The sequence below is a fragment of the Streptomyces sp. NPDC059455 genome (genome assembly GCF_042750115.1).
Taxonomy (GTDB): domain Bacteria; phylum Actinomycetota; class Actinomycetes; order Streptomycetales; family Streptomycetaceae; genus Streptomyces; species Streptomyces endocoffeicus.
In genome coordinates this window covers 1-57,671 of record NZ_JBHYVB010000010.1, presented here as the reverse complement: position 1 = coordinate 57,671, position 57,671 = coordinate 1, and the positions used below count along the sequence as shown (strand labels likewise).

41 protein-coding genes, 1 tRNA gene and 2 pseudogenes (1 of these 44 running past the window's edge) are annotated in these 57,671 nt (G+C 70.3%); 25 read left to right on the top strand and 19 right to left on the bottom strand.

Features of this window, described 5'->3' with window-relative positions; genetic code table 11:
• A protein-coding gene (locus tag ACFXB5_RS05375) for a sulfatase-like hydrolase/transferase (RefSeq protein ID WP_385202640.1) crosses the window boundary here: on the top strand, nt 1-18 show its final stretch. Its footprint begins 1,515 nt before the window's first position; 18 of the gene's 1,533 nt are visible here — the last part of the coding sequence; the start codon falls outside the window, past its left edge; its stop codon occupies nt 16-18.
• Nucleotides 15-1,871, top strand: coding sequence for a family 16 glycoside hydrolase (locus ACFXB5_RS05370; protein WP_385202637.1), 1,857 nt, complete (start codon nt 15-17; stop codon nt 1,869-1,871). Before ACFXB5_RS05375 ends, ACFXB5_RS05370 begins: the two co-directional genes overlap by 4 nt.
• A gap of 152 nt (nt 1,872-2,023) precedes the next feature.
• On the opposite strand, the gene ACFXB5_RS05365 is transcribed toward ACFXB5_RS05370, so the two are convergent.
• Nucleotides 2,024-3,067 (bottom strand): LacI family DNA-binding transcriptional regulator, encoded by a 1,044-nt coding sequence (locus tag ACFXB5_RS05365; RefSeq protein WP_385202635.1) that lies wholly within the window; start codon nt 3,065-3,067, stop codon nt 2,024-2,026.
• Between the two features lie 264 nt (nt 3,068-3,331).
• Here ACFXB5_RS05365 and ACFXB5_RS05360 point away from each other — a divergent pair, with 264 nt between their 5' ends.
• The 9 genes from ACFXB5_RS05360 to ACFXB5_RS05320 all read left to right on the top strand — a co-directional run bounded on the left by ACFXB5_RS05360 (nt 3,332) and on the right by ACFXB5_RS05320 (nt 17,489).
• Nucleotides 3,332-4,480, top strand: a complete 1,149-nt coding sequence (locus ACFXB5_RS05360) for a Gfo/Idh/MocA family protein (RefSeq protein ID WP_385202632.1) — start codon at nt 3,332-3,334, stop codon at nt 4,478-4,480.
• A 169-nt stretch (nt 4,481-4,649) separates the two neighbouring features.
• Nucleotides 4,650-5,987, top strand: coding sequence for an ABC transporter substrate-binding protein (locus ACFXB5_RS05355; RefSeq protein ID WP_385202629.1), 1,338 nt, complete (start codon nt 4,650-4,652; stop codon nt 5,985-5,987).
• The gene (locus ACFXB5_RS05350) at nt 5,984-6,955 is read left to right on the top strand and encodes a carbohydrate ABC transporter permease (RefSeq protein ID WP_385202626.1); all 972 of its coding nucleotides are present in this window, start codon (nt 5,984-5,986) and stop codon (nt 6,953-6,955) included. The genes ACFXB5_RS05355 and ACFXB5_RS05350 overlap by 4 nt, the downstream gene beginning before the upstream one ends.
• Nucleotides 6,952-7,788 (top strand): carbohydrate ABC transporter permease, encoded by an 837-nt coding sequence (locus tag ACFXB5_RS05345; protein ID WP_385202623.1) that lies wholly within the window; start codon nt 6,952-6,954, stop codon nt 7,786-7,788. The genes ACFXB5_RS05350 and ACFXB5_RS05345 overlap by 4 nt, the downstream gene beginning before the upstream one ends.
• An 8-nt stretch (nt 7,789-7,796) precedes the next feature.
• Nucleotides 7,797-8,405 carry a hypothetical protein gene (locus tag ACFXB5_RS05340; protein ID WP_385202620.1) on the top strand — a complete coding sequence of 203 codons (609 nt, stop codon included), beginning with the start codon at nt 7,797-7,799 and terminating at the stop codon, nt 8,403-8,405.
• A 57-nt stretch (nt 8,406-8,462) separates the two neighbouring features.
• Nucleotides 8,463-10,259 (top strand): sugar-binding domain-containing protein, encoded by a 1,797-nt coding sequence (locus ACFXB5_RS05335; RefSeq protein WP_385202617.1) that lies wholly within the window; start codon nt 8,463-8,465, stop codon nt 10,257-10,259.
• 33 nt (nt 10,260-10,292) lie between these two features.
• A complete protein-coding gene (locus tag ACFXB5_RS05330) occupies nt 10,293-13,946 on the top strand; it encodes an alpha-glucuronidase family glycosyl hydrolase (RefSeq protein ID WP_385202614.1) in 3,654 nt (1,217 codons plus the stop codon).
• Between the two features lie 114 nt (nt 13,947-14,060).
• Nucleotides 14,061-16,334 (top strand): family 43 glycosylhydrolase, encoded by a 2,274-nt coding sequence (locus ACFXB5_RS05325; protein ID WP_385202612.1) that lies wholly within the window; start codon nt 14,061-14,063, stop codon nt 16,332-16,334.
• A gap of 114 nt (nt 16,335-16,448) precedes the next feature.
• Nucleotides 16,449-17,489 carry a vWA domain-containing protein gene (locus tag ACFXB5_RS05320; protein WP_385202611.1) on the top strand — a complete coding sequence of 347 codons (1,041 nt, stop codon included), beginning with the start codon at nt 16,449-16,451 and terminating at the stop codon, nt 17,487-17,489.
• Between the two features lie 166 nt (nt 17,490-17,655).
• Here ACFXB5_RS05320 and ACFXB5_RS05315 read toward each other — a convergent pair whose 3' ends face one another.
• From ACFXB5_RS05315 to ACFXB5_RS05300, 4 genes and pseudogenes are all read right to left on the bottom strand, one after another.
• Nucleotides 17,656-18,546: an oxidoreductase gene (locus tag ACFXB5_RS05315; RefSeq protein WP_385202608.1), complete on the bottom strand. Its 891-nt coding sequence runs from the start codon at nt 18,544-18,546 to the stop codon at nt 17,656-17,658.
• A gap of 31 nt (nt 18,547-18,577) precedes the next feature.
• A complete protein-coding gene (locus tag ACFXB5_RS05310; RefSeq protein ID WP_385202739.1) occupies nt 18,578-19,015 on the bottom strand; it encodes a zinc-binding dehydrogenase in 438 nt (145 codons plus the stop codon).
• Between the two features lie 38 nt (nt 19,016-19,053).
• A pseudogene (locus ACFXB5_RS05305) lies at nt 19,054-19,332 on the bottom strand (hypothetical protein); the annotation flags it as partial.
• A 53-nt stretch (nt 19,333-19,385) separates the two neighbouring features.
• Nucleotides 19,386-20,129 (bottom strand): GntR family transcriptional regulator, encoded by a 744-nt coding sequence (locus ACFXB5_RS05300; RefSeq protein ID WP_385202605.1) that lies wholly within the window; start codon nt 20,127-20,129, stop codon nt 19,386-19,388.
• Nucleotides 20,130-20,281: 152 nt separating this feature from the next.
• Between ACFXB5_RS05300 and ACFXB5_RS05295 the strand changes: the two genes are divergently transcribed.
• Nucleotides 20,282-21,211: an alpha/beta fold hydrolase gene (locus ACFXB5_RS05295; RefSeq protein ID WP_385202602.1), complete on the top strand. Its 930-nt coding sequence runs from the start codon at nt 20,282-20,284 to the stop codon at nt 21,209-21,211.
• 90 nt (nt 21,212-21,301) lie between these two features.
• Nucleotides 21,302-21,559 (top strand): hypothetical protein, encoded by a 258-nt coding sequence (locus tag ACFXB5_RS05290; protein WP_201846575.1) that lies wholly within the window; start codon nt 21,302-21,304, stop codon nt 21,557-21,559.
• 78 nt (nt 21,560-21,637) lie between these two features.
• Here ACFXB5_RS05290 and ACFXB5_RS05285 read toward each other — a convergent pair whose 3' ends face one another.
• Together ACFXB5_RS05285 and ACFXB5_RS05280 are read right to left on the bottom strand one after the other, a co-directional pair.
• Nucleotides 21,638-22,111, bottom strand: a complete 474-nt coding sequence (locus ACFXB5_RS05285) for a nuclear transport factor 2 family protein (RefSeq protein WP_385202598.1) — start codon at nt 22,109-22,111, stop codon at nt 21,638-21,640.
• A 195-nt stretch (nt 22,112-22,306) separates the two neighbouring features.
• On the bottom strand, nt 22,307-23,293 hold the full coding sequence (locus ACFXB5_RS05280) for a DMT family transporter (protein WP_385202596.1): 987 nt from the start codon (nt 23,291-23,293) through the stop codon (nt 22,307-22,309).
• An 84-nt stretch (nt 23,294-23,377) separates the two neighbouring features.
• Between ACFXB5_RS05280 and ACFXB5_RS05275 the strand changes: the two genes are divergently transcribed.
• From ACFXB5_RS05275 to ACFXB5_RS05260, 4 genes are all read left to right on the top strand, one after another.
• The gene (locus ACFXB5_RS05275) at nt 23,378-24,277 is read left to right on the top strand and encodes a LysR substrate-binding domain-containing protein (protein ID WP_385202594.1); all 900 of its coding nucleotides are present in this window, start codon (nt 23,378-23,380) and stop codon (nt 24,275-24,277) included.
• Nucleotides 24,278-24,453: 176 nt separating this feature from the next.
• Entirely contained in the window at nt 24,454-25,230 is a 777-nt protein-coding gene (locus tag ACFXB5_RS05270; RefSeq protein WP_385202591.1) for a (5-formylfuran-3-yl)methyl phosphate synthase, read from the top strand.
• A gap of 8 nt (nt 25,231-25,238) precedes the next feature.
• Complete coding sequence (locus ACFXB5_RS05265; protein WP_385202589.1) at nt 25,239-26,642, top strand: aldehyde dehydrogenase family protein; 1,404 nt, start codon at nt 25,239-25,241, stop codon at nt 26,640-26,642.
• 17 nt (nt 26,643-26,659) lie between these two features.
• On the top strand, nt 26,660-27,787 hold the full coding sequence (locus ACFXB5_RS05260; RefSeq protein ID WP_385202586.1) for an NAD(P)-dependent alcohol dehydrogenase: 1,128 nt from the start codon (nt 26,660-26,662) through the stop codon (nt 27,785-27,787).
• A 29-nt stretch (nt 27,788-27,816) separates the two neighbouring features.
• Here ACFXB5_RS05260 and ACFXB5_RS05255 read toward each other — a convergent pair whose 3' ends face one another.
• Nucleotides 27,817-29,013 (bottom strand): RNA-guided endonuclease InsQ/TnpB family protein, encoded by a 1,197-nt coding sequence (locus ACFXB5_RS05255; protein WP_385202583.1) that lies wholly within the window; start codon nt 29,011-29,013, stop codon nt 27,817-27,819.
• Between the two features lie 152 nt (nt 29,014-29,165).
• On the opposite strand from ACFXB5_RS05255, the gene ACFXB5_RS05250 reads away from it, so the two are divergent.
• The 3 genes and pseudogenes from ACFXB5_RS05250 to ACFXB5_RS05240 all read left to right on the top strand — a co-directional run.
• Nucleotides 29,166-30,074, top strand: a complete 909-nt coding sequence (locus ACFXB5_RS05250; protein WP_385202581.1) for a class I SAM-dependent methyltransferase — start codon at nt 29,166-29,168, stop codon at nt 30,072-30,074.
• A gap of 212 nt (nt 30,075-30,286) precedes the next feature.
• Nucleotides 30,287-30,526 (top strand): DUF6411 family protein, encoded by a 240-nt coding sequence (locus ACFXB5_RS05245; RefSeq protein WP_385202578.1) that lies wholly within the window; start codon nt 30,287-30,289, stop codon nt 30,524-30,526.
• A 57-nt stretch (nt 30,527-30,583) separates the two neighbouring features.
• Nucleotides 30,584-30,814 (top strand): annotated as a pseudogene (locus ACFXB5_RS05240) (inositol monophosphatase family protein); the annotation flags it as partial.
• Nucleotides 30,815-30,852: 38 nt separating this feature from the next.
• Here ACFXB5_RS05240 and ACFXB5_RS05235 read toward each other — a convergent pair.
• Nucleotides 30,853-32,007 carry a serine hydrolase domain-containing protein gene (locus tag ACFXB5_RS05235; protein ID WP_385202576.1) on the bottom strand — a complete coding sequence of 385 codons (1,155 nt, stop codon included), beginning with the start codon at nt 32,005-32,007 and terminating at the stop codon, nt 30,853-30,855.
• A gap of 252 nt (nt 32,008-32,259) precedes the next feature.
• Nucleotides 32,260-32,976: a GNAT family N-acetyltransferase gene (locus ACFXB5_RS05230; protein WP_385202574.1), complete on the bottom strand. Its 717-nt coding sequence runs from the start codon at nt 32,974-32,976 to the stop codon at nt 32,260-32,262.
• Between the two features lie 299 nt (nt 32,977-33,275).
• Between ACFXB5_RS05230 and ACFXB5_RS05225 the strand changes: the two genes are divergently transcribed.
• The 3 genes from ACFXB5_RS05225 to ACFXB5_RS05215 all read left to right on the top strand — a co-directional run bounded on the left by ACFXB5_RS05225 (nt 33,276) and on the right by ACFXB5_RS05215 (nt 35,429).
• Nucleotides 33,276-33,353: transfer RNA gene (locus tag ACFXB5_RS05225), tRNA-Trp, on the top strand.
• Nucleotides 33,354-33,646: 293 nt separating this feature from the next.
• Entirely contained in the window at nt 33,647-34,771 is a 1,125-nt protein-coding gene (locus ACFXB5_RS05220) for an FAD-dependent oxidoreductase (protein WP_385202572.1), read from the top strand.
• A gap of 115 nt (nt 34,772-34,886) precedes the next feature.
• Complete coding sequence (locus tag ACFXB5_RS05215) at nt 34,887-35,429, top strand: AAA family ATPase (protein ID WP_385202570.1); 543 nt, start codon at nt 34,887-34,889, stop codon at nt 35,427-35,429.
• Nucleotides 35,430-35,504: 75 nt separating this feature from the next.
• Here ACFXB5_RS05215 and ACFXB5_RS05210 read toward each other — a convergent pair whose 3' ends face one another.
• From ACFXB5_RS05210 to ACFXB5_RS05200, 3 genes are read right to left on the bottom strand one after another with little or no spacing between them, the layout of a single operon-like run.
• On the bottom strand, nt 35,505-36,182 hold the full coding sequence (locus ACFXB5_RS05210) for a response regulator (RefSeq protein ID WP_385202568.1): 678 nt from the start codon (nt 36,180-36,182) through the stop codon (nt 35,505-35,507).
• A complete protein-coding gene (locus ACFXB5_RS05205) occupies nt 36,179-37,471 on the bottom strand; it encodes a sensor histidine kinase (protein WP_385202566.1) in 1,293 nt (430 codons plus the stop codon). Before ACFXB5_RS05205 ends, ACFXB5_RS05210 begins: the two co-directional genes overlap by 4 nt.
• A 20-nt stretch (nt 37,472-37,491) precedes the next feature.
• Entirely contained in the window at nt 37,492-38,226 is a 735-nt protein-coding gene (locus tag ACFXB5_RS05200) for a hypothetical protein (RefSeq protein ID WP_385202563.1), read from the bottom strand.
• Nucleotides 38,227-38,476: 250 nt separating this feature from the next.
• Between ACFXB5_RS05200 and ACFXB5_RS05195 the strand changes: the two genes are divergently transcribed.
• Nucleotides 38,477-39,436 (top strand): zinc-binding dehydrogenase, encoded by a 960-nt coding sequence (locus ACFXB5_RS05195; protein WP_385202561.1) that lies wholly within the window; start codon nt 38,477-38,479, stop codon nt 39,434-39,436.
• Nucleotides 39,437-39,664: 228 nt separating this feature from the next.
• On the opposite strand, the gene ACFXB5_RS05190 is transcribed toward ACFXB5_RS05195, so the two are convergent.
• The 3 genes from ACFXB5_RS05190 to ACFXB5_RS05180 all read right to left on the bottom strand — a co-directional run bounded on the left by ACFXB5_RS05190 (nt 39,665) and on the right by ACFXB5_RS05180 (nt 42,038).
• Nucleotides 39,665-40,102, bottom strand: a complete 438-nt coding sequence (locus tag ACFXB5_RS05190) for a glutaredoxin domain-containing protein (RefSeq protein WP_385202560.1) — start codon at nt 40,100-40,102, stop codon at nt 39,665-39,667.
• A gap of 57 nt (nt 40,103-40,159) precedes the next feature.
• Nucleotides 40,160-41,737 (bottom strand): amidohydrolase, encoded by a 1,578-nt coding sequence (locus tag ACFXB5_RS05185; RefSeq protein WP_385202558.1) that lies wholly within the window; start codon nt 41,735-41,737, stop codon nt 40,160-40,162.
• A gap of 88 nt (nt 41,738-41,825) precedes the next feature.
• Nucleotides 41,826-42,038: an MbtH family protein gene (locus ACFXB5_RS05180; RefSeq protein ID WP_385202555.1), complete on the bottom strand. Its 213-nt coding sequence runs from the start codon at nt 42,036-42,038 to the stop codon at nt 41,826-41,828.
• Nucleotides 42,039-42,131: 93 nt separating this feature from the next.
• Here ACFXB5_RS05180 and ACFXB5_RS05175 point away from each other — a divergent pair, with 93 nt between their 5' ends.
• Nucleotides 42,132-43,238 (top strand): alpha/beta hydrolase-fold protein, encoded by a 1,107-nt coding sequence (locus ACFXB5_RS05175; protein WP_385202553.1) that lies wholly within the window; start codon nt 42,132-42,134, stop codon nt 43,236-43,238.
• Between the two features lie 89 nt (nt 43,239-43,327).
• Here the strand turns inward: ACFXB5_RS05175 and ACFXB5_RS05170 are convergent, their stop codons facing one another.
• From ACFXB5_RS05170 to ACFXB5_RS05160, 3 genes are read right to left on the bottom strand one after another with little or no spacing between them, the layout of a single operon-like run.
• Nucleotides 43,328-45,028 carry an ABC transporter ATP-binding protein gene (locus ACFXB5_RS05170; RefSeq protein ID WP_385202550.1) on the bottom strand — a complete coding sequence of 567 codons (1,701 nt, stop codon included), beginning with the start codon at nt 45,026-45,028 and terminating at the stop codon, nt 43,328-43,330.
• Entirely contained in the window at nt 45,015-55,973 is a 10,959-nt protein-coding gene (locus tag ACFXB5_RS05165) for an amino acid adenylation domain-containing protein (RefSeq protein ID WP_385202547.1), read from the bottom strand. The genes ACFXB5_RS05170 and ACFXB5_RS05165 overlap by 14 nt, the downstream gene beginning before the upstream one ends.
• A 54-nt stretch (nt 55,974-56,027) precedes the next feature.
• Nucleotides 56,028-57,539 (bottom strand): ABC transporter ATP-binding protein, encoded by a 1,512-nt coding sequence (locus tag ACFXB5_RS05160; RefSeq protein WP_385202544.1) that lies wholly within the window; start codon nt 57,537-57,539, stop codon nt 56,028-56,030.
• Nucleotides 57,540-57,671: the final 132 nt, after the last annotated feature.

Genomic DNA, 57,671 nt, shown 5'->3' with positions numbered 1-57,671 from the left:
AAGGGACAATCGTCATGAGACGGCGAAGGCACCCGCGTACCGGAAGAACCAGCAGGACCGGAAGAACCGGAGGAGCCCGGTGGGCGCTGGGGCTCCTCCTCGCCCTGCTGCTGACGGCCATGACCACCGCCGTCCAGCCGCTCAACGCCGCGGCGAACGACCCGGGCGACAGCTTCTACACCAGAGCGTCGAGCAATGAGTTCCTCGCCTACTCCCGCATCATCCGCCTCCAGCACAGCGGTTCCGCCAACGGGACGCTCATCGGCACCTTCGAGCACGCGACCAAGGACGGCACCGCGTCCGACTTCGTCATCCGCACCTCGAAGGACGACGGCAGGAGATGGAAGACGCTCACGACGCTGGACGACCCGCTGGAAGGCGAGAACCACCCGTCGGACCAGTTCTGGCAGCCGTTCCTCTTCGAACTCCCCAGGAAAATGGGCGAGTTCCCGGCGGGCACCCTGCTGCTGGCCGGCAACATCGCGCCCAGCGAGAAGGTCCGTACCGACTTCGTCCTGTGGCGGAGCACGGACCACGGGGCGCACTGGACCTTCCAGTCGATCCTGCAGACCGGTGGCGGCAGCGTCGGCGCACCTCACGGCGGATCCGGAGTCTGGGAGCCGTTCCTGACCGTCGACGGCGCCGGCCGCCTGGCCATGTACTTCTCCGATGAGCGGCGCGAGCCCGAGTACGCCCAGATCATCGCCCATGTGGTGTCGAACGACGGCGGTGTCACCTGGAGCGCGCGCCCCGACGGATCCACGAACTTCGCACCCGGGCTCGTCGTCGACGTCCGGAGTGATGTGGACACCGACCGTCCGGGGATGCCGACCGTCGCCACGCTGCCGGACGGGCGGATGGTCATGGCGTACGAGATCTGCGGCGCGGGCCGCAACTGCGAAGCCCATACGAAGACGTCCACCGACGGGGGTGCGACCTGGGGCGCCGGACCCTCGGACCTCGGAAAGATGGCCGTCACGTCCGACGGCCGGTATCTCGGGAGCAGCCCGTACATCGTGTGGAGCCCGGCGGGCGGCCCCTCGGGACGGCTGCTGCTGACCGGGATGCGGACCCGCTTCACCGGAACGAACGCCTTCAGTCCCGAGGACCGGCAGGCCGTCTTCATCAACGACCCCGACCTGTCCGGGCCCTGGTCCTGGACCCCGGCGCCCTTCGGGCCGGTCGCCGGCCCCGCCCAGAACTGCAGCACCAGCTACAGCCCGCACCTGCTCCTGGACGCCTCGGGCAGGACGGTCCGCTTCACCACCGCGACCGCCACGGGGCCGACCGGCTGCATGGAGGCCACCGCGGTGGCCGGCACCGGAGTTCTGCCCTACTCCGACGCCTTCGCGAAGGGGAGGTCCGGCTGGGTCGACTACGGGGGCTGCTGGGCGACGTCGGGCGGTGTCCTGTCCGAGACGTGCGGTGGCACCGGCGGGAACAAGTCGATCGCGGGCTCCACCGGGTGGTCCGACTACCGCCTCACGGGCGACGTACGCATCGATGGCGGAGCGCAGGCCGGATTCGTCGTGAGGGCGTCCGACCCGGGCAAGGGGGCCGATGCCCTCGACGGATACTACGTCGGTGTGTCGTCGCAACGGATCGTCCTCGGCAAGCAGAACGGTGCCTGGAAGGAGCTGGCGCGGAGGGACATCCCGGGCGGCCTGTCCCCCGGGACGTGGTACCACCTGACGGTGCAGGCGGTGGGCTGCACCCTCACGGTGACCGGCAGGCCCTCGGTCTCCACCGCCACGCCGGTCGGCTTCACCCACAGGGATCCGGACTGTTCCTTCACCCGGGGCGCGATCGGGGTACGTGACCAGGCCGGGACGGCGAGCTGGCGGCATGTGACCGTCACCAGGAGCGGCTGAGCGCTCGTGCGCCGAGGGACCGTCCTTCGTCCGGCGGCCCCTCGGTCCGGATCGGCCAAGAATCGGTCCGGATCGACGAAAGTCGGTCCGGACCAGCGGAAGTCGGTCCGGACCAGCGGAAGTCGGTCCGGACCAGCGGAAGTCGGTCCGGATCAGCGGAAGAGCTCTTGGCGCCCGCCGTTTGTGGACTCCCGGGCGTGCAGCCAGTGCGGAGCCGTGTGCACCTCGAACGGCAGGGGCACGTCCGAGCGGATGCGGGCCGCCAGGCACTTGACGGCGAGCGAGGCGATCGCGGCCTTGTCGGGGACCACGGACGTCAGGGACGGCGTGTTGTAAAGCGCCTCGTCGGAGCCGTCGATGCTCGCCACGGCGACGTCGTCCGGGATGTGCGACCCCGCTTCGAACAGGGCCCGCTGGGCCCCGACCGCCAGCAGGTCGCTGAAGCAGAAGACCGCGTCCGGCCGCACGCCGACCGGCAGGGCGGCGAGGGCGCGCATCGCCAGCAGGCCGTTGCGCCGGTCGAACTCCTTGACGGAGGGCGCGAGCCGGGGATCGTACGTCAGCCCGGCTTCGTGCAGGGCGAGCTGGAAGCCCTCCAGGCGCTGACGACTGGTCGCCGACGCCTGCCGGTCCACGCCGATGGCGGCGATCCGCGTACGGCCGAGGCCGGCCAGGTGCGCGGTGGCCTCGCGCGCCGCCGCGACGTTGTCGATCAGGACGTGGTCGGCCCCCACCTGGTCGCGCTCGTAGCTGCGCTCGCCGAGCAGGACCAGCGGGAACTCGTTGGCCACGGCGGCGAGTTCGTCGGGTGAGACACCCAGGGGTGACAGGATCACGCCGTCCAGCAGGGACGCGCCGACGCCGGTCGCCAGGCGCAGTTCCTCCGTCGCGTCGCCCGACGTCTCCTCGATCAGGACGGTCAAGCCCAGCTGCGCGGCCTCGGCCCGTACGTGCTGGGCGAGTTCGGCGAAGTACGGCGTGGCCAGATCCGGGACGGCGAGGCCGATCAGGCCGCTGTGCCCGGTGCGCAGGCGGCGGGCCGACGGGTTCGGCCGGTAGCCGAGTTCGTGGACGGCCTTCAGTACGCGCTTCCGCGTGGCCTCGGACACGCGGGGAGCATCGCGTACAACGTTGGACACGGTCTTGATCGAAACCCCTGCCCGCTCCGCCACGTCCTTGAGTGTCACCGCGGCCACTGACCGAACCCCCTCACCTGTGTTTCTCCGCATTATGCACGGGCTTCGGCGGGCTGTCAGCGCCGGGGCGGCGCGGAATCCCGTTCCTGACGAGGGGTTGACCGTGGCGAGATTTCGCGGTTACAACGTTGGAACCAATCGACAGCAAGCGGTTGCTACCGGGGGGCGTCACACGGGCGGCCGACGGCTGTCCGTCGGACGGTCCGGGCTGCTCGCCCGTGCCCACGGCGCCGCGCTCACCACCCACCTCATGAGAGGGTCCGCATGTCTTCGCACCGCTCCACCACCCCACTGCGCACCGCCGTGGTCGGCACAGGAGGCATCGCGCGCTCCAGCCATCTGCCCGCGCTGCGGACGCTGGCCGACGCGGGCGAGGTGGAGATCGTCGCCGCCGTCGACGTCGATGTGGACGCGGTGCGCGCGTTCGCCGCCGGCGCCGGGATCCCGTACGCCTCGACGGACCTCGACGCGACCCTGGCCGAACTGCGCCCGGACCTCGTGGTGCTGTGCACCCCGCCCGCCGTGCACCGCGACCAGGCGGTGGCCGCGCTGCGGGCAGGTGCCTGGGTGTGGTGCGAGAAGCCGCCGTGCCCGTCCCTCGCCGACTTCGACGCGATCGAGGCCGCCGAGAAGGCCGGGGACGCGGGACCGTACGCCTCCATCGTCTTCCAGCACCGCTTCGGCTCCGGCGCACGCCATGTACGGCGACTGCTGCGGGAGGGGGCGTTCGGCCGCCCGCTCGTCGCGCACTGTCAGACGACCTGGTACCGGGACACCGCCTACTACTCCGTTCCGTGGCGCGGGCGGTGGGCGACCGAGGGCGGCGGTCCCGCCATGGGGCACGGCATCCACCAGACGGATCTGCTGCTCGACCTGATGGGTCCCTGGAGCGAGGTGCGAGGGATGGCGGCGCGGCTCGTGCACGACGTGGAGACCGAGGACGTGTCCACGGCACAGGTGCGGTTCGCGAGCGGTGCCGTGGCCACCGTGGTCAACAGCGTGCTCAGCCCGGACGAGGTCAGCCGCATCCGCGTCGACTGCGAGCACGCCACGATCGAGCTGACCCATCTGTACGGCTACCGCAACGCGGACTGGCGCATCACCGCGGCCCCCGGCGTCCCCGAGGAGACGGTGGCGGTCTGGCGCGACTTCGGCACGGACGAGCCGAGTTCGCACCTGGCCCAACTCCGCGCCCTCGTGGTCGACATCCGGGCGGGACGGCGCCACGCCACCAGCGGCGCGGGCGGGCGTCAGACGCTCGAGTTCATCACCGCCCTGTACAAGTCCGCGTTCACCGGCACCCCGGTCCACGCGGGGGAGATAGGCCCCGGCGACCCCTACTACACCGAGCTGCACGGCGGCGCCCAGGGCTGGGCCCCCGCCACCACCCGCAAGGAAGAGGCCCCCGCATGACGCCCGCACCGACCCACGCCCACGGCGACCGCATCACCGCGACCCACGAGGAGCTCGTCCTCTCCCCCGCCGACACCCTCCCCCGCGGCTAGCCGCCCATCCCGGCATCCGACACCCGCCACGACTTCCCCCGCAGCGTCCACTCCCCCATTCCCCCTGGAAGGCCCCCATGCCCGAGCCTCCGAACGGCCGGCTCCGCCAGCCGAGCCGCCGGGCCGTCCTCGCCGCGGCCGCCGCCGGCCTCAGTACGGCCCTGACCTCCACGCTCTCCGGCTGCTCCGCCGCGAGCGGCAGCACCTCAGGCGGCATCACCCTCACGTTCTCCTGGTGGGGGAACGACGACCGTGCCGCGCGTACCGAGAAGGCGGTACGTCTCTTCGAGAAGGAGCACCCGGGCGTCACCGTCCGCACATCCAATGGTGAATTCGGCTCCTATCTGCAGAAGCTGGCCACCCAAGCCGCGGGCGGCGGGATACCCGATGTGGTCCAGCTCGACTACCGGCAGATCTCGCAGTACGCGGGCGGCGAAGCGATCATGCCGCTGGACGATGTCATCAAGGCCAGGACGATCCGCACCTCCGAGATGGACAAGGGCCTGCTGCGCACCGGCACCTACGAGGGTGGGCAGTATGCCCTGCCCATGGGCCGTGGCATCACCGGATACGCCTACGACTCCGCGGTCTACAAGAAGGCCGGAATCCCCACGCCCCGGCCGAGTTGGACCTGGCAGGACTGGGGTGAGGCCAACAAGAAGATCGCCGCCCTGGGTCTGAAGTCCCCCGACGGGCGCCCCTACACGGGCTCCAACGACGGCGGCACCAATGAGGACGTCTTCGAGACCTGGCTGCGCGGCCGAGGCCGGAATCTCTACGCGAGCCAGACCGCACTCGGCTTCACCCAGGACGACCTGGCCGCCTTCTGGTCGTTCTGCGACAGACTCCGCAAGGATGGCGCCATCGCACAGGCCCGGGACACCGTGCAGGCCAAGAGCACCGAGACCAGCCCCATCGGCCGCCACCTCGCCGCCGCCGACTTCACCTGGGACGCGCCGTTCCCCGGGTACACGGGCCTGCTCGGCGAGGACATCCACTTCGCGCCCGTGCCCACGACCGGCGGCCACCAGGGCACGTACTTCAAGCCGACCATGCTCATCGGCATCGGCGCGAACAGCGAGCATCCCAAGGAAGCGGCCCAGTTGATCGACTTCCTCCTCAATGACCCACGGGCGGGCGACATCCTCGGCTTCTCCCGGTCCTCCCCGCCGAACCGAAAGATCGCCGCCCGGGTCGCCAAGACGCTCCAGGGACCGGAGCGGGAGATCTACGACTACGCGCAGACGATGGAAAAGTACGGCCTGGACGCCCCGCCGACCGCACCGCCGCCCGGCGACCTCGCGATCCAGACGGCGTTCAAACGGGGCTACCAACGCGTGATGTACGGCATGGCCACCCCGCGGCAGGCGGCGCGCGAACTCATCGACGAGGCGAACCGGGAGCTGAGGTCATGAGCACGGTGTCGACGACGAGGGCGCCCGCGCGCGTCGACCGCACGACGGATCCGCGCCCGCGGAAGAGCAAACGGCGCCAGGTCCGTGAACGGCAGTGGCCCGCCTATGTGTTCCTCTCCCCGTGGATGATCGGCGCGGTCGTGCTGACCCTGGTGCCGATGGCCGTGTCGCTGTACCTGTCGTTCACGGACTACAACCTGTTCGACCCGCCGCACTGGGTGGGCCTGCGCAACTACGAGGAGATGCTGTTCGAGGATCCGCGCTACTGGCGGTCGGTCGGCACCACCATGCTGTACGTCGTCGTGGCCGTCCCGCTGAAGCTGGGCCTCGCCCTCGGCGTGGCGATGCTTCTGAAGAACCTCGGCCGGGGCCGGGGCTTCTACCGTTCCGCGTTCTACGCGCCGTCGCTGCTCGGGGCGAGCATGTCCATCGCCCTGGTGTGGAAGGCGCTGTTCAACGACGGCGGCACGATCCCCGACGTCCTGGACGCGGTCGGCATCAACGCCGGCGGCTGGGTCGGCAACCCCCACCTCGCGGTGTACGCGGTCGTCCTGCTGACGGTGTGGCAGTTCGGCGCACCCATGGTGATCTTCCTGGCGGGCCTCCAGCAGATCTCGCCCGACCTCTACGAGGCCGCGGCGCTCGACGGCGCGGGCCGCTGGCGGCAGTTCGTGTCCATCACCGTGCCGATGCTGTCCCCGGTCGTCTTCTTCAACCTGGTCCTCGAGGTCATCAACTCGTTCCAGGTCTTCACCCCGGCCTTCGCCATCAGCGGCGGCGACGGCGGACCCGCCGACTCCACGATGTTCTACACGCTCTACCTGTACGAGCGCGGCTTCACGGCCTCGCACATGGGCTACGCCGCGGCGATGGCCTGGCTGCTGCTGATCGCCATCGGCGCGATCACCCTGATCCTCTTTCGGACCTCCCGGTCCTGGGTCTTCTACGCGGACGAGGAGGGACGATGAACATCGCCACGAAGCGGTGGCTGCCGCACACCGTCGCGGCCGTGTGCCTGCTCGTCCTGCTGTACCCGCTGGCCTGGCTGCTGGCCACTTCGCTGAAGCCGGCCGACGAGGTGGTGACGAGCCTGGACCTGCTGCCCAGCCACCTGGAGTGGTCGAACTACACGACCGCCCTGGACGGGGTCTCCGGCGTCACCGTCAGCCGCCTGCTCGGCAACACCCTGCTGATCGCGGGGGGCGCCGTGGTCGGCAACGTCCTGTCCTGCTCGCTGGCCGCCTACGCCTTCGCCCGGCTGCGCTTCCGCATGAGCAAGGTGATGTTCGCCTTCATGGTGGCGACGCTGATGCTGCCGCACCACGTCGTGCTGATCCCGCAGTACATCATCTTCAACCGCCTCGGCCTGGTGGACAGTTTCTGGCCGCTGATCCTGCCGAAGTTCCTGGCCACCGAGGCGTTCTTCGTCTTCCTCATCGTCCAGTTCATGCGCGGCCTTCCGCGCGAGCTGGAGGAGTCCGCGCGGATCGACGGCTGCGGTCCCTTCCGCGCGTATTGGTCGATCACGCTGCCGCTGGCCCGGCCCGCGCTGATCACCACGGCCATCTTCACGTTCATCTGGACGTGGAACGACTTCTTCACGCAGATGGTCTATCTCTTCGCGCCGGAGAAGTTCACCATCACGCTCGCCCTGCGCAGCTTCGTCGACCAGTCCAGCACCTCCGCGTACGGCCCCATGTTCGCCATGTCGGTGATCTCGGTGCTGCCGATCGTGCTGTTCTTCTTCGTCTTCCAGCGCTACCTCGTGCAGGGCATGGCCACGTCCGGACTGAAGGGGTGAGGCACACCATGGCCCACGCACCGATCGCGCACCGGCGCGAGCGCCGGGAACCCGGAGAGGTCTTCGGCTCCGGCTTCAGCCTCTTCGCCGACATGCTGCTCGTCGGCCTGCTCACCAGCGTCGCCTGCCTGCCGGTGGTCACGGCCCCGGCCGCGTTCGCCGCCGCGTCCGCGACGCTCCGGCAGGCCGCGGGCAGCGGCGTCCAGGTCAGGGCCGGTACGTACGGCGCTCACCTCCGTGCCCACCTGTCCGCGCGCTCGGCCGCGCTCGGTCTGGTGCCGCCGCTGCTCGCGGTGGTCGTCCTGGTCGATGCCGCGCTGATGCGCGCCGCACTGCCCGGAGCGGCCGTCATGGCGCCCGCCCTCGCGCTGCTCGTCCTGGGCGCCACGGTCGTGGCGCTGCGGGCCACCGCGCTCAGGACACCGCACGTGCTGTCCGCACGCGAGGCGATGCTTCGCTCGGCCGCGGACCCGCGCGGCAGTCTTCTCCTGGCCGGTGCCGTGATCCTCGGCGGGCTCCTGGCCTGGTCGATCCCGCTGCTGGTCCCGCTGCTGCCGGGCCCGCTGGCGTTCGCCGCCACGGTGGTGGACCTGCGCGCGGACACCCTGGAGAGCTGAACCGCGGCGCGCCACCTTCCCACCCCCGCCCACGCACCACATCACCGGAGTTCACGCATGCCCTACCCGCACCTGGACGCCGCAGGCCATCCGAGGCCGCAGCTGATCCGCGATCCCGACTGGCGCGACCTCGGCGGTCCCTGGCGGTTCGCCCACGACGACGAGGACCGCGGCCGCGCCGACCGGTGGATGGACCCGGCGGCCTCCGCGCCGTTCACCGGCACCGTCACCGTGCCCTACCCGCCCGAGTCCGCGGCCTCGGGCGTGGCGGACACCGGCTTCCACCCCGTGCTCTGGTACCGGCGCACGATCGACGTGCCCCGGCCGGCCGCCGGGCGGCGGCTGCTGCTGCACTTCGGTGCGGTCGACCACCGGGCCGAGGTCTGGCTGAACGGCCGCCTGGTGGGGCGTCACGAGGGCGGGCACACCGGGTTCACCTGCGATCTGACCGACGCGCTCGACCGGGACGGCGAGCAGACAGTCGTGGTCCGCGCCGAGGACCAGCCGCTCGACGCCGCGCAGCCCCGCGGCAAGCAGGACTGGCGCCGGGATCCGCATGTCATCTGGTACCACCGCACCTCCGGGATCTGGCAGCCGGTGTGGCTGGAAGAGGTCCCGGCCGAGCACATCACGCTCCTGCACTGGACTCCCGAGGTGGCCCACGCCCGCGTCCGCTGCCGACTGCGTCTCGGCCACTGGCCACGGCGACCGCTCACCGTGACGGTCCGCCTCACGCGGGGCGAGCGGGTGCTCGCCGAGCAGCGGACGCTGTTCGAGGGCCAGGAGACGGAGTTCGACATCGCGGTGCCCGCCCTGCGCCACGGGCAGGACCTCGACGATCTGCTCTGGAGTCCGGAGCGGCCGCAACTCGTCGACGCGGTAGTGGAGTTGCGTGACGCGGCTGACGACACCCCGGTCGACCGCGTCACGTCCTACCTCGGTCTGCGCGACATCGGCTGGGACGACGGCGTCTTCCTCCTCAACCACAAGCCGTACTTCCTCCGGTTCGCGCTCCAGCAGGGCTACTGGCCCGCATCGCATCTGTCGGCCCCGGCCGGCGCATTGCGCCGCGACGTCGAACTGGCGAAGGAGATCGGCCTCAACGGGCTGCGCGTCCACCAGAAGGTCGAGGATCCGCGCTTCCTGTACTGGGCCGACCGGCTCGGGCTGCTGCTGTGGGAGGAGATGCCGTCGGCGTACGCGTTCGGCGCGCGGTCCGTCGAGCGCGTGGTCGCCGAGTGGACCGAAGCCGTTTCCCGCGACCTCAGCCACCCCTCGATCGTCGCCTGGGTCCCGATCAACGAGTCCTGGTCCGTGCCGAACCCGGCGCTCGTCCCCGCGCAGCGCCACTTCATGGACGCCCTCTACCACCTGACCAAGGCCCTGGACCCCTCCCGCCCCGCCGTCTCCAACGACGGCTGGGAGATCTCCGCCGCCGACATCTGGGGCGTCCACGACTACACCCAGCGCGGGGACGTACTGCGCGAGCGCTACGGCCACGCCTCGCTGCGGCAGGGCGAGATCACCGAGCAGTGGCCCGGCGCCAAACGCCTGACCCTGGACGGCGTCCGCCACCAGGGGCAGCCCGTCGTCCTCAGCGAGTTCGGCGGCGCGACCTTCGAACCGGTGGCGGGCGCCGAGTGGTTCGGCTACGACACCGTCGCCACGAAGGAGGACTTCGCCGAACGCCTCGCGGACCTGGTGGCCGCCGCGGTGGACTCCGGGCTCGCGGGCTTCTGCTACACCCAGTTCACCGACACGGAACAAGAGACCAACGGCCTGCTGACACCGGACCGCCGGCCGAAGATCCCCCTGGCCGAACTGCGCGAAATCCTCACCCGACCCCCTGTATAGCGTGTCTCGTTCTTCCGTAGAGGAGAAACCGCAATGGCACGATCCGAGTACAGCCGTCGACGGGTGCTCCAGGCATCCGCTCTCGCCTTCGCCACGGTGCTGAGCCCGTGGAGCACGGCAGCCGGACTCGCCGCATCGGCGGGCATCCCCGATGAGGACGGCTACGATCTATGGCTGCGCTACCGCCCCACCGCCGATCCCCGGCGGCTCGAGGAGTACCGGAAGGCCCTGGCCGGTCTGGCACGTCAGGGCGAGGGCCGGGTCATGGGGAACGCCGAGCTGGAGCTGCGGCGGGCCATCGGGGGCTTCACCGGCAGCGCACCGGTCCGGGTTGCCGCCGATCGAGCCTCGGTCGTCATCGGCACGGTGGACGAGTCGCCGGTCGTGCGATCCGAGGTGAGTCCCGATCGGCTGGCCCGGATCGGTGCGCAGGGGTTCGTGATCGAGATGACCGGCACACCGGGCAATCGGCCACGACTGGTCATCGGGGCCCACAGCGATCGGGGCGTGCTGGCCGGGGTCTTCCATCTCATCCGTCTGCTGCGGCTCGAGCGTCCACTGCACAAGCTGTCCGTCCTGCAGAAGCCGCGCACCGCCCTGCGCATGATGAATCACTGGGACAACTTCGACGGGTCGATCGAGCGTGGCTACGCGGGCACTTCGATCTTCGAGTGGGACAAGCTGCCGGACATCTCCGACCGGGTCGTCGACTATGCGCGGTCCATGGCGTCGATCGGCATCAACGCTTCGGTGCTCAACAACGTGAACGCCAGTGCCGACTTCATCACCGGCGAGATGCTGACCAGACTCAGACCCCTGGCGGCGCTTCTCCACTCGTGGGGGATTTCGACCTGGCTGTCCGTCAACTACGCCGGCCCGGTGATCCTGACCGCGGACGACGCCGATCCGATCACGACAGCCGATCCCGCCGATCGACGGGTCCAGCGGTGGTGGCAGGACAAGAGCACCGAGATCTTCAAGACCCTGCCCGGCTTCGGCGGGTTCCTGGTGAAGGCGAACTCGGAGGGGCAGCCCGGCCCGCTCGACTACGGACGTACCCATGCCGAGGGCGCGAACATGCTGGCCCGCACGGTCGCACCGCACGACGGGCAGATCGTCTGGCGCAGCTTCGTCCACGAGGACTTCGGCGACTGGGCGGAGTACCAGTACCGGGTGTTCGCCCCGCTGGACGGCACGTTCGACGACAACGTCATCCTGCAGACCAAGTACGGACCGATCGACTTCCAGATCCGCGAGCCCGTACACCCCCTGTTCGGCACCATGCGCCACACGAACCAGATGCTGGAACTCCAGCTCACTCAGGAGTACACGGGCCACGAGATCCACACCACCTATCTGGCTCCGCTGTGGCGGGAGGTGCTGACCTTCCCGACCCGGGGGCCCGGCACCGGACCGACCGTCGCCGACATCCTCTCGGACGGCGATGACCGAGCGCCGCGGGCGGGCATCGCCGGAGTCAGCAACTTCGGCAACGCCCGCGATTGGACCGGCTCTCTGCTCGGAGCGGCGAACACCTACGCCTTCGGCAGGATGTGCTGGAACCCGGACGCCGATCCCCGGGACCTGGCCGCGGAGTGGGCCGCGCAGACCTTCGGCACCGACCGCGCGGTGACCGAGATGGTGGCCGATATTCTGGTGCGCTCGCGCCGGACGTACGAGGACTACACCTCGCCGCTGGGGATCGGCTATCTCACCGACCCCGGCGGCGACCATCTCGACCCGAGCCCGCTGGGCACCCTCTTCCAGTCACACCACACCACGGCCGAGGGCACCGGCTTCGACCGCACCGAGGCGACCGGCAGCGGCTTCACCGGGCTCTACCCGCGGCCCTGGCAGAAGCGCTACGAGTCCACCGCGACCTGTCCCGACGAGCTGCTGCTGTTCATGCACTGGGTGCCGTACGACCATCGACTGCGGTCGGGCAAGACGGTCATCCAGCACATCTACGATACGCACTTCACCGGGGTCGACCGCGTCGACCGGTTCCTCGCCGGGTGGAGCGAACTGTCCGGGGAGGTCGACCGGCAGCGCCATGCCGCCATCGAGGCGGGCTTCGAGGCCCAGCGGGAGCACGCGAGGTTCTGGCGCGACACGGTGGTCGGATTCTTCTTCGACAAGAGCCGCATCGTCGACGCCAAGCGGGAATGGCTGCGGGCGGGGCTGAACGGCCCGCGGGTGCTGCTCGGCGGCCGGCCGAACCTCTTGCCGGTCACCGTCACCAATGCCTCGGCGCGGGACCTCGACATCACGGTCGCACTGCGGCCACCGTCAGCGGACTGGCACACCGAGCCCGCCGAACAGTCCGCGGTTGGCGCCGCGACCGCGAAGTTCGAACTGCCGGTCACACCCCCCTTGTCGGGCAGCGTCGCCGCCCTGGACCTGGACGTGGCGCCGAAGCTCACCCGGCTCGACGGCCGGCCGCCGTCCCTGGTCGTCGCCCCCGATGGCAGGCGCTGCCTCATGGCGCTCAACGCCGGTCCGCGGAACGGGACTTCGATGCCCGGCTACGACGCGCTGACCCCTGAGTCCGCCTGGTCCGCGTCAGCCGGCCACGGCTGGGTCGGTGCCGCCCCGTCGGCCAGGGACCGCGGTGGCGAGCCCCTGTTGCGCGACCATCTCTGGCACAACTCGTCCCGGGTGCTGCGGGTCGCCCTGCCGGCCAGCAAGCACACCGGATACGCGCTGGTCGGGGACACCGGGGCCACGGCCTCGCCGACCCGGATCGCGGTGGACGGCGCCACCGTCGCCACCAGTCCGAAGCAGCCCGGCGGAACCTTCACCTGGCTGGAGCTCCCCCTCGACGGAGGTGCCACCGGCCGCACCACGGACATCACGTTCACGGGCGTGGGCGGCCCCTGGCGGCTGTCCGCGTTCGCCGTCACGGATCCGACCGCCCCGGCGCCGTCCCTGGTGGTGCTGAAGGCGGTGGCGGATCCGGTGTGGTGGACGGGCCGGGCCAACCCGGTCGCGGTGCTGGTACGCAACACCGGCGCCAGGGACCGCGACGTCACCGCCCGGCTGGTCACCCCCGACGGCTGGTCCGGCACCGAGCGGACCGTGACGGTCGCCGCCGGAGCCGAGCGAGAGCTGACGGTCACCGCGACCCCGGTGGCCACTCCGGGATTCGCCACCGTCGAGATCCGGCTCACCAGCGGCGACGAGGAGATCGAGCGCGGCCGGTCGGTGTCCGTGGTCACCACGCCGCACCCCGATGACGCGTCCTCGGCGTTCGACGCCAGCCCGCCGTCCAGCCCGCTGCTGACCGGGTACACCAGGCTGTCACCCGAGGACGACTACACCGACGACCGCGGCTTCGGCTGGGTCGGCGACCGGCCGCTCACCCGTGACCGGGGCAACGCCGACGACCTGCGCCGCGACATCGTCATGCAGAAGGGCGAGCCCAGCGTCCTGCGCATCCCGGTGCCGACCGGCAAGCATACGGTGTGGGTGCTCACCGGCGACTCCCTCACCGATTCGGGTGTCACCACCATCTCCGAGGACGGCACGGTCCTCGGACGCTCCGGCGACGACAGCCTGCCCAGCCGCGCCTTCGTCTGGTTCTCCTTCGACCTCGACGGTGGAGCGGACGGGCGCACCGCCGGCCTGGAAATCACCGGCTCGAAGCTGAACGGCCTCTGGCGCATCGCGGCCCTGGTCGTCGTCTGAGCCCACCCCCGCGCCGCACGCCCACGTGTTCCTCCGGGCGCGGTCCGCGACCCGGCATCACCGATATCTCAGGTATCCCGGCATCTCCGGCATCCACAAAGGAGAGCTCCCGATATGACATCGAAGTCAGCACGATTCCCCGCGGTCCGGGGCAGACCCGGCGTCGTCCTCGCCCTGCTCATGGTCCTCGGCCTCGGCAGTGCGCATCCCGGACCGGCCGCGGCCGATCCCGCCGATCCGCCCGGGACGTACCAGAACCCCGTGATGGACGACGTCGCGGACGCCTTCTCCGACCCATCGATCATCCGGGGCAAGGACGGCTACTGGTACGCCTATGCGACCCAGACCAGCATGCGCCGGGACAACCAGGGAGGTCCCTGGGAGTCACAGCACTTCATGCCGATCACGCGATCGGCCGACCTCGTCAACTGGACCTACGTCGGTGACGTCTTCGGGCCCGACAACCACCCGGAATGGCGCGACTTCAAGAGCACCTACTACTGGGCGCCCGACATCCGGTACATCAACGGCACGTACTACCTCTACTACTCGGTCGCCGGAGACGACAAGAACACCATCGCGCTGGCCACCGCGGACCATCCGGCCGGCCCGTGGAAGGACATCGGCCGCCCCGTGCTGCCGTACGGGACGACGGTCAATCAGATCGATCCGTCGGTGTTCCTCGACTCCGACGGCCAGAAGTACCTCTACTACGGCTCCTTCCGCGACGGCGGCATCCAGGCGGTGCGCCTGAACGAGGAGGGCACCGCGCCGGTCGGCACTCCGGTGCAGGTGGTCGGCGCCCGGCGCGGCGAGGCCGCGTACGTGGTGAAGCGGGACGGCTGGTACTACCTGTTCTACTCCGGCCTGGGCTGCTGCGCCCGTGACAAGGGCGCCTATCCGGTGTTCGTCGGGCGGGCGAAGAACCCGATGGGCCCATTCACCGACGCCGAGGGGGTCGGCCTGGCCGACCTGCACCCCGGCGGCACGATCGTCAACGCGCCGAACGGCAACAAGTGGGTCGCGACGGGCCACTCGGCGAACGTCGTCGACAAGTCCGGCCAGGACTGGATCCTCACCAATGGATTCGACCGCCACGAGAGCGATCCGAACTGGGGCGGACGGCCGACCATGATGGACCGGCTCGACTGGATCGACGGCTGGCCGACCGTGCGCGCGGGCGCCTGGACCAGCGAGGAGCGGCAGACCGCACCCGCGAGCGACTGGGGCTCGGGGGGCACCTTCGACGACGGCCTGGCCGACTTCGACATCCTCGGACACGGCTCCTGGACCACGGGGTCGGATCCCGACTCGGGACGCTATGCCCGTGGCCGGTCCCGGGCCGCGGTCCCGCAGCTGCTGCTGCCGAGACGGGCCCCGGACGGCGATGTGAGGATCGAGGCCGACGTGCGGCTGCGCGACGACGACGGCCGGGTCGGCCTTGTCCTGGCGTCCGCGGGCCGGTCCAACCACGCCGTGGCCTGGCTGGATTCCACCGGCACACTCTCCGTCGAGGTCACCCGGGACCGGAAGGTGGTGCGGAAGCGGACCGCTCGTCTGCACGCGGACGCCGATCCGCGGACCTGGCACTCGCTCACGGCCGAGATCCGCGACGGGGCGGCGCACGTACAGGTCAGCTCGGCCATGCTCGACATGCCGCTGGCCGAACTGAAGGTGGACGTACCAAAGGACTGGCGCCGCGGCGGAGTCGCCTCGACCCGCGGCTCCGGCGAGGCGGACAACGTCGGCGTGACCCGGCTCTACACACCGGTGACCGTCAAACAGCCCGAGCCCGAAATCGGGGCCCGGCTGCCGGAGTACGACGAGGACTTCGACGACGGTCGGCTGGACGGCTGGAAGTGGTTCGGCCCCGCCGACGGGAAGGTCGCCGATGGCCAGTACGTGTGGCCGACGCAGGATGCGGACTTCTCCGGCAAGGGGACCATGGCATCGGCACTGCTCCGTGACGCTCCGACCGGCACCTACACGGTCGAGACCAAGCTGCACTTCCCGATCAGCGACGCCCCCGACGGGCGCAGCCAGGCCGGGATGATCGCCTTCCAGAGCCCGGAGGACTCGATCCATCTGGCTCCGACACGGACCGGCCCATCACGGCAGGCTTTCCTGTGGATCGGCCGGGACCGTGACAGCTGGCCGGAGCTGCAGCTGGGCCCGTCGGCCGACACCATGTGGCTGCGGCTGCGCCATACCGTCGATCCGAAGACCGGCGAGCACAGATTCCAGCCGGCCACGAGTCGGGACGGGAAGCACTACATCTGGGGTGGGGTCTGGCATCTGCCCGCCGGTTCCGACCCGTCCATCGGCCTGGTCTCCCTGGCCGGCAAGGGAGTTACCGCACGCTTCGACTACGTGCGCTTCTACTCCTGACACCGCGCCACACGCGCCTGGCCGGGTACCAGTTCCCCGCATCGGAGTCCAAGATCGATTGTCAGTGGTGGGTGAGAAGGTAGGAGCATCGAGAAGGAAAAAGGGGGAGCGTCCATGTCCGGAAACCAGAACTACATCAATCACGTCGCTCTTGTACTGGATGCCAGTTCGTCCATGTCACACTTGAGCGGCAAGGTCGTCGAAGTCGCCGACCAGCAGATTGCGTATCTGGCTCGCCGATCGAAGGAACTGGACCAGGAAACCCGCGTCACGGTGTACGTCTTCGCCGACAAGGTGGAGTGCGTCATCTACGACAAGGACGTGCTGCGGATGCCGTCCCTGAAGCAGCTTTACCGCGTCGGTGGAATGACTGCTCTGCTGGCGGCCACACTGAAATCGCAGCGGGAGCTGGCGCAGACAGCTCAACTGTACGGCGACCACAGCTTCCTGACGTTCGTGCTGACGGACGGCCAGGAGAACGCAAGTCATCGCTGCCCGGATGCCCCTACCAAAAACCCACGCGAACTGGTGCAGGCCGTGGCCACGATGATGGATACGCAGGAGGACAACTGGACGCTGGCCGTCCTTGTGCCGGACCAGATGGGCAAGCGCGAGGCCATGCAGTGCGGCTTCCCGAAGGACAACATCGCCATCTGGGACGCCACGAGCACACAGGGTCTGGAGGAGGCAGGACAGGTCATCCAGCAGGCCACCGAGAACTTTATGGTGGGCCGAGCCCAGGGCATCCGGGGATCGCGGGCGGTGTTCTCCACGGGTGCGGAGGCGGTCAACAAGGACACCATCAAGGCGGCCGGCCTCACCCCCGTGGACCCGTCGGAATACCAGCTGATTCCGGTGGCTCGCGAAGCGGCGATCCGGGAATGGGTCATCGAATGCGGGCACACATTCCGTACCGGCTGTGCGTTCTATCAGCTGAGCAAGTCGGAGAAAATTCAGGCGCGGAAGCAGATTGCGGTGCTGGAGAAGAAGACGGACCGGGTGTACACGGGGCCGGCGGCCCGATCCCTGCTCGGCCTGCCGGACACGGAAGTTCGCGTCAATCCGGACCGCAACGACGACTTCACGATATTCGTGCAGAGCACCAGCGTGAACCGGAAGCTGGTACCGCACACGCGGCTGCTGCTCATGATCTGAGGCGACGCGGGCTGGGCCCCGAGCCCAGCCCGTCGAGGTGAGCCGAGGGGCCGCGCACCCGTTGTCCGGGGGCGCGGCACCTCCGGCGTGCGGCCATGGAATCCACGAGGAGCAGCACCCCCGGCGACGCCACCCAGCCTTGCGACGTTCGTCGTGATGCCAGGAGTCAGCCGGGTCCATCGCCGGCGGCCGCGAGGAGTGGCACCACCAGATCGCTGATCGGCGTCGGGATGCCGTGGACCCGTCCACGGCGCAGCACGACACCGTTGCGGGTGTCCCATTCGAGCGGCCGGTTGGCCTCGCGGTCGGCGAGGATGGAGGTGCCCATATCGGCCGGGTAGGCCTGGAAGCTGTCAACGATCTCTCGCGGCACCTCGTCGCTCAGTGCCGCGCCCTCGGCGCGGGCAACCTCGAGGCACTCCCGTAGATAGGCCAGGGACAGCTCGGCGATATCGGCCCTGGCAAATATGCCGGCGCGGCGGCCCGTGAGGACCATCAATCCGGCGACCGCGTTCTGCAGCAGCTTGCGCCACGCCACGGACGTGAAGTCCGTGGCCAGGTCGACCGAACACCGAGTGCCGCGCAGAGCCTCGAGCACCACACGAGACGCCGGCGTGTCCGGCAGGGTGAGGCGCGCTTCGCCGCGCAACCACACCGAACCGTCGGACTGTGCTTGGGCGGGGAACCACACGACCGAGGGGATGGCCCGGGCACCGGAGAGGTACGGCGCGACAATCGACCCTTGCTCGACGCCGTTCTGCAGAACACAGACAACGGTGTCCGCACCGCACAAGGCCGTCAGCCATGGTGCCGCCGCCTCGACCTGCGTCGACTTGACGGCGAGGAAGACAAGGTCGACCGCTCCGTCGGTATGTGCCGGGTCGATCCGCACGGGCCCCGGCACGACGACGCGGTCTTCGCCCACGTGCAGCTCGAGGCGTTCACGCGCCGTGCGGCCACAAATCCTCGGCGTACGGCCGACCTCATGCAGCGCCGCCGCCACGGTCGTGCCGATCGCCCCCGGACCCACCACCGCGACGGTTGGTTCCAACGACATCATCATCTCCCTTGAGTACGTCTCTGGTCCGTCACCGGGAAGGCCTGACCGCTTCCCGGGGAGCGGGCCCGGGCGGTCCGGTGAGAAGTCCGCGAAGCTCGCTCATTGGCTGCGCGGGAGCGACAAGCTCCGTCCATGGATACGTCTGTGCGCTGTCGGAGAGAAACTCGAGCGCGGCGAGGAGATGACGGGGTTCGTCATTGTGCTGCCCGTGAATGGACGTGTGGTTGCGGACGACGGCCTCGGGGTCGATCTCCAGCAGGCCGTCGGGCGCGACAGTACCGGCGAGGACGGCGGTGCCGCCGACGTCGAGGAGCGCAAGGCCTTGCTGGAGCGCCGAGCGCGATCCGGAGAATTCGAACAGGACGTCGATCGCGCCTGCCTCGGGAACGCTGTCAACAGAGCGCGTCGCGCCGAATCGTTCGGCGAGGGCGCGCCGAGCAGCAGCCCGGCGATATCGTGATCGAATCCGGTGTTGAGGACGACTTTGACGCCGGCTTCGCGGAGCCGGGTCATGGCATCGAGAACGCCGGGCAGCGGCGTCGGTGGCTGTGCGGCGTAGGCGGTCTGCAGACGCCCGCGGAAGTCCTCCACGACGAGCGCGAGCCGGTCTGGTTCCGGCGGGACGCCCTCGTCGTCGGTGAGGAGCGCCTTCAGGGCTTCGTGCTTCGCGGACCCGTGCCAACGGTTGATGTCCTCGTCGGTCGGGTCAGCGCCGTGTGCTCGTGCGGTATCGGCGAGGACCCGGTAGACCCGTAGGCCCTCGTCGATGGTGGTCCCGGCCATGTCGAACACGGCGAGGTCGATGCGTGGGGCCGTCATCCGGGGCTCCTCGTGGATCAGGGCCGTGTGCTGCGGACCAGGGGGGTTCGCATATCAGGGGCGTTCTGGATCGTGAACGCGACCTCGGTGGGCAGGTAGCGGTCGTCGTGGTATTCGATGACCACGCCCTCGCCGTTCCGTGTGGTGCGGCGTTGCCGGAGCAGCGGCGAGCCCTCAGGGACGCCCAGCCAGGCCGCGTCGACCGTGTCCGCGGCGACCGCGTCGATGACATGCGACGCCGCCGCGAAGACCACGCCGCGGGACTGCAGGAACTCCCACTGCGACCCGGCGTCCGAATCGAACTCGAACAACAGCCGACCGACGGATTCGACGTACAGGGCACGCTCGAGCATCGTCGGCACGTCGTCCAGCGTCCGCAGCCGCAGACCGTGCACCACCATGGAGCCCTCGTCGAGCCGCAGTGCGGCGGCGGCGCCCGAGTCGGCGGTGCGGAGTCCCAGTTCCAACGTGCGCTGCCCAGGGGTCCGGCCCAGCGAACGAGCCCATGACGAATAGGACATCAACGTATCGAAGGGCTGACCGACCGCGTCGGCGCGGACGGTCGAGCGTCGTCCGCGACTGCTGGAGATCACTCCTTCCGCGCGCAGCGTCGCCAGCGCTTGACGCACCGGTGCGCGCGACGCGTTCCACTCCGCGCACAGTTCCGCTTCCGACGGCACGGTCTGCCCGACGAGAAGCTTCCCGTCGCGGATCCGTTCCCGAAGACTTTCCGCGATCGCAGCGTGCAGGGCCATGGTCATACCGGCATCGTCACATGTACGTACACGTTGGTCAAGCTCGCTTGTCGCGCGCTCGGCGAAGAGTGCTCACGCGGTGAACAAGAGTCAAAAAGTGGGTAGATACCGGAACTCTTGCTTGCGTACCGTCATTCGCACGAGCCAACCTACTTGGCATGACAAGTTTGACGCGAATCGAAACGGTCACGACGAACGACCTCGACATCGCCTACGAACGACACGGACGCCCGGGTGCCCCTCCGGTCATCCTTCTGCACGGATTCCCGTACGACGTGCGCAGCTACGACGAAGTCGCCCGGATCCTCGCCGCAGCGGATGCCGAGGTGTTCGTTCCGTACCTGCGCGGGTTCGGACCCACCCGCTTCAGACGCCCCACGACCATCCGGTCCGGCCAGCAAGCAGCCCTTGCCCGCGACCTCATCGCGATGATCGAGGCCCTCGGCCTCAACCGCCCAGTCGTCGCGGGGTACGACTGGGGCGGACGCGCCGCGACCGTAACAGCGATGCTCCGACCCGACCTGATCACGGGACTCGTCAGCGTCGACGGCTACAACGTCCACGACCTGGCCAACAGCGACGCCCCAACGCCGCCGGACCAGGAACGGAAGCTCTGGTACAACTACTACCTTCATTCCGAACGTGGCCGTCGCGGGCTCGAACAACACCGCGAGGCATTCGCTCGCCTGCTCTGGGAGGAATGGTCGCCCGGATGGGACTTCACGGACAGGGAGTTCGCCGCGACCGCGCCCTCACTCCATAACGCCGACTTCGTCGCCGTCGCCGTCCACTCCTACCGACACCGGTTCCAACTCGCCACCGGCGCGCCGGAATACCAAGCCGACGAGGACCGCATCGCGCCACTTCCACGGATCCAGGTCCCCACCATCGCTGTCAGCGCACTCGACGACGGGCTCCGCGCGCCGAAACCGACCGCCGAACACGCCGCGCGCTTCCCCAATCTGATCGACGACATACGCCTTCGCGTCGGCCACAACCCACCCCAGGAAGCACCCGGCGAATTCGCGGACGCGGTCGCCAGAATCCGCTTCACCCACCGAATTCTTCGCCGCCGGTCGACCGAGTGACAGGTGTCCCGCGAGTCACGGCCTCTATCCAGGCGTGAAGTGCATCAGGCCGCACCCGCGGGGCGGTCGGCGATCGGAAGGGAGAAGGGCATGGCCACGTACAACACGGAAATCTTCACCGGCGGAGGGGGCTGGCAGCAGGACGAGCCCCTCAGCATCAGCATCAGCAACCGCGCGGAGGTTGTCCCGCAGAACGGTGGTCCCGCGACGGGGACCACCGTCACATGGAGCGGCTCCGACGCGGGGTCGGGCAGCGTCACCTTCTTCGACGGCGGCACGCGCTTCGAGGGCACCGCCCAGTTCCCGGACGAAGGCCCCGTCGGCTACCGGGGAACCCTGACCGGCTGACCAGCGGCCACGGTGACGGCCGCGGCCAGATGGGCCGCGGTCGGTCCCGGTCGCCGTCCTCGTCCGCCCCGGGGGCGACTACCGCTGAGCGGCAGCCTGGTACGCATGGCGACTCACATCGCCGATCAGGTTGATGCGGACCCGTCGCTCCACGAAGCACCACTGCCCATCACGGCGCTCGAAGCGGTCATGGTACCGACCGGCGGCGATGGGTTGCAGCGGCAGATCGGGCAAGGCCTGGAACACGGTGACGTACGAACGCGACACCGCCGTGCCCGCCTGTTCATCGACCTCGATGGCAACGTTGGTGGTGACATGCTGGGTTCGCGGTGTGCCGTCGGCGTACACGATCAAAGTGTCCTTGAACATCTTCTCGATCGCTTCGCGCCCGCTGACTGGCTCGCCAGTGCCCGTGAAGGTGGCTTCAGCGAGAAGCGTGCCGACTCCCGCGAAATCGCCGTCGTCCACGAGTTCGGCGTACCGTGCGATCAAGTTCTCGATCGCTCGGTAGCTCAATGTCGGATCGGCGGGCATGCCGATGGATGTGGACATGGTCTCCTCCAAGCAAAGCGGGAGATCTTCAGCGTGCTGCCCCTGGCGACAACACGGCTGCGAATCGGCCGGTTGCGACAGGCCAGCTTGCCATGTTCTGACGCCTGAATGAACGCTGCTGCCGATCGACCGGATCGCCGCCGACCGGCCGTACCGCTCGGGCAAGGACAAGAGGGCCATCGCGGCGCTGACGGATCACAGCGACCGGCCGCCTTGGCACACCGCGGCCCGGTCCTGATCAAGTGGCGCAGGCTCTGGATCAGTCTCATACGGGCAAGCTGGTGCCTCTTGGGAGGATGCCGCGGGCCGGACACCGGCGCCGGTGGCACCGACGCTGGCCACGACCACGAGAACCAGGCCGAGTGTCGCGGCCGTCCCGGGGCGCTGGCCGAGAACGAGCAGACCGACCGTGAGGGCGATGGCGGGCTCGAGGCTCATCAGAGTGCCGAACGCGGACGTGGTCAGACGACGCAGGGCGAGAAACTCGAGAGCGAACGGGATGACGGGGCTGAGCACCGCCAGAGCCAGCATGGTCCACAGCGGTGACCACGTGAGGCGTTCGGCGAGGCCCGGGGCGGCGATGGCCAGCCCCACCACCGCGGCGACCGGCATGGAGACAGCCAGTCCTCTCAGGCCGGTGACGCGATCACCGACCCGTTGGGTCAGCAGAATGTACGCGGCCCAGCACCCCGCGGCGAGCAGCGCGCTCCCCACCCCCACAAGGTCGGCGCCGCCGTGCCAGGGTTCGGTCAGCAGCACGACGCCCGTCGCCGCCGCGGCCGCCCAGACGAGGCGTCCCTTCCTCGGCCCGAAGAGGGACACAGTGAGCGGCCCCAAGAATTCCAGTGCGCTTGCGGTCCCCAGCGGGAGGCGGGCGATCGCCTGCATGAAGAAGACCATCATTCCGGCGGTCACGAGACCGAGCACCATGCAGGCAAGAAGATCCCGGGAGCTGAAATCACGAGGCCGGGGGCGGATGGCGACCAGCAGAATCAGCCCCGCCCAGCCCAGGCGCAGCCCCGCGGTTCCCAGCGCGCCGAGCTGTCCGAACAGCGGAACCGTCAGAGCCGATCCGAGCTGCACGGTGCACATCGAGGTGGCAGCCATGAGGAAACCGGCCCCGGCGCCGGCATGGCGCGAGCGATGGGAAGGAAGAGCCTCAGGCGGTTCGGGAGCGTTCATGGGCTCCAGTAGAGATCCTCGACACCGTTCACGTCCACGTGCCGATCCCGAATGATTCGTTCGGGATTCATGGACAATGAAGGGATGGAAACACGCCGCCTGCAGATGCTGGCCGAACTGGCCCGGCGAGGCTCGATGCGCGCCGTGGCCGAGGCCACCGCCACGACCACCTCGACGGTTTCTCAACAGATCGCCGCCTTGGCTCAGGACATGGGCACGGCACTGATCGAACCGCATGGACGCAGGGTCAGGCTCACGCCGGCGGGCCGCCGGCTGGCGGAACACGCCGTGACGATCCTCGCGGCAGTCGAGGCCGCACAGCGGGACCTGAGCCCCGACGCCCCACCGACCGGCACGGTGCGCGTGGCAGGCTTCGCCATGGCCATCCGAGCCCAACTGCTGCCCATCATCAGCACCTTGTCGACAAGCCATCCTGAGCTCAGCATCCTGGTCCGTGAGCACGAACCCGCCGAAGCCCACCATCTGCTGGCGAACGACGAGGCCGACCTCGCGCTCACCTACGACTACAACCTGGCACCGGCCGAGCCGGACCCCGCGGTCGTGACCACCCCGCTGTGGACCGCTCCCTGGGGTCTGGGCATTCCTGACCACGTCGCCCGTCCCTCAGCATCGGGCGCCCCGGAGGTCTTCCGCTGGTTCCGCACGGCGGATTGGATCGGCAACTCGCGCAACACCGGTGACGAGACCGTCATCCGGACCCTCGCCTCCATGGCCGACTTCACCCCCCACCTCACGCACCAGGCGGACAACCTCGACCTCGTACAGGGCATGATCGCGGCAGGGATGGGCGTAGGGCTGCTGCCGATGGGCACCTCCACGTTGCCCGGTGTCCATCTGCTGCCGCTCACCGCGCCGGACGTTGTTCTGCGCGCCTTCGCCGTCGCCCGCCGGGGTCGCGACAGCTGGCCTCCGCTGGCCCTGCTGACCGACCTGATCATTCGGCGATCAGCGCAGAGTGCATAGCCTCGATCGCCGCACCGGCTACCGGCGTGGACGGTGCGCCGGGGGGCGCGAAAGGTCATGGCAATGACCCGTCCGGACTCCGCGCGCGCCCTGCCCAGGGCCACGGGACGCGGCAATGATGAGCGGACCGCGCGTGATCCACACGACTCCGCATACCTGCCCCATGGGCAGATGGCATGCGGTGGAAGGAATCCACGTTGTTGCTCCTCATCTCCCCGGACAGCGTCGAGGAGGCCCTCGACTGCGCGAAGGCGGCGGAACACCTCGACATCGTCGACGTCAAAAAGCCCGACGAGGGCTCGCTCGGCGCGAACTTCCCCTGGGTCATCCGGCAGATCCGCGACACGGTCCCGGCGGACAAGCCGGTCTCCGCCACCGTGGGAGACGTCCCCTACAAGCCCGGCACAGTGGCCCAGGCGGCACTGGGCGCAACGGTCTCCGGAGCCACCTACATCAAGGTCGGCCTCTACGGATGCACGACCCCCGAACAGGCCATCGATGTCATGCGCGGGGTCGTCCGGGCGGTGAAGGACTACCAGCCGGACGCGTTCGTCGTCGCCTCCGGCTACGCCGACGCCCACCGCATCGGCTGCGTCAACCCGCTCGCGCTGCCCGACATCGCCCGCCGCTCCGGCTGTGACGCGGCCATGCTCGACACCGCGATCAAGGACGGGACACGGCTCTTCGACCACGTTCCGCCCGACCTCTGCGCGGAGTTTGTCCGGCAGGCCCACGATGCCGGTCTGCGCGCCGCCCTCGCGGGCAGCGTCAAAGCCGCGGACCTCGCCGCGCTGACCCGCATCGGCACCGACATCGTGGGGGTGCGCGGCGCGGTCTGCGAGGGAGGTGACCGCGCCACCGGACGGATTCAGCCGCAGCTGGTGGCCGCCTTCCGGGCGGAGATGGACCGGCACGCCCGGGAACACGCGGCGTCCGTCCCCACCGCGGGCTGACCGCCGGTATGCCGGCCAGCCCGTCCCCTGGCACGCCCGGGACCCGCGCTGGGAGCTTCGCCGTCCTCGATCCGGCCACCGGCGAGGCCTTCGATGAGGCCCCCGACCAGCAGCCGGAGGAGCTGGACGCCATCGTCGGCCGGGCCCACGCCGCCTGGCGCGGCTGGCGCGCCGACCCCGCCGCCCGCACCACCGCGCTGCTCGCGGCAGCCGACGCCGTGGAGGCCGCCGGGGCCGACCTCGCCCCACTACTCACCCGTGAACAGGGCAAACCCCTGGCCGAGTCCTACGCGGAGGTCGCCCGTACGACGGCCCGCCTGCGCTACTTCGCCGAGCTGGGCCCCGAAACCCGGCCGATCACGGACGGCCGGCCGGTACGCAGTGAGATCCGCTGGCGACCGCTCGGGCCCGTCGCCGCGATCGTCCCGTGGAACTTTCCCCTCCAGCTCGCCTCGGCGAAGTTCGCGCCCGCGCTCGCCGCGGGCAACACGATGGTGCTCAAGCCCTCCCCGTTCACGCCGCTCGCCACACGGCTGCTGGCGTCCGTCCTCTCCACCGCCCTCCCCCCGGACGTCCTGACCATCGTCACCGGCCGCGAACCGCTCGGCGCCCGTCTCGCCGCCCATCCGGGGATCCGCCACATGACCTTCACCGGCTCGGTTTCCACCGGACGGGCCGTCGCGCGGGCCGCGACGGCCTCGCTCGCCCCGGTCACCCTGGAACTGGGCGGAAACGACGCCGCCATCCTGCTGGAGGACGTGGACGTGGAACGGATCGCGGACCGGCTGTTCTGGGCGGCGTTCCGCAACTGCGGGCAGGTCTGCATGGCGGTCAAGCGCCTCTACGCCCCGGCCCGGCTCTACTCCCAGGTGGTCGAAGCCCTCACCCAGCGCGCGAAATCCGCCGTCGTCGGACCCGGGCTCGACCCCGCCTCACAGCTGGGCCCGGTCGGCAACGCCCCTCAACTGGCCCGCGTCGAGCACTACACGGCCCGGGCCCTGGCAGACGGTGCCCGGGCCATGGCCGGCGGCCACCGGCTGGACCGGCCCGGCTACTTCTTCGCCCCCACCATCCTGGCCGATGTCCCGCCCGACAGCCCCGTGGTCACGCAGGAGCAGTTCGGTCCGGTCCTGCCGGTGCTGCCGTACGCCGGCCTCGACGAAGCCATCGCAGCCGCCAACGACACCGGCTTCGGGCTGGGCGGCTCGGTATGGGGCACCGACCTGGACCGGGCCGAGACGGTGGCCGGCCGGCTGGAATGCGGGACGGCGTGGATCAACCACCACGCCGAAACCTCCCTCGCCCAGCCCTTCGCGGGCATCAAGGACAGCGGTGTCGGCGTGGCGGGCGGGCCGTGGGGGTTGTATGGGAACCTCAGCCCGTTCGTCGTACACCGTCCGGTTGAGGTGTGACGGATGAGGTGTGACGGATGAGGTTCACCGCGGCGGTACTGCGCTCCTATGAGAGCCGGTTCACCCTCGAGGAGGTGATGCTGCACGCGGGGCCAAGCGACGGCGAGATCCTGGTGAAGATCGCGGGCTGCGGAATGTGCCGCACCGATCTCGCGGTCCGGCACTCGGCCGGCCGCTCACCGCTCCCGGCGGTGCTCGGCCACGAAGGAGCCGGGATCGTGGTGGAGACAAGCGGCCCGGACACCGGCCTGAGCACCGGCGACCACGTCGTTCTGAGCTTCGACTCCTGCGGACACTGCCGGAACTGCATGGGCGCGGCCCCCGCCTACTGCGACTCCTTCGCCACACTCAACCTCTTCGGAGGGCGCAAGGAGCACGCGGCGCGATTCACCGACGCGGACGGAGGCGCATTGGCACCCCGGTGGTTCGGCCAGTCCTCCTTCGCCGAATACGCGATGGTCCCGGCCCGCAACGCCGTCCGGGTCGACCCCACACTGCCCATCGAACTCCTCGGACCGCTCGGCTGCGGCTTCCTCACCGGCGCCGGAGCGGTCTTCCACTCCTTCGGTGTCGGCCCCGGCGACACCATCGCGGTCTACGGCGCCGGAGCGGTCGGCCTGGCCGCGGTGATGGCGGCCACCGCCGCCGGAGCGGTGACCGTGGCCGTCGACCGGCACCCCGAGCGGCTGGCCCTCGCCGAGCGGCTCCACGCGATCCCGCTGCACGCCGGATCGGCCGACCTGCCCGACCTGCCTGACCTGGCCAGCCGCATCCAGCAACTGATCGACGGCGGCACACACTACGCGCTGGACACCACAGGCTCCCCCCAGCTGATCAACAACGCCCTTCGGGCCCTGCGCCCGACCGGCCACCTCGGCCTGGTGGCACGCCTCCACACCCCACTGCCACTCGAACCGGGGACCTTGGACCGGGGCCGGAGGATCTCCCACATCTGCGAAGGGGACGCGGTGCCGGGACTGCTGATCCCGCGGCTGACCAGGCTCTGGCAGACCGGGCGGTTCCCCTTCGACCAGCTGATCCGCGCCTACCCCCTCACCGACATCAACCAGGCCGAACGCGACTGCGACGCGGGCCGCGTGGTCAAACCCGTCCTGATTCCCGCGGGGCCAAGGGAGGACATTTGACTTCTCCCCCTCCTGAAGGAGGGGGATTCCTACGGCTCGCGCCGTGGGGGTTTCTGCTTCATCGCCGACCGCCCCATCCGGGAGGACTCCCGTTGAGGTCTTGCACCAGCTCCGCAGACAGACACCGCCAGCCCGGCGGCCAGAAGGTTCTTCGCGGCGTTCACATCACGGTCGTGGACCATTCCACAGTCGCACGTCCAGGTGCGGACGTTGAGCGGCAGCTTCCCCGCGAGGGTGCCGCAGTGGGAGCACAGCCTGGAGGAGGGGAAGAGGCGGTCAACCGCGATCACTTCCCGTCCGTACCACTGCGTCTTGTACTCCAGCATGCTCCGGAACTGTGTCCAGGCGGCGTCGCTGATGGCGCGGGCCAGACTCCGGTTCTTGACCATGTTGCGGACGGTCAGATCCTCGATCACGAGCGTTTGGTTCTCACGCACGAGTCGAGTGGTCAGCTTGTGCAGGTGGTCGCGCCGGCGGTCGGTGATCCTGGCGTGGATCCTGGCGACCTTGCGGCGGGCCTTGGCCCGGTTCGCGCCGTCGCCCCGGGCCTTCTTCGCCAAGCGCCGTTGCGCGAGCGCCAGACGCCGGCGGTCGCGGCGCTCGTGCCGCGGGTTGGCGATCTTCTCGCCGGTGGACAGGGTGAGCAGGTGGCTGAGGCCGACATCGATACCGACCGCGTTCTCGTTGTCGGCCAGTGGCTGGAGGACCGGGTCCTCGACAAGGAGGGAGACAAACCAGCGTCCGGTCGGGTCCTGCGACACCGTCACCGTGGACGGCTTCGCGCTCTCCGGCAGGGGGCGGGACCACACGATGTCCAACGGTTCCCTCATCTTGGCGGGGGTCAGCTTCCCGTCGCGGAAGCGAAACGCGCTGGTGGTGTACTCCGCGCTCTTGCGGGAGTTCTTTCGCGACTTGAACCGCGGGTACTTCGCCCGCTTGCCGAAGAAGTTCGTGAACGCCACTTGCAGTTGCCGCAGCGCCTGCTGGAGGGGAACCGACGACACCTCGTTGAGATAGGCCAGCTCTTCGGTCTTCTTCCACTGTGTCAGCAGAGCCGACGTCTGGTTGTAGTTGACCTGCTCCTGTCGCGCCCATGCCTCCGTACGGGCCGCGAGGGCCATGTTGTAGACCTTCCGCACGCATCCGAACGTGCGCGACAGCTCGGCCCCCTGCGCATCGGTCGGATAGAAGCGGTACCGATACGCCCGCTTCACGTAAGTGGACACGGCTCACAAACTAGTACATCAGCTTGTGACTTGCCGATTCGCGTAAGCGGACGCCAGGCCGCCCCCACGGCGAACCGGCTATCCCCGCCCTGCTCCGCAGGAGTCCGTTTCCTCCCCGGCCCGAAAGCCGGGATATCCACGGAGGAATCACGATGACCGACACAGCGCATCACAACACCGGTGTGGAAGGCGTGGAAGGGGGTGTCGGCCTGACCGCTCTCATGGTCGCCGCGGCCCGGGCGATCGAGACCCACCGCCACGACAGCCTGGCACAAGACATCTACGCAGAGCACTTCGTCCACGCCGCACCGGCCTGCGCGGACTGGCCGGTGCGCATACACCAGGTCGCGGACGGAGACGCGAACCCGCTGTGGGGACGCTTCGCCCGCTACTTCGGTCTGCGGACAAGGGTCCTCGACGACTTCCTCCTCCAGTCGGTGCGCGCGCACGGAGCCCGCCAAGTGGTCCTGCTCGGGGCGGGGTTGGATTCGCGGGCGTTCCGACTCGATTGGCCTCCCGGCTGTGTGATCTTCGAGATCGACAGGGAAGGCGTGCTGGCATTCAAGCACAAGGTCCTCGACGGACTGCCGACCGCCCCGAAGGCAGCCCGCGTACCGATCCCGGTCGACCTGCGTGCCGACTGGGCCGCAGCACTGACCGACGCGGGTTTCGACCCAGCCGCACCCAGCGCCTGGCTGGCCGAAGGGCTGCTGTTCTACCTGCCCAACGCCTCCGAGACGAACCTCATCCACACGGTGGACCGGCTGAGCGCGGGAGGAAGCACGCTGGCGTTCGAGGCCAAACTCGACAAGGACTTGCTCGAATACCGCGACAGCCCCCTCTACACCGCGACGAAACACCAGATCGGCATCGACCTGCTCAACCTGTTCAACCGAGAACCACGGCCCGACTCCGCAGGCGATCTCGCGGACAAGGGCTGGACCACAACCGTCCGGACCCCCTTCGACTACACCCGCCAATTCGGACGCGGCCCACGCCCCGAACACAACGACGCGCTGGCGGGCAACCGATGGGTATTCGCCCACAAGCCCCGCCTCTGACGCCACCACCCGAGAGCACGGCACGAACGGGGTACCGGTGGGCCCATGCCTTGCCACGTTGCATCCGACGAGGACCCGCGCCGCACTCCGCGTATCGGCGCGTATCTCGCTTGAGCGGTGGCACGGTCACGTCGTAGCCCTCAGCCGCCGCGGCATGCGGCGGGACCCGTGGGGTACCCGGCGGAAACACCTCACACTAGGAGTACTTCGCCATGATCTTCGCCATTGTTGGTATCTGTGCCGTTCTGGCCGTGCTGGCCTTCCTGGTCCCACGCCTGTCCCGGCACCCTGAACGCGGCACCCAACGCACCCTGGGCGCCGGATCACGCGCCGGCGGCAAAGCCCCCGGCATCTTGGGACGCATCCTCAGCAAACCCTTCCGCAGCAGCTCCAAGGCAGTCGGCCGCAGCGGCTCCGCCGGGCGCCGCGCCCGAGGCCACATGCCGTTCTAGCGCTCTGACCGAGAAGGTTGATCGAGGCGGTAGTTTCGCCTCGGCAGCCTGCCCGACGTGATCAACTCATACGCGAGGTCCGACGATGCCGCAGTCGCGATAGCCGGGGTACGGGCAGGCGCGGACGTGGTCCGCCACATGTACGGCCAGCGGCTCAGCCGCATCGACAAGGGTGCCGGGGACTTTGCCACCGCCGCCGATGTGGAGGCCGAGAAGGCGATCCTCGGCGTCATCCGTGCCGCACGGCCCGATGACACGGTGCTCGGCGAGGCAGGCAGACAGGCAGGCAGGCAACAGGGAAAGCTGAAACCGCGGTGACTGGAGTACTAGGAACGGGTCCGGCACAGTTCCTGGTCCACGAGTGTGCTCATGGCCTCCTGGGTGTCCTGGCCGCCGTCACTGGTGACGTACACCACGGCGGTCCGGGTCCCGTCTCGGGTGACGCCACCCCAGGTGTGATAGCCGAGCAGTTCGCCCGGGTGACCGAAGTAGCTGCCGCCGCAGGAGAGCGGGATCTCGCCCAGACCGAGTCCGTACCTCACACCCAACTCGGGCGCGGGCTTGGTGGTCGTCATCTCGTCGAGCTGCGCCGGAGCCAGCAGACGGCCGCCGAGCAGCGCGGTGTAGAACCGGTTGAGGTCGTGCGTGGTGCTGATGATCGACCCGGAACCGACGGCCATACTCGGATTGAGTGTCGTGACGTCGATGCCGGTGCCGATGCCGGTGCCGAACGCGGCGTAGCCGTGGGCGTGCGGGCCCGGGATGGACGGGAAGGTGCCGGGCGTACTGGTGTCTCTGAGGCCCAGCGGGCGGATGATGCGGTCGTTCACCTCCTGTGCCCAGCTCCGGCCGGTGATCTCGTGGATGATCATTGCGGCGAGAATGTAGTTGGTGTTGGAGTACGACCAGTCAGTGCCCGGGGGGAAGTTGGGAGGGTGCCGTATCGCCAGCCTCACCAACTGCTCGGGGGTGAAGGTGCGGAACCGCTCGGCTCGATAGCCGTCCGCGCTGTTCAACGCGGGTATCTCCGGCTCGACGTCAGGGATGCCGCTGGTGTGCTGCAGCAGCTGCCGCACGGTGATCCGGCCGCCGTCGTTGCCGTTGCCCTGGACCGCTCCCGGCAGCCACTGCTCGACGGTGTCCTCAAGGGACATTCGCCCCTCGCCGACGAGTTGCAGCACGACCGTGGCGGTGAAGGTCTTGGTGGCGCTGCCGATCCGGAGCCTGCCGTTGTGCGGCATCGGCCTCCCGGTGCCCCTGACGGCCGTCCCGGCGCGCGCGCTGTCACGTGTGTGCGGTGACGTCACCTCGGCGAACACACCGACGGCCCCGGTGTCGTGGATCGCGTCCACCTGCTGTTGGAGCGGATCGGCCCGCTGGGGCTTCGCCGCCGCCGTCAGCCCGGTCGATGCGGCGAGGAGGACCGCGGCCAGGCCGGTCAGGACGAGTGGGCCCCACCGACGCGTTTCTGACACATGCATGACGTTCCCTTTTCTGATCAGGTCGCCCGCGCGTCCAGGGACCGCTCAGACTGTGGCGCACGGCGGCTTCGCTCCCCGGAGCCGGTGGTCGAGGACCATCCCACCAGCGGAGAGGGGATCGGCCCATCCGGCTTTCCCCCGACGTGCCGATGTGCTGTCCTCAGGGCGCTGCCTGGGGCTACCCGTACAAGCGCGGATCCACTGTGCCCGGCCCTGCCGACACGCTGTACGCGATCCGCGTGGCGGTACCCGTCACGGAGTGCGGAAGCCGCGAAAGGTCACATGCTTCCGGCTCGCGAAGCCAAGCCGTTCGTAGAGCGCCATCGCGCCGGTGTTCGTCTCGGCCACGTGCAGGAAGGGGCGTTCGTTCCGATCCAGGATGCGTGCGACGAGGGCACTGATCAGGCGGGCGGCGTGGCCTCGCCCGCGTGCCTCCGGGGCCGTGCAGACGGCGCTGATCTCGGTCCATCCCGGGGGTCGGAGCCGTTCGCCCGCCATGGCCACGAGGTTGTCGCCGTCGCGGATGCCGAGGTAGGTGCCGAGTTCGAGGGTACGCGGCCAGAACGGTCCCGGTTGGGTCCGCGCGACCAGGTCGAGCATCTGGGGCACATCGGCCGCACCCAGTTCGACCACGTCGGTGCCGTTCACCGCATGCGGCTGGTCGGGACGGCCGCCGCTGCCGGACCAGATCATCTGCCGGCCTTCGAGGACGAAAACCTGCTCCCAGCCCGGAGGAGGGGACGCCTGGCAGCTGAACATGTCGGCGAACGCGTCCCGTCCGAGGAGCCGCGCGAGACCGGCCCAGTCCGCCGCGTCCGCGTCGGCGGGTACCGCGGAGAAGGTCGCGACTCCCGGCAGGTAGGTGGCGGCCCGGCCCAGTCGGCGCCCCAGACCTGCGTGGCGGCCGCGCAGCGACTCGCCCACCGGGTCCTCGAGTGCCGCGGTGTCACCGCGGTCACCGCTCGTCATCGTGATGTGCCTTTCCCACTGTGCGCGGTCGGCCGAGCGGCGCGATACCGCCCGACGCGTTTCCCCGTCTGGATTCCTGCCGAACGCGTCCGGTAGTGGCGCCGGGGTGATGGAACCATAACTGCCACCGGGCCCGTCGCTTCGCGAGGGGGCGGGCGTCCCTCCCGGCCTCTCCACGGCGCGGATCGCCCAGCCATCGACGGACTGGCCGTCATCCACCACTCTGCCGCTCAGCCGCTCAGCCGCTCAGAAATCCTGTGGCCGGTCACGGTCGGCGGGTGTCAGACTGACCGCGTCAAAGGGGCGTAGCTCAGCCCGGCCAGAGCAGCGGACTCCAAACCCGCGCGCCGCAGGTTCGAATCCTGCCGCCCCTGCCATGCAATGCGCCGCCATTGCCGACGGGCCTCTGCCTCGGCAGAGGTACCGCGTCCGTTATTTGCCGGCAAGCAAGCCGTGTGGCCACGGACGCTTACCGCGTCAGATAGCGCGCTGAGCCTTGCCTTTCCGGTCAGTGCTTTGAGCTGGGGTGATCGGACGGAAAAGCCGCGGTGTCGGTCACACATCGGTGGCTGTCGGTCCGTTGTCGGTGGTCGGTCGGCGAGGCCTGGAACCTTTCAAATCGATCCTGCCGGATGCCCATCCGGCAGGCGTGCGACAGCAAGGAACCAGCATGACCACTGATGTCACGATCATCGGTGCCGGACTCGGCGGCCTCACGCTCGCCCGCGTCCTGCACGTTCACGGCATCCCGGCCACCGTCTACGAGGCGGAGGCCTCCCCGGCGGCGCGCACGCAGGGCGGGATGCTCGACATCCACGAGGACAGCGGACAGCCGGCTCTCGAGGCGGCCGGCCTGGCGGACGAGTTCCGCGGCCTCGTTCTGGAGGGCCGCCAGGCGATACGGGTCCTCGACCGGGACGGGACCGTCCTGTTCGAGAAGGTCGACGACGGTACGGGGGGCAGCCCCGAGGTGCTGCGCGGCGAGTTGCGGCAGACGCTCCTCGACTCGCTCCCGGCCGACACCGTCCGGTGGGGGCACAAGGTCAGCGGGACGCGTGCCCTCGGCGGGGGCCGCCACCAGGTGACGTTCGCCGACGGCAGCACCGTCACCACCGGCCTGCTGGTCGGCGCGGACGGCGCGTGGTCCCGAGTCCGGCCACTGCTGTCCGACACCACCCCCGAGTACATCGGTATGTCGGCCGTCGAGACGTACCTGTTCGACGCCGACACCCGCCACCCGGCCAGTGCGAAAGCGGTCAGCGGCGGGTCGCTGTTCGCGCTCGCGCCGGGCAAGGGATTCCTGGCTCACCGGGAGAAGGGCGGCACCCTGCACACCTACGTGATGCTCGCCCGGCCGCGGGACTGGTTCGCGGACATCGACTTCACCGATTCCGCCGCGGCCACCGCACGGATCGCGCGGGAGTTCACCGGCTGGGCACCGGAGCTCACCGCGCTGATCGCCGACGGTGACACCGCCCCGGTGCCGCGCCCCCTCTTCGCCCTGCCCGTCGAGCACCGGTGGGAGCGGGTGCCGGGAGTGACCCTGCTCGGCGACGCCGCCCACCTCTCGCTCCCGAACGGCGAGGGCGCCAACCTGGCCATGTACGACGCCGCCGAACTCGCCAAGGCCCTCGCCGCACACCCCGACGACGTCGAGACCGCGCTCACCGAATACGAGCAGGCCATGTTCCCGCGCAGTGCTGCGGCCGCCACCGAAGGCATCTACGTCCACGAGTTGTTCTACGGAGACGACGCACCCCACGGCCTGATCAACATGTTCACCGGAGGCGAGTAGACCCCCGTGAGCCGCCGACTCCCACAGTCAGTCACCCGGCACGACTCCCGCACTGAGATACTGGCCAATCGATATCGGATCGCCTCAGACGGATGTGTGATGGCAGGCTGCCTCCATGGATCACGCGGAAGTACTGCTCATCGGAGGGCGGGCCGGAGTTGGCAAGACGACGGTGGGGTGGGAGGTATCGGCCGTACTGCGGGCCGCAGCCGTCTCGCACGCGGTCATCGATGGCGACTTCATGGGGCAGGTCCATCCGGCCCCGGAGGGAGATCCTCACTGCTCGGAGATCACCGAAAGCAATCTGACGGCCGTGTGGGCGAACTTCGCCCGACGCGGCTACCGCCGACTGATCTACACCAACACCGTGAGTGTGCTGCCTGAGTCCACGGGAATGTTCGAGCGCGCTATGGGAACGGGGACGCGGATCATACGGGTTCTGCTCACCGCCACCGATGCCACCGCCCGAGAGCGGCTGGTGCGCCGGGAACTCGGCTCGGAGCTGGAGCAGGAGCTGAAGAGCAGTGCTCGCAAGGCACGGCTGCTGGACCAGCAGGCCACCGCGGAGACTGTACGGGTGGCGACGGATGGGCGTGTTGTCGTAGATATCGCGCGTGAGGTGGTGACCGCGACCGGCTGGGCCAATTCGATCACTTGAGGACCGGTGCACGATCCGCGGTACAGCTCCCGCATCGCGGCCCGAACGCTCAACCCCTCTGGCTGGGACCGGAGTTCAGGAGCCGCTGGCCGCCGTGACGAGCCCTGATTCGTAGGCGCTGATGACCAGTTGCGCACGATCGCGCGCTTCCAGCTTGCTCAGCAGCCTGCCGATGTGTGTCTTCACGGTGCCGTGGCTGAGGTGGAGGTACTCGGCGATGTGGGTGTTGGAAAACCCGCGCGCCACCAGCAGCAGGACCTCTCGCTCGCGGTCCGTGAGGCTCGCAAGCGAGGAGCGGGGAGCCGGGCGGGCGTGGGGAAGGCGGGCGAACTCGGCGATCAGGCGCCGGGTCACCGAGGGGGCCAGGAGGGACTCCCCGGCGGCGACGGTGCGGATGCCGGCCAGCAGGACCTCGGGGGATGTGTCCTTCAGCAGGAACCCCGCTGCCCCGGCCCGCAGCGCGCCGTACACGTACTCGTCGAGGTCGAAGGTCGTCAGGATGAGGATGCGTGTCCGCGCTGTCTCGGGCGACCGGGCTATGTGCCGCGTGGCCTCGATCCCGTCCATGCCGGGCATTCGGATGTCCATGAGCACCACGTCCGGGCGCAGCCGCCGGGTGCTCTCGACGGCTTCGGCGCCGGTGCCGGCCTCGCCCACCGCGGTCAGCCCGGGCGCGGTGTCGATGAGCACCCGGAAGCTGCCTCGGAGCAGGGATTGGTCGTCGGCGACGAGTACCCGGATCGGTTCGGTCACGCGGTCGGCTCCCTTCGGTCCGGTGCGGTGCCGTGCGTGGGTTCGGCCGGGAGACTGGCCGAGACGGCGAACCCGCCGCCGGGCCGTGGCCCGGCCTGAAGCGTCCCCCCGTACATCATCGCCCGTTCCCGCATCCCCACCAGTCCGTGACCGCCCCTGAGGTCCCCTCGACCGGACGCGGCCGCCCTCCCCGCTCCGTCGTCGACCACTTCGATCTGCACCTGGCCGCGCGTGTCCGCGGTGACGGTCACCTCGCAGTGCGTTCCGTCGCCGGCGTGCTTGACGACGTTGGTCAGTGCCTCCTGGACGATGCGGTAGACGGTCAGTGCCGTCCCCGCCGGGAGGTCGGCCGCCAGGCGTGTACGGAGCCTGATGCGGATGCCTGCCTGTTCGGCACGCCGGACCAGCGAGGGCAGGTCGTCCAGTCCGGGAGGGGGTGCCATCCGCGCCGAGCCGGCACCTGACGTGTGCGGTCCGGCGCCGGCACCCGACGCGTGCGGTCCGGCGCCGGCACCTGGTGTGTGCGGTGTGGCGGGGTCGCCGCGCAGCATGCCCAGGGCGCGCCGCATCTCGGTCAGCGCCTCCCGGCCGGTCCGCTCGATCGCACCGATGGCGTCCCGTGTCTCCTCGGGGCGTTCCTCGGCCACGTGATTGGCGACGGACGCCTTGACGACGATCACGCTGAGGCTGTGCGAGACGATGTCGTGCAACTCCCGGGCGATGCGCAGGCGTTCCTCGGCCAGCGCCTCCTCGGCCAGGCGCCGCTCGCGCCGTACCGCCCGGGCTCGCCGCTGACGTACGGCACGGCCCGCGGCCCAAGCGCCACCGACCACCAGCCACACCAGCGCCGCGGTTCCGAGCGCTTCCGGCCACGGGCCGGACGGGGTCAGCACCGCCTCCCCGGTGATGACCGCGGCCGCCGAGACGGCCAGGGTCAGTGCGAGTGTCACCACGGCCCGGCGGGGCGGTATCAGGAGCGCCACCGCGTAGAGGGCCAGGGCGGTGGAGAGGTAGGGGTCGCGGGTGATGTCGAGGAGGGTCGCCGCTGCCGTGGCGCCCAGCACCACCGCGAGGGCGGGCAGGGGCCACAGGCGCCGAATGGCCAGCGGTGCTCCCACACCCGCCGCCACCAGCCAGCCCGCCCACACCGGGCCGGAGAACCGGGGAAGGCCGTCGGACCCGCCCTGCCCGGCCAGTGCCACATACGCGGCCGTCACCACGCCCGCCACGCAGGCGTCGACCGCCAGCAGATGTGGCCCTGTCCGTGGGCGCCACCGCACAATGCGCACCGCACGACAATACCGGGCGCTCATCCCGCCTGCCCGAAGCAGAACATCGCGGTGGCCACCACACCCACCAGTACAAGCCTCCCGACGACCGTGGCCGCCCGGGGAGTTGGCCCTGTGCGCCATGCGGCCACGCCCAGCGGTACGAGTGCCACGCACAGCCCCGCGGCAGCCGCGACCGACCCTGCCGTCGTCCCCTTCAGCACCCCCAGTGGCATCGCCGACACCAGGCCCAGGGCCGCCGCACGCAGGGGTCCGAGCACCTGTGCGCGGTAGGCGCCCACGGCCAGTAGGATCCAGCCGCTCATGATGGCCGCGTTCAGCGTGCTGAAGACGTGGAAAGCGCCATAGGTCTCGCTCACGGTCCGGGCCGCCGATACCGCGCCCTGAGCGGTCACCAGCTGGAAGTCCGCGTGATCCACGCCTGCGTGAAACACCCGGGCGAACAGGCCCAGGACGGTGAGGGCACCGCCCCACACAGCCAGCTCCCGGAAACGCGCACCGATCCGGGCGGCCAGGAGCGCCACTCCCGGCCAGAGCAGCGCCCACCCCGCCGAAACAAGACTGTACGAGGCGGTCATGAGACGCGGATGGCGCTCGTAGGCGCTCAGCTGCGCGGGAAAGAAGAAGCTGAAGCGCATGCGGAGCAGCACACCGGCAAGTACCAGCAAGGGCCCGACGACGAGGGATGCCGCGCCCACCCAGCGTCCCGGGAAGAGAGCCTGCGGCGCGGCGATTGACGGAGAAGTGACGGTCATGGGGCAACGATGTCGCCACCGCACACGCCACGTCGTCGGAGCACGGACCACACTTCCGGGTCGGACCGTGGTCGTACCTCCCCCGCCGCGCCTCTGACCCTGGTCCGACCTCACCGTCACCATGACGCGCGGTCATGACCAACACTGACGTTCACCCCGGGCCACCAGCCAACCGCCCACTCATAGCCGGAAACTGACGCGGCGGTAGGCTGCGGCGGTTCCTCAGCCAACGAGCCCTTGGGAGTAATCGATGAAGGCATTCCGGTACGTGGCACAGGGCGCCCCGCTGCAGAGTGCCGAACTGCCGGACCCGGTGGCCGCCCCGGGCTGGGTCGTGGTGGACGTCGAGGCCGCCGGGCTGTGCCACTCCGACGTCCATGTGATGGACGGCCTGATCGAGCCCATCTGCCGACCGCCCTTCACTCTCGGCCACGAGGTCGCAGGCACCGTGTCCGCCCTCGGCGAAGGCGTGGAGGGCTATGCGATTGGCGATCGCGTGGCCGTCGCGATCATCGCGCATCCGCAGGTCCAGGCGTCCTACGCGCCGGGCATCGGCGTCGACGGCGGCTACGCCGAAGGCCTGGTCGCCCATGCCTCCACCCTCGTCCCCCTGCCCGACAACGTCTCCACCGTCCATGCGGCCGTCGCCACGGACTCCGTTGTCACCGCCTACCACGCGGTCCGCACCGAGGCCCAGGCCAAACCGGGCGAGGTGGTCGCCGTCATCGGGCTCGGCGGTCTCGGCCTCAACGGAGTCCGTACGGGAGTGATCGCGGGGGCCACGGTCTACGGCGTGGACATCAACCCCGACACCTTCGAGGCCGCCCACGCTGCGGGCGCCCGCGAGTGCTTCACCGACACCGCCGCGCTGGCGGACCTGCGGCCCGATGCCATCATCGACTTCGCGGGCGTGGGCTCCACCACGTCCGACGCGATCGATGCCGTACGCCGCAACGGCCGCGTGGTCATGGTCGGCCTCGGTACGCAGACCACGACCTTCTCCAACGGCAGCCTCATCCGCAAAAGCGTGCAGCTCCGCGGCTCCTACGGCGCCAGCAAGGACGAATACCGTCAGGTTCTGGGCTTCATCGCGGACGGCCGGATCGAACCGATCGTGGAGGAGATCCCCTTCGCCGATCTCAACCAGGGCCTGGACCGACTCCGCCACGGCAAGGTCCGCGGCCGCCTGATCACCCGCCCCAGGGGCTGACCCCGGCCTCCTCGGCGTTCACACTCTCCGTCAGCCCAGCAGCGACCGAGGTCGCGAGTCCAGGATCGCCTCGGCCTCGTCGCTGATCGTCCGGACCACGTCCGCGGCGACGGCCGCCTCCGCGTCGTCGAAGTTCTGGACTCGGCACATCACCCGGGCCCCGCCCCCTTGGCGCGCGCCACGGCCGAGGCCAGGGATGCGTTCCCGCGAAGGAGCCGAGCCCGCCGGTCACGCCGAGCGGGAGAGCTGTTCGCGTACCCATGCGGGGTCGGGGTTGGTGTGTGGCCGGCCTGCCACGACGACGGTCGGTACGGTCTCGTTGCCGTCGTTGGCCGCCCTTACTGTTGCCGCTCCAGTCGGGTCACGCCAGATGTTGACCCAGTGCGCCTGGCGGGCGCCGCGGCCCAGGCGGATGCGCAGGCGGAGGCAGAACGCGCAGCCCGGTCGCCAGAAGACGACTGGGCGGCCGTCTGCCGCGCTGCGTCGTTGTGCCTCCGGTGCGCTGATCGACCTCGGGAAGATCAGAGGCGAGTTCACACCTGCGAGCAGTGCGAACACCAGCAGGAGCGCTACGGCTGTGCCGGGGTTTCCGCTGGAGATCAGGCCGGTGGCGAGGGCTGCGCCGCAGAGCACGAGGACTATCGGCAGGATCCAAGCGCGCGTCATAGCGGCCAAGGCTATCGGTGTGCCGGGCTCCGGCTTCGACGACCGTCGGCTTCCCGCTCATGACGCCGACGTCCCGGTCTCTCGACCGTCGACGTACGTCGCCACCACCTCGATGTCCCCGATACGCGACGTCTCGACCCGCCGGGGGTCGTCGCCGAGCACGACCAGGTCGGCGAGCTTGCCCGGGGTGAGGCTTCCCAGGCTGTCCTCCCAGTGGCAGGCGAACGCGCCTGTGGCCGTGTAGGCCCGCAGGGCCTCGTCGAGGGTGATCCCCTCATCCGGGCCGATCACCTGACCGGATTCGGAGGTTCGCTCGACCATGAACTGGATGGCCCTCAGCGGAGATCCGTCCGTGACGGGACGGTCGGAGCTGCCGACGAGGGGGATGCCGTGGTCCAGGAATGCCTTGCCGCGGTAGAGCCACGGGGCCCGTTCCTCGCCCATGATCGCCGCGTAGTCGTCGCCGAAGTAGCGCAGGAAGTTGGGCTGGACGACCGCGCTGATGCCGAGTTGCGCGAAGCGCGGAAGCTGGTCGGGGCGGATCAGGCCGGCGTGCTCGATGCGGTGCCGGGCGCCGGGGCGTGGCCGGAGGCGCTGGGCCCGTTCCAGGGCGTCCAGGGCCACGTCAGCGGCGCGGTCGCCGATCGCGTGGACCGCGAGCTGCCACCCGGCCAGATGGCCGTCCACGATCGTGTCCGCGAGCGCCTCCGGGTCGTCCTGTAGCTCACCCATGTGATCCAGCCCCTTGTACGGGCCGCTGAGCGCGGCGGTCCGGGCCATCATGCCGCCGTCTGTGTAGATCTTCAGCGCGCCCACGGAGAGCCGGTCGCCGCCGAACCCGGTGCGCAGTCCGAGGTCGAGGGCTCGGGGAATGCCGTCGGCTTCGTGTGCGGCGACCGGGTGCAACCGGTCGGCGGACACCATGACCTGTACCCGCAGCGGCAACAGACCTGATTCGTGGGCGAGTTGGTAGGCGCCCAGCTCGACCGGGCTGTGGCCGAAGAGGGCTCCGCCGATGCCCGCCTCGGCGCAGGCGGTGACGCCCTCGGCCAGGCAGGTGCGGGCGGCGCGGGCGATCGCCTCGGCCAGTTCCCGCTGGGAGTGCGGGAGGCGCAGAGCGCGGGCGGCGCCCATGGCACCCTCGGCGAGGAAGCCGCTCTCGTGCGGGATGTCGGCGGGGAGCAGGTCGAGAACGGCGGAGTTGACGAGGCAGCCGTGTCCGGAATCGTGCGTCACCAACAGCTTGCGTCCGTGGCTGACCCTGTCCAGTTCGGCGGCGGTCAGGTGGCGTCCCAGGGCTCGCTGGTCGTAGCCGACGATGCTCACCCAGGCTCCGGGCGAGCTGTTCCGGGTGACGGCCTCCTCCACGGTGGCGAGCATGTCGTCGATGCGAGTGCGCCCCGCGATGCTCGGGGTCTTCTGCTTGAACCCGGTCCAGGCCAGGTGCACATGGGGGTCGATGAACCCGGGCAGCACGGTGGCGCCCCGCAGGTCGATCACCTCACGGGCGGGCAGGGGGGTCACGGCCTCGTCCAGGCCCACGATCCGGCCCCGCCAGATGCCCAGGTCGTGGGCAACGGGGTGGTCCGGGTCCATGGTGAGGAAGCGGGCGTTCGTCAGTCTGGTGCAGAGCATCTGCCAGGGCTCTCCTCGGTGCCTGGGCGGCTTGCGATGACGAGGGGTCAGGCGGCGGCCCGAGTCAGTTCTCCAGGTGACGGCTGGTTCAGTTCTCCATGGTCGCCGCCAGGGATCGGGGGCGCAGGTCGGTCCAGTGGGCCTCGATGAACTCCAGGCACGCCTCGCGGGTGTTCTCGTTGAAGACGGTCGTCCATCCCCCGGGCACCTCGGCGAAGGCGGGCCAGAGTGAGTGCTGGCCCTCGTCGTTCACCAGGACCAGGAAACGGCCTTCGGTGTCATCGAAAGGGTTTGTGCTCATGCCCAGCGCCTCCTACGAAGACCTGACTTAGGTTAGGCTCGCCTAATTGACGGGAGTTTAGCTCTGTCCCTTCCCTCTCACAAGGAGACGTTCATGCGCCTGGGCGCGGCCGATAGGGAGAACGCCTTCGTCGGGTTCGGGCTGCCCGGCGCACCCGGCACCGACGAGTTCTGGGCGGCGGCGAGGACACCCGCGTCGGTGCCCGCCGACGGCGGTGGCTGGGTAACCCTGTTCCTGTGGCGCGGCTCTCCTGCGCGCATCGGCTTCGAGAGCTGGTCGGAGCCGGTCCCCCTGGGCCGGTGGGGTGATACGGACTGCTGGTACGCCGAGGTGCGCATGCCCGAGCGGCTGCGGGTGACCTATCAATTCCTCGTGGGCGACGCGGCGCACGCCGACCCGTTCAACCCGGTCGGTGCGGGCGGCGACCGGTCCATCGCCGCGACCCCGGACGCCCCGGCCCAGCCGCACTGGCCCGTCATCGGCGCCGGCACCGACGCCGTACTGCCGCTCCCGCGCACCCGGATCCGCTGGAGCAGCGAACGGCTCGGCGGGCGGCGCACCGTGCGAGTCCACCCGGCGGGCGGTGGCGGACCCGTGGTCCTGCTGCTCGACGGGGACGACTGGCTGTACCTGCACCCGGCCATGACCGCGTTCGACGCGGCCGTCGCCAGTGGCGAGATGCCCGCCGTCACGCTCGTCTTCCTGCCGAGCAGGGACAGGGAGACCGAGTTCGGGTGCGGACCCGCCCTGTGGGAGGCGATCCGGGACGAACTGCTGCCGCTGGTGGCGGAATCCGGCGTATCCGCCGATGTGGACCGGCTGGTGGTCGCCGGGCAGAGCATGGGCGGGCTGAGCGCGATGTACGCGGCGCTGGAGTTCCCGGACCTGGTGTCCCGCGTCGCCTGTCAGTCGGGGTCCTTCTGGTGGACACCCGACGCCATGGACCTGCCGGACCCCTTGGGCGGCCCGGTCGGCGGCACCGTCGCCGCGCGGCTGCGGGAGCGTGCCGATCTGTCCGGCCTGCGTGTCGCGTTCGACGTGGGGGAACACGAGACCCGGATGCTCCCCCACTGCGAGCTGATCGAGACCCTGGCCGAACGGACCGGCGCGACCGTACGGGTCTCGCGGTCGGCGTCGGGCCACGACCGCGCGGGCTGGCGGCAGGCCCTGCTCAGGGATGTCGCCTGGGCGCTGGGCTAGCCGGGGGCGTCAGAGCCTGGTCATATCCCCGGCCGGGCGTGCGACGCCTGGCACGCACGCTGATCCGGCCGGGGATATGACACAGGCTCTCACCTCGCCACCGCCGCGCAGTAGTCCTCGTCCGTGGCGAGGAGGTTGCGATGGGTGTCCTCTGCGGTGATGACGCCGTCGTCCAGTGCGAGGACACGGTCGGCGGCGTCCAGGAGGGCCGGGCTGCTGGTGATCACGATGGTGGTCCGGCCCCGGCGCAGCTTCGCGACGTTGCGCGCGATGAACTGCTCGGTGACCGCGTCGACGGCCGTCGTCGGGTCGTGCAGGACGAGGACATCGGTGTCGGCGGCCAGCGCCCGGGCCAGGGACAGCCGCTGGCGCTGGCCCCCGGAGAGGTTCGCACCGCGGTCGCGGACACCGTAGTCGAGTCCTTCACGGTGGAGGGCGACCACGTCGGTCAGCATGGACGCTTCGATGGCCTCGGGGACCATCCTGCTGGTGCCCAACGGGTCGATGTTCGTACGGAGGGTGCCCGCGAAGATCTCCCCGTCGTACGGGTTCACCAGCATGTACGCGCGGACCGCCTCGACCGACAGGTCCCTGAGCTCCCGCCCGCTCACCCGCACCGCTCCCTCGTACGTATCGGGCGGGACGGTCACGGCCAGAATCGACGCCAGGTCGGCCGCCGCGCGCGGCTGGTAGGCGGCGATCGCCACGAACTCACCGGCTCTCACCTGGAACTTCAGGTTGCGCAGGGAGCCGTACCGGACGCAGTCGATGTCGAGGTCGCCGCCCGCGGCCGGGTGCTCCGCCCCCGAAGCCGTCACCGGCGGCGCGGCCAGCACCAGCGCCATCCGCTCGGCCGACGCGCGCGCCATCATCACGTACTTCGGCATCTCCGAGAACAGCTTGAGCGGTTCCATGATGAACTGCGCCAGCCCCACCGCCATGACGAGTTCGCCGATGTTGATCCGGCCGCTCCACGCCAGCGAGCCCGCCGTCAGGGTCACGGCGGCGGCGAGGATCGCGTTGAGCGCCAGCGCGGTGCCCGCGTACCCGCCGTTGACCTTGGCGACCGTGATCGCCTGGTGTTTCGCCTCCGTGCTGACCTCGCGGTAGGACCGGAACGCGGCATGGTTGCCGCCGAAGCCGTGCAGCGGGCGCAGCCCGGTGATCAGGTCGGCGACCTTCGCGCCCGCCCGCGCCACCCGGGCCTGCTGCTCGCGGGTGCTGGAGCCGATCCGCTTGGACAGCACGCTCAGGACCGACAGGATCGCGACGGTTCCCACGATCACCAGCAGGCCGAGCCGCACGTCGGCCAGGCCGAGGGCGACCGCCGCGACCAGCACCGCGACCAGCGAGCTGATCAGCAGCGGCACCACCTCGATGATATCGGCCGTCTGGTCGGCGTCCTCGGTGGCGATGGTCAGCACCTCGCCGGACTTGAGGTCCACGTCCCTGGCCACCGGCTGGAGGCCACAGGCCGCGACCCTCACCCGCCAGCGGTGTGCCTCGGTCGTGTTGGCCTTCTGGAGGATGCGCATCCCGAACCGCCACGACAGCGACACCGTCGTGATGATCACCGCCAGCGCGGCGATCGACAGGCCGAGCGCGCCGAGGCTCCGGTGGCGCATCGTGTGCTCGACGATCAGGCCGAGCGCGATGGGGAAGGCCGTCTCACCCGCCTGGTAGAGGCCCATGAGGACGGTGCCCCCGGCCATGGCGCCGATGTTGCGGCGCAGTGCGGTCCGGAGGATGTCGGACCCCGGTCGGGTCCGCCGGGTGTCAGGAGTTGTCATCGAGGACTCGGGCATCGAGGTGGCGGGCCATCGCTTCCGGGGTGCGCAGGGTGAACAGGTCTCGGATGGTGATCAACGGACCGTACTCGCGGCGGAGCAGCCCGATCAGCCGCACCGCCAGCATGGAGTGCCCTCCCAGGGACACGAAGTCGCTCACCGCGCTCACCTCGTCGTCGTCCAGGTCCAGTGCCTCGGCGAAGAACTCGCACACCACGGTCTCGGTCTCGGTCGCGGGCCCCCGCTCCCCCGCTGTGGTCAGCGCGCCCAGCGGCTTGGCCTCCGGCAACGCCTTGGTGTCAGCCTTCCCGTTCACCGTCAGCGGGATGCCGTCGACCTGGGCGTAGTGCGTCGGGCGCAGGAAGTCCGGCAGCCCGGCGCCCACTTCGGTGGCCACCGTCGCCAGCTCCGCGTCCTCCAGCACCAGATAGGCGGCCAGCCGGTACGCGCCGTCGACCCGCGGATCGGGCTGGGCGACCGCGGCGACGAATCGGACCGCGGGGTGTGCCGCGAACACGGCCTCGACCTCGCCCAGTTCGACCCGGTGTCCCCGGATCTTGACCTGCTGGTCGGTGCGGCCCAGGTACATCAGGTTGCCGTCGGGCCGGCGGACGACCAGGTCCCCGGTGCGGTACATGCGCTCGCCGGGTTCGCCGAACGGGCACGCCACGAAGCGGTGCGCGGTCTGGGCGGGCTGCCCGAGATAGCCACGCGCGATGCCGATGCCCGACACATACAGCTCACCGGGCACTCCGTCCGGCAGCGGCCGCAGCCATGGATCCAGTACGTAGACATCGGTGTTGTCGATCGCCACGCCCACCACCGGGTCCTGACATTCGAAGGTGCCGACGCCGAGGGTGTTGATGGTGTACTCGGTGGGCCCGTAGAGGTTGTAGCCGACCGTCCCCTCGGTCTCGGCGAGCCGCCGCCACAGCGCCGGAGTGACGGCCTCGCCGCCCAGCAGCACCAGCGCCGGCCGCCGTTCCGGGTTGTCGAGCAGGCCCTCGGCCACCAGCTGCTGTGCGTAGGTCGGGGTCACGTTGATGACGTCGATGCCGTGCTCGAGGCAGTACTCGACCAGCCGGGGCGCGTCACGGCGCAGCTCCTCGTCGCAGATGTGCACCTCGTGGCCGTCGGCGAGCCACAGCAGCTCCTCCCACGACATGTCGAAGGCGAACGACACGGTGTGCGCGATCCGGAAAACCCGGTGGCCGTGGGCCGCCAGCACCGGCTCGAAGATCCGGCGCTGATGGTTGATCAGCATGTTGGTGAGACCCGCGTACTCGGTCACCACGCCCTTGGGCTTCCCGGTCGACCCGGAGGTGTAGATGGTGTACGCGGGGTGCCGCAGCCGGTCCGGGTCGTCCTTCGCGAACGTCACGTACGGTTTCCCCTCGGGGAGGGGCCGGTCCAGTTCGATCAGGTCACCGGTGAGCCGGGGCGACACCGCGCTCACGGTGAGGATCACGTCCGGGCGGGCGTCCGCGACGATCGCGGCGATCCGCTCATCCGGGTGGTCCAGCTCCAGCGGAACGTACGCGGCGCCCACACGCAGCACCGCGAACAGCGCCACGATCGAGTCGAGGGAGCGCGGGATCGCGAGGCCCACGGTCGTCTCGGGGCCGATGCCACGCCCCGCGAGCACACCGGCCACGGCGCGGCCGCGGTCCCGCAGCTCGGCGAAGGTCATGGTCGAGCCGTGGGCGACGAGCGCCACCCGCCGCGGGTCGCGGTCCGCCGCCTGGTCGAACCGGTCGACCACGGTGTCCGTACCGATGTCCGTACGCGCCCCCCGCGAGGGTTTTGGCCCCAGCCCCCGCAGCGCGCCGACCGGCCCGGTCGACCGGGCCAGGTCGTCGAGCACACGCAGGTAGTCATCGAGGAGGCGGCGGGCGTTGCCGGTGTCCTCGTCGCGGTACTCCAGCTTGACCGTGAGCCGGTCGCCGGGCGTGACGACCCAGGTGAACGGGTAGTGGGTGGAGTCATCGGCCGTCACCGAGGTGATGCCGTGCCGGGCGTTCATCTCGGCGAACGCGTCCATGTCCAGAAAGTTCTGCAGCACGAACAGGTTGTCGAACAGGGTGTCGTGCCCACTGGCTCGCTGGATCTCCCCGAGCCCCAGGTGCTCGTGCTCCATCGCCTCGACCCTGGCCGCCTGTACGGCCGACAGATACGCGCCGACCGTGTCGTCCGGCCGGGCCCGCGTCCACATGGGCACGGTGTTGAGCAGCACGCCGACGATGTCGTGCAGCCCCTCGCCCTCCCGGCCGGAGACGGTCACGCCGAACACGGCGTCGCCACGGCCCGTGTGTGCGCCCAGCAGGAGGCCGAACGCGCCGGTCAGCACCGAGTTCAGGGTGACGCCGTGCGCTTTGGCCGCCTCCCTCAGCGACTCCGATTGTCCGGCGGACAGCGTGTGCACGTGCGCGCGCGGCAGATCGTCCGAGAGGGCGGGCGCCGGTCCGGCGAGCAGTGTCGGGCCGGGGAGACCGGCCAGGTGCTCCGCCCAGAAGCGCTCCGATGCGGCGGAGTCCCTGGCATCGAGCGCCCGGGCGTGGTCCTCGAAGCTCGGCGTGGCCGGGGTCGGGGCGGGCAACTCGCCCTCGAGAACGGCCTGGTAGGCGTCGAACAGGTCCCGCAGCACGATCTCGCGGGACCAGCCGTCCCACAGCAGCAGGTGGTAGCTGAGCAGCAGCCCGTCGTGGTCGTCGGGCAGCCGCACCACGGTCATCCGGATCAGCGGCGGCTCACCCGGGTCGAATCCGGTGTCACGGTCCCGGGTGCGCAGGGCGTCGACTTCCGCGTCCGTGGCGAGAGCGAACGTGCGGACATCGACCCGTCGGCCCGCCCCCAGGACCTGGACCGGGTTTCCGTCGTCGTCGGTGGTGAAGCCGGCGCCCACGGCCGGATGCCGCTCGATCACGTACGCCATCGCCTCGGCCAGCGCGTCGGTGTCCAGGCGCCGGTCGAAGGTGAACCAGCTCTGCGCGACATAGTGTCCGGCCGGGCCCGCCATCTGGGCCTGGAAGAACAGGCCCCGCTGGAGCGCGGTGACCGGTGCGGTGCGCTCGGCCGTCGCGGAGGCGTCCGCGATGTGTTCCAGTGCGCGCCGCCAGTGTTCGGTGATCTCGTCCGGGACGCCCTCGGCGAGGGTGAAGTCCGTGTGCAGGCTTCCGGTGGCCGCGTCGGTCCAGGCGTTGACCTCGACGGCGTACGGGCTGCCCTGATCGCCGCCGGTGAGACGCGGCGCCTGGGACTCGCCGCCCCGGCCGAGGTAGTTGAACAACACCTGTGGGCGTGGGTTGAGCAGCGGCGCCGTCTGCGGGTTGAGGTACCTGAGCTGGCCGTAGGCGACGTGCGCCCGCTCGTCCGGCTGGCGTTCGGCCACTTCGTACGCCGCCGCGACGGGGTCGGTGTGCGCGGTGAGCCGTACGGGCGCGATGGAGGTGAACCAGCCGACCGTGCGGGTGTAGTCGTGGTGTTCCAGCGCCGGGACCCGACCGTGCCGCTCCAGCTCGATCGCGAGATCGGTGGGCGATGGCTGGACGCGGGTCAGCGCGGTGCGCAGCGCGCCGCACAGCAGCTCGGTGAGGCCGACGCCGAGTGCGGCGGGCGCGGTACGCGTCAGGCGGTCGCTCACGTCGGGGGCGAGCACGACGGTGGTATCGCGCAACACCCCGACTGTCGGGAGCAGTTCGGGCGCCTGGAGGGTGGTGACCCAGTGTCCGAGGTCGTCGGCGGCATGGGTGGCTCGGAGGGCCAGCGCCTCGGCGTACTCGGCGTACGACGTGGTCGGCGGCGGCAGGGTCTCCCCGCGCAGGGCGGTGGCCAGGTCGTCCAGCAGGACCAGCCAGGACACCGAGTCGACGGCGAGGTGGTGCACGGTGACCACCAGGGTCCGGCTCGCCTCCAGCCACGAGAACGCGACCACGTCCCCGGACTCGGGATCGAGCCGTCCGGCGGCCTCGTTCGCCACGGCCGTCGCGTCGGCCGTGTCCGCCCGTACGACCGTCATCTCGACGTCGGGCTCGGTGTGCAGGGCCCACACTCCGTGCTCGACGCGCAGCCGCAGCCGGAGGGCCGGGTGCGCGGCCACGACGGCGTTCGCGGCGCGCTCGACGTCGGCGAATCCGGTGCCCTCCGGGGCCACCAGCGTTCTGGCCTGGGCGAACCGGGCGAGCGATCCGCCCAGTTCCCGCTGGCGCAGGATGATCGGCGTCGGCGTCAGTGGGCCGTCCTCGCGGCGGACGGGCGCGGGCGCGGGGGCGGCCCGCGGTGTGGGCGTTCCCAGGTGCTCGGCGAGCGCACGAGGTGTCCTGAACAGGAACACGTCCCGTGGCGCGATCGCCAGGCCGAGCGCCCTGGCCCGGTTGATCACGGTGATGGCGACGATGCTGTCGCCTCCGGCGCGGAAGAAGTCGGTGTCGGCGTCCACGGCGGAGCCAGGCAGGCTTTCGGCGAAGATGTCGACGAGCACAGGCAGTGCGGCCACAGCAGCGTCTTCGTCCGCGAGTGCGTCGTGGCTGGTCGCGCCCCGCGGCGGAGCCGCATTCGGATACAGCCCCGCGCCCCTTCGGGCGCGCTCGATCAGGGCTTTGCGATCCAGCTTGCCATTCACCGTCAACGGCAGTGCGTCTACTGGCAGCACCCGCCCCGGCACCATGTGCACAGGCAGCTTCGTGGACAACAGCTCGGTGACATCGCGCGGCACCCGGCCCACGATGTGCGCGACCAGGTGGTCGCCGCTGTCCGCCACGGTGACGGCCACGTCGACCACACCCTCGAGCTCCCTGACCGCGCCTTCCACCTCGGCCAACTCGATCCGGAATCCCTTGAGTTGGACCTGGTCGTCGGAGCGTCCGATGAACTCCAGCTCACCGTCGAGGGTGCGGATGGCGAGGTCGCCCGTGTGGTACATGCGGGAGCCGTCGCCCGCGAACGGGTTCGCCACGAAACGGCCCGCGGTGAGCCCCGGCCTGCTCAGGTAGCCGAGCGAAACCTGGTCGCCGGCGACGTAGATGGCGCCCACTCGGCCCGGCGGCACCGGCCGGAGCCGGTCGTCGAGCAGATGGATGACCAGGCCGGGGATCGGGCCGCCGATCGGGCTGGCATCGCCGCCGAGACCGAAGTCGTCATCGGTCAGTACCCGGTGGGTGACATGGACGGTGGTCTCGGTGATGCCGTACATGTTGACCAGCTCGGGCGATCCGGTGCCGTGCCGCTCGATCCAGCCGCGCAGCCGCCCGAGGTCCAGCGCCTCGCCGCCGAAGATGATCCGGCGCAGCGCGGGCAACGGCTCGCCCGTCTGCCGGTCGGCCTCGATGAACTGGTAGAACGCCGACGGGGTCTGGTTGAGCACGGTCACTCCGCGGTCGCGGACCAGCCGGTGGAAGTCGACCGGCGAGCGGGTCAGCCCGTACTCCGGCACCAGCAGCTCACCGCCGTGCGCCAGCGCGCCCCACAGCTCCCAGACCGCGAAGTCGAAGGAGAAGGAGTGGAACTGGACCCAGACGTCATGCGGTCCGAAGTCCGTGTCCGGCCGGGTGTTCGCGAGCAGGGTCACCACGCTGGAGTGCGGGACGACGACACCCTTGGGTCTGCCGGTCGATCCGGACGTGTAGATGACGTACGCGGGGTCGTGCCACCCCACCTCCGGCCCGGCCTCCGTATCGGTCCGCGGCAGCTCGTCTCCCGGTACCAGCACACGGGCCGGCACGCCCGCCCGGGCCAGCAGCCGTGTGAAGCGGTCCCGCTGTTCACGGTCCACGAGAACGACCTGCGGAGCGGCGTCGGCGAGGATGTACTCCAGCCGTCCGTCCGGGTACGCCGGGTCCAGCGGTACGTACGCGCCGCCCGCGGTGACGATCGCGACCAAGGCGACCACCTGCTCGACGGAGCGTGGGACGGCGATGGCGACCCGCTTGCCGGGCCGGACCCCGGCGGCGCGCAGGGTCGAGGCCAACTCGTCCTTCGCGTCGCCCAGTTCGCCGTAGGTCAGCGACCGGGTACCGCCGTCGAGGGCGCACTGGGTCACGGCGGTGGCGGCCGGGTCGCGGTGCGCGGCGGCGTCGAACAGTGCCCCCAGGGTCGTCGGGGTGATCGGCTCGGGACGCCGGTCGCTCTCCGGCGTCAGGTCGTCGACGGGGACGTCCGGCCGGGTGAGCAGGTGGGTGAACGTGTGGGCGAACGTGCGCAGGATCGCCTGGGCGCCCGACTCCCGCAGCAGTTCGCCGTCGTAGATCAGGTCGAAGCGCGGACGGCCGTCCGGTGCGCGCTCCACCACCAGCGTCAACGGGTAGTGCGGAGCGCCCTCGTTGACGATGTCGGTGATGACCAGCGTGTCGTCGGGCCGCCGCAGGGCGTCCACATCGGTCGCCACGTCGAACACCACCAGGGTGTCGAACAGGGCGCCCACGCCGGCCTGGCGGCCGATCCTGGCCAGCGAGACATGCTGGTGCGGCAGCACCGCGCTCTGGTGTTCCCGCACGGAGGCGAGCAGATCACGCGCCGTGGTGGTACGGGCCCAACGGGCCCGCACGGGGATCGTATTGATGAACAGACCCACCATGTCCTCGATGCCGGGCACCTGGGCGTCACGCCCGGACACCGTGGAACCGAACACCACGTCCCTGCCGTGCAGGATGGAGCCCAGGGTCACCGCCCAAGCGCTGTGCACGGCCACGCTCATCGGCACGCCGGCCGCCCGGACGGCCGCGTCGATGTCGTCCTCCGGCTCCACGGCGGTGTCGGCGAACCGGTCGGACGGGGTGTGGCCCTCGGCGACCAGCGAAGGGCCGGGCAGCCCGGCGAGCTGGTCGCGCCATACGCGGTCGCTCTCGTCGTCGTCACGTCCGGCGAGTCGGCGCACGTATGCGGAGAAGCCGACGACCGGGTACAGGGTCCCCGGCGCGTGGTACTCGGCGAGCAGCGCCCGGAGCAGGGGCGGCACCGACCAGCCGTCGGCGATGATGTGGTGCACGGTCTGCACCAGGACGTTCCGGCCGGGGCCCCCGCGGATGAGCGTGTACCGCATCAGCGGCCCGTCGGCCAGGTCGAACCCGGCTCGCCGGTCCCGCTCGGCGAGGTCGCGGACCTCGTCGTCGGTGACGCCGGGGCGGTCCACCGTGCTGAAGGGCGCCTCCACACCGCTCTCCAGGACGGAGACCACACGGCCGTCGGCGAGGGCCGTGAACCGTGCGGCCAGGTTCGGGTACAGCGTGAGGACCCGGGTGGCCGCCGCCGCGAGCCGGTCGGCGTCCACCGCGCCGTCCAGTGTCAGCAGCTGCTGTTCGACGTAAGCGCCGGCCGAGTCGTCGTCGAAGACGGAGTGGAAGTACAGGCCCTCCTGCAACGGGGTCAGCGGCAGGATGTCGCGCAGGGCCGGGCCGTCCAGGGCATCGACGTCGGCCTGCGTAAGGGGCACGAGCGGGAAGTCACTGGGAGAGTGGCCGCCCCGGTCGAGCGAGGCCAGCCCGGCCAGGGCCGTCCGGAAATACCCGCCGAGGGTCGCGATGTCCTCGTCGGTGAACATGCCGTCGGGCCAGGAGATGGTGGTGACCAGTTCGTACTCGCCGGTGGCGGCGGGTTCGGCGATCGCGTTGAACTCCAGGGGGCGCGGCAGCCGCATCCTCGGGTCGCGCTTTTCGCCCAACTGTGCTGTGGTGCGCGCGAGTTGCCAGTTGCCGGTGGTTCCCGCGTCGAAGCGGCCCAGGTAGTTGAAGAGCACCTGTGGTGCGGGCGTGTCGAACTCGACGTGGGTCAGGTACCGCAGGGCGCCGTACGAGACGCCGTTGTCCGGCACGCGGGCGAGGTCCTCCTTGACCGCCTTGAGCGCGGCGGTCAGATACTCGGGGTCGGTGAAGTCGGCCGCCGCGCCGGGATCCACGGTCACCGGGAACAGGGTGGTGAACCAGCCCACGGTCCGCGACAGCGCGGGCTCGAAGCCGGCGGAGTCCGCCACGAACTGTCCTTCGCGGCCGTGGCCCTCCAGTTCGATGTGGGCGAAGGTCTGCTCCTGCCCCAGGTCGCGGCGCCACCGGGCGAGGGCGACGGCGAGTCCGGTCAGCAGGACGTCGTTGACACCCGCGTGGAACTTCGCGGGTATCTCGCCCAGCAGCGCGGCCGTGGCCTCGGGGCCGACCGAGATGGCCCGGAGCCGCTCCGTCGCCACGGTGTCGGCCGTGGAGAGCGCGCGCCGGCCCACCGGTTGGTCCTCGCCCGGCAGGGGACGCCAGTAGGAGGAGGCATCCGCGTCGAACGCCGCGCGCTCCAGCAACTGCGTCCAACGCCTGAACGACGTGCCCACCGGGGGCAACTCGATCGGCGCGCCCGAGGCGAGCTGCCGCCACGCGGTGGCCAGGTCGTCCATCAGGATCCGCCAGGACACTCCGTCGATCACCACGTGATGGGCGATCAGGACCAGTTGCCGCGCCTCACGGCGCCAGACCGCACGCAGCATCACGCCGCCCTCCGGGTCCAGCCCTTCGGTGGCGAGCGCCACGCACTCGTCGAGCGGCCGGTCGCTCTCCTGCCATCCCGGGGCGGCCCGGTCCGCCGCCGGGATGTCGAAGCTCCAGCGTTCGCCGCGCACCAGCTTGGCGCGCAACATGTCGTGCCGCTGGATCAGGGCGGTGAGGATCTCGTCGAGCGTGTCGGCGGTCAGGTCCGCCGGGGTGTTCAGCACGACCGACTGTACGAAGCCGTCGATCGCGTCCGTGGTGTCGCCGAGCCACCGCACGATGGGCGATCCCACGACGGTACCGGTCGCGACATCGCGGTGGTCCACGGTGGAGACGTCTTCGCGGCTCGCCACCGCTGCCAGTGCTCCCACGCTGCCGTGGGTGAAGATCTGCCGTGCCGTGACGTAGAGCCCCGCGTCGCGCAGTGCGCTCAGCAGGGAGATCGACAGGATGCTGTCTCCGCCGAGTTGGAAGAAGTCCTGGTCGACACCGACCTCGTCGAGCCGCAGCACCGCCGCGACGGCCGCGCACACCGCGTGCTCGTTCTCGGTGGTGGGTTGTTTGAGCGAGCCCGTCGGGCCCGCGGGCTCCGGCAGCGCGCCCCGGTCGAGCTTGCCGTTCGCGGTGAGCGGGAACTCCGTCATCACGACGATTTGGGTGGGCACCATGTACTCCACCATGTGTTCGGTGGCCCACGCCCTGACCTCGTCCGCCCGCAGCTCCTGGCTGCCGGCGGCCGGGATCACGTATCCCACCAGGTAGGTGCCGCCGGTCGCGTGCTTCTTCGCGACGACGCAGGTGTGCCGTACTCCGGGGTGCTCCGCGAGACCGACCTCGACGTCCTCGATCTCCAGCCGCATACCGCGGATCTTGATCTGGTTGTCGGCCCGGCCGAGGAAGTCCAGTGATCCGTCCGGGGTGTACCGCGCGAGGTCACCGGTCCGGTACAGCCGGGACCCGTCCGAGGCGAAGGGGTTCGCCACGAACCGGGACGCCGTCAGGCCGGGCGCGCCCACGTATCCGCGTCCCAGCAGGAACCCGCCCACGTAGAGTTCGCCGCCGACCCCGACCGGGACCGGGCGCAGTTCGTCGTCCAGCACATACAGCTGGGTGTTGGGGTTGGCCTTGCCGATCGACGTCGACAGCCGTTCCGCCGCCCCCCGGTAGATGACGTGCGAGACACCGATCGTCGTCTCGGCCGGGCCGTAGCCGTGGTACATGGGGATGTCGAGCCGGGTGCGGAACCGCTCGTACAGCTCCGGGGTCAGCACCTCCCCGCCGCACCACACATGCCGCAGGCTGTCCAGCCTCCCGGAGTCGCCCGCGATCTCCAGCAGCACGTCCAGCATGGACGACACCAGGTATGTGAAGGTGACGCGCTGTTCGGCGATCACGCTCAGCAGGTGGTGCGGATCGCGTTCGCCGTCGGGCCGCAGGATCACCAGCCTGGCGCCGGACACCAGCGGCAGGAAGATCTCGTTGATGGAGATGTCGAAGGACAACGGCGCCTTGAACAGCGACGCGTCGTCGTGGCCGAAGCCCAGGATCTCGTTCGTCTGCCACAGCAGGCGTTCGCTGATCGCCGCGTGCCGGATCATCGCGCCCTTGGGCCGCCCGGTCGAACCGGACGTGAAGATCACGTATGCCAGGGCGTCGCCGGGGACGGTGACCGCGGGGCCCTCGGTGGGCTGGGAACCGAAGCGCCAGTCGCCGAGGTCGACGGCCACGGCGTCCGGTTCGGCCGGATCGCGTTCGCCCGAGTCGTTGAGCTGCACCACGACCTTGGCGTCTTCGATGACGACGGCCCGGCGCGCGGCCGGCCACTTCGGGTCGAGCGGCACGAACGCGCACCCCGCCTGGAGTACGGCGAGCAGTCCGATCACCATGTCGGCGGAGCGGCGCAGTGAGATGCCGACGACCTGTTCGGGGCCCAGTCCGCGGGCGATGAGGTGGTGGGCCAGCTGGCCGGCCAGCCCGGCCGCCTCACGGTAGGTCAGCGACCGGTGCTCATCGACGATGGCGACCGCGTCCGACCTGGTCCGCGCGTGCTCATGGAACATCTCCACGATGGTCGGGCGGACCCGGTCGGCCTCGGTGTCGTTCCACCCGGCCAGGGCCTCGAGCCTCGCCGCCACGCCGGCCGGGCCGATGGTGCCGATGGGCCGGTCCGGGAATTCGGCCAGGTCGTCCAGTGCGAGCTGCGCATCGGCCGGCCCGACGCCTCCCGGCAGGACGATGCTCCGCCCGTCCGCGCCGATCTCCCAACCGTCAGGCGCGGTACCGCCGTTGTCGGCCCATCCGAGGACGTCGGCGAACAGCGTGCCGGGGGTGAGGTCGATACCGTCGGGGCTCCGGCCCGTCGCCCAGTACGACAGCCCGATGGCGCACGCTTCCGTGATGGTCCGGTCGGAGAAGTCACCGATCCGCCGGCGTACGTCGGCAACACGTGCGGGAGAAAGCAGTACGCGACGAGCGCTCGGTTCCACCATCGAGGACTCAGCATCCCTTCCGCGTCATGAAAAGCTCATCTGAATCAGGGGTCGCTAACTGCCTTCTCGCCAGGCCCGCCACAGTCGCGCATACCGGCCGCCCAGAGCCACCAGCTCCTCGTGGGTTCCCTGCTCCACCACGCGTCCCGTGTCCAGCACGGCGATCCGGTCCGCCGCCATCGCCTGGGTCAGCCGGTGCGCCACGAACAACGTGGTCCGGCCGGAGCACGCGGCCAGCACGGCCCGCTCCAGCTCGGCGGCGCCCTCGCTGCCCGCCTCCGCGGTCGACTCGTCGAGCACCACCACCGGCGAGCGGGCCAGCACCTGCCGGGCCAAGGCGATCTGGGCGACCTTGGTGACGTCCAGCCGCTGTCCGCCCTCGCCGACCATGGTGTTCAGCCCGTCGGGCAGCGCGTCGACCCACCCATCGGCGCCGACCGTGCGCAACGCGTCCATCAGCTCGGCGTCGGTCGCCTCCGGCGCGGCCAGCCGCAGATCGGCGGCGAGCGGACCGGAGAACACATGCGTGTCCTGCGTCAGGATGCTCACCATGGCCCGCGCCCCGGCCTCGTCCAGACCGGCGAGGTCGGTCCGCCCGATACGCACCGACCCGGCCTGCGGGGTTCCGATGCCCGCGATCAGCGCGGCGAGGGTCGTCTTGCCCGCACCCGTCGCCCCCACCAGCGCGAGCGAGCCGCCCGCCGGGATCGTCAGGCTGACGTCCCGGAGGACCGGCTCCTCGGCGCCGGGATAGCGAAACGTCAGCCCCTCCACCGTCACCGGGTACGGCACGGCGTCCACCGGTGCGACGGCCGTGTCGCCCACCAGCCGGTCCCCCGCGGCCTCCCCGACCACCCCGACCAGCCGGGTCAGGCTCGCGCCCGACTTCTGTGCCTCGTCGAAGGTGAACATGATGGAGCCCAGCGGGGTGAACAGCCGGTGGAACATCAGCGGGGCCGACGACACCTCGCCCAGGCTGGCGGCATCGGCCTCCAGCAGGGCGTACCCCACCACGATGATCAGGACCAGCCCGATGAACTCGGCGCGGTTCTCCCTGCCGACGAACCGGCCGAAGAACCGGAACACCTCGATACCGAAATTGCGCACTCGCCACGACTCGCTGGTGACCTGCTCGCGGAAGGCGCCCTCGAGGCGGTACGCCCGGACCGTGTCGATCCCGTTCAGGCCACTGATCAACGCCTGTGCGCGGTCGGCCTGGGCCGCCCGCTGCTTCTGGTAGAGCGGAGCGGACCGGGGAAGGTACCAGCGCAGGGCCAGCGCGTACGCGGGCAGCGCACCGGCGCCCGCCAGGCCGAGCCGCCAGTCCAGTCCGAACATGCCGACCGTGGCGATGAGGACCAGCACTCCCGCCGAGAACACGGTGGGGACGGCGGTGCGGATGCCCTTGGACAGCACGGCCACATCGTCACCGACCCTGGACAACACGTCTCCCCGGCCGACCTGCTCGATCCGCGCGCTCGGCAGCCCCAGCACGGCACGGACGGCGCCTTCCCGCAGCCCCGCGAGCAGATCCGCGCCGAGCCGCCCGATGAGATAGGTCGACACCGCGGTGGGGGGGGCCGGGGGGGGCCGGCGGGGCCCCCCCCCCCACCCCCCGGGGGAGCGGGGGCGGGCGCGGGGGGCCCGGGGCCCCCCCCCCCCGCCCCCGGCCCCCCCGCAGACCCGCGGGGCGGCGGG

Excerpts from the sequence above, each read along its gene's own strand:
- ACFXB5_RS05270 (WP_385202591.1), top strand. The coding sequence starts at position 24,454 with ATGCGGTGGAAGGAATCCACGTTGTTGCTCCTCATCTCCCCGGACAGC.
- ACFXB5_RS05195 (WP_385202561.1), top strand. The coding sequence starts at position 38,477 with ATGAAGGCATTCCGGTACGTGGCACAGGGCGCCCCGCTGCAGAGTGCC.
- ACFXB5_RS05355 (WP_385202629.1), top strand. The coding sequence starts at position 4,650 with ATGCCCGAGCCTCCGAACGGCCGGCTCCGCCAGCCGAGCCGCCGGGCC.
- ACFXB5_RS05185 (WP_385202558.1), bottom strand. The coding sequence starts at position 41,737 with ATGCTCTGCACCAGACTGACGAACGCCCGCTTCCTCACCATGGACCCG.
- ACFXB5_RS05235 (WP_385202576.1), bottom strand. The coding sequence starts at position 32,007 with ATGCATGTGTCAGAAACGCGTCGGTGGGGCCCACTCGTCCTGACCGGC.
- ACFXB5_RS05325 (WP_385202612.1), top strand. The coding sequence starts at position 14,061 with ATGACATCGAAGTCAGCACGATTCCCCGCGGTCCGGGGCAGACCCGGC.
- ACFXB5_RS05295 (WP_385202602.1), top strand. The coding sequence starts at position 20,282 with ATGACAAGTTTGACGCGAATCGAAACGGTCACGACGAACGACCTCGAC.
- ACFXB5_RS05215 (WP_385202570.1), top strand. The coding sequence starts at position 34,887 with ATGGATCACGCGGAAGTACTGCTCATCGGAGGGCGGGCCGGAGTTGGC.
- ACFXB5_RS05330 (WP_385202614.1), top strand. The coding sequence starts at position 10,293 with ATGGCACGATCCGAGTACAGCCGTCGACGGGTGCTCCAGGCATCCGCT.
- ACFXB5_RS05290 (WP_201846575.1), top strand. The coding sequence starts at position 21,302 with ATGGCCACGTACAACACGGAAATCTTCACCGGCGGAGGGGGCTGGCAG.
- ACFXB5_RS05175 (WP_385202553.1), top strand. The coding sequence starts at position 42,132 with ATGCGCCTGGGCGCGGCCGATAGGGAGAACGCCTTCGTCGGGTTCGGG.
- ACFXB5_RS05190 (WP_385202560.1), bottom strand. The coding sequence starts at position 40,102 with ATGACGCGCGCTTGGATCCTGCCGATAGTCCTCGTGCTCTGCGGCGCA.
- ACFXB5_RS05315 (WP_385202608.1), bottom strand. The coding sequence starts at position 18,546 with ATGTCGTTGGAACCAACCGTCGCGGTGGTGGGTCCGGGGGCGATCGGC.
- ACFXB5_RS05360 (WP_385202632.1), top strand. The coding sequence starts at position 3,332 with ATGTCTTCGCACCGCTCCACCACCCCACTGCGCACCGCCGTGGTCGGC.
- ACFXB5_RS05285 (WP_385202598.1), bottom strand. The coding sequence starts at position 22,111 with ATGTCCACATCCATCGGCATGCCCGCCGATCCGACATTGAGCTACCGA.
- ACFXB5_RS05340 (WP_385202620.1), top strand. The coding sequence starts at position 7,797 with ATGGCCCACGCACCGATCGCGCACCGGCGCGAGCGCCGGGAACCCGGA.
- ACFXB5_RS05250 (WP_385202581.1), top strand. The coding sequence starts at position 29,166 with ATGACCGACACAGCGCATCACAACACCGGTGTGGAAGGCGTGGAAGGG.
- ACFXB5_RS05320 (WP_385202611.1), top strand. The coding sequence starts at position 16,449 with ATGTCCGGAAACCAGAACTACATCAATCACGTCGCTCTTGTACTGGAT.
- ACFXB5_RS05230 (WP_385202574.1), bottom strand. The coding sequence starts at position 32,976 with ATGACGAGCGGTGACCGCGGTGACACCGCGGCACTCGAGGACCCGGTG.
- ACFXB5_RS05370 (WP_385202637.1), top strand. The coding sequence starts at position 15 with ATGAGACGGCGAAGGCACCCGCGTACCGGAAGAACCAGCAGGACCGGA.
- ACFXB5_RS05280 (WP_385202596.1), bottom strand. The coding sequence starts at position 23,293 with ATGAACGCTCCCGAACCGCCTGAGGCTCTTCCTTCCCATCGCTCGCGC.
- ACFXB5_RS05350 (WP_385202626.1), top strand. The coding sequence starts at position 5,984 with ATGAGCACGGTGTCGACGACGAGGGCGCCCGCGCGCGTCGACCGCACG.
- ACFXB5_RS05260 (WP_385202586.1), top strand. The coding sequence starts at position 26,660 with ATGAGGTTCACCGCGGCGGTACTGCGCTCCTATGAGAGCCGGTTCACC.
- ACFXB5_RS05245 (WP_385202578.1), top strand. The coding sequence starts at position 30,287 with ATGATCTTCGCCATTGTTGGTATCTGTGCCGTTCTGGCCGTGCTGGCC.
- ACFXB5_RS05275 (WP_385202594.1), top strand. The coding sequence starts at position 23,378 with ATGGAAACACGCCGCCTGCAGATGCTGGCCGAACTGGCCCGGCGAGGC.
- ACFXB5_RS05165 (WP_385202547.1), bottom strand. The coding sequence starts at position 55,973 with ATGGTGGAACCGAGCGCTCGTCGCGTACTGCTTTCTCCCGCACGTGTT.
- ACFXB5_RS05200 (WP_385202563.1), bottom strand. The coding sequence starts at position 38,226 with ATGACCGTCACTTCTCCGTCAATCGCCGCGCCGCAGGCTCTCTTCCCG.
- ACFXB5_RS05170 (WP_385202550.1), bottom strand. The coding sequence starts at position 45,028 with ATGACAACTCCTGACACCCGGCGGACCCGACCGGGGTCCGACATCCTC.
- ACFXB5_RS05220 (WP_385202572.1), top strand. The coding sequence starts at position 33,647 with ATGACCACTGATGTCACGATCATCGGTGCCGGACTCGGCGGCCTCACG.
- ACFXB5_RS05335 (WP_385202617.1), top strand. The coding sequence starts at position 8,463 with ATGCCCTACCCGCACCTGGACGCCGCAGGCCATCCGAGGCCGCAGCTG.
- ACFXB5_RS05180 (WP_385202555.1), bottom strand. The coding sequence starts at position 42,038 with ATGAGCACAAACCCTTTCGATGACACCGAAGGCCGTTTCCTGGTCCTG.
- ACFXB5_RS05300 (WP_385202605.1), bottom strand. The coding sequence starts at position 20,129 with ATGACCATGGCCCTGCACGCTGCGATCGCGGAAAGTCTTCGGGAACGG.
- ACFXB5_RS05345 (WP_385202623.1), top strand. The coding sequence starts at position 6,952 with ATGAACATCGCCACGAAGCGGTGGCTGCCGCACACCGTCGCGGCCGTG.
- ACFXB5_RS05265 (WP_385202589.1), top strand. The coding sequence starts at position 25,239 with ATGCCGGCCAGCCCGTCCCCTGGCACGCCCGGGACCCGCGCTGGGAGC.